Annotated in this window: 53 protein-coding genes (2 of these 53 running past the window's edge); 18 read left to right on the forward strand and 35 right to left on the reverse strand. The window is 68.0% G+C overall.

Annotated features, from left to right (window positions below; translation table 11 throughout):
* The 16 genes from WFH00_RS06345 to WFH00_RS06420 all read right to left on the reverse strand — a co-directional run.
* Window positions 1-621, reverse strand: the start of a protein-coding gene (locus WFH00_RS06345) for an aldehyde dehydrogenase family protein (RefSeq protein ID WP_336659863.1). The gene continues 864 nt to the left of window position 1, outside the view; 621 of the gene's 1,485 nt are visible here — the first part of the coding sequence; the start codon lies at window positions 619-621; its stop codon lies off the left edge, out of view.
* Between the two features lie 22 nt (window positions 622-643).
* Window positions 644-1,762, reverse strand: coding sequence for an NDMA-dependent alcohol dehydrogenase (locus WFH00_RS06350; RefSeq protein WP_336659864.1), 1,119 nt, complete (start codon window positions 1,760-1,762; stop codon window positions 644-646).
* An 80-nt stretch (window positions 1,763-1,842) separates the two neighbouring features.
* Window positions 1,843-2,850, reverse strand: coding sequence for an ABC transporter permease (locus tag WFH00_RS06355; protein ID WP_336659865.1), 1,008 nt, complete (start codon window positions 2,848-2,850; stop codon window positions 1,843-1,845).
* Complete coding sequence (locus tag WFH00_RS06360) at window positions 2,847-4,424, reverse strand: sugar ABC transporter ATP-binding protein (RefSeq protein ID WP_336659866.1); 1,578 nt, start codon at window positions 4,422-4,424, stop codon at window positions 2,847-2,849. The genes WFH00_RS06355 and WFH00_RS06360 overlap by 4 nt, the downstream gene beginning before the upstream one ends.
* Window positions 4,421-5,578 (reverse strand): sugar ABC transporter substrate-binding protein, encoded by a 1,158-nt coding sequence (locus WFH00_RS06365; protein WP_336659867.1) that lies wholly within the window; start codon window positions 5,576-5,578, stop codon window positions 4,421-4,423. Before WFH00_RS06365 ends, WFH00_RS06360 begins: the two co-directional genes overlap by 4 nt.
* Window positions 5,579-5,629: 51 nt before the next feature.
* Complete coding sequence (locus WFH00_RS06370) at window positions 5,630-6,496, reverse strand: MBL fold metallo-hydrolase (protein ID WP_336659868.1); 867 nt, start codon at window positions 6,494-6,496, stop codon at window positions 5,630-5,632.
* 3 nt (window positions 6,497-6,499) lie between these two features.
* A complete protein-coding gene (locus WFH00_RS06375; protein WP_336659869.1) occupies window positions 6,500-6,871 on the reverse strand; it encodes a cupin domain-containing protein in 372 nt (123 codons plus the stop codon).
* Window positions 6,872-7,113: 242 nt separating this feature from the next.
* A complete protein-coding gene (locus WFH00_RS06380; protein ID WP_336659870.1) occupies window positions 7,114-7,485 on the reverse strand; it encodes a MoaF-related domain-containing protein in 372 nt (123 codons plus the stop codon).
* Window positions 7,486-7,799: 314 nt separating this feature from the next.
* Entirely contained in the window at window positions 7,800-8,465 is a 666-nt protein-coding gene (locus WFH00_RS06385) for a TrmH family RNA methyltransferase (protein ID WP_336659871.1), read from the reverse strand.
* Between the two features lie 197 nt (window positions 8,466-8,662).
* On the reverse strand, window positions 8,663-9,679 hold the full coding sequence (locus tag WFH00_RS06390) for a sugar phosphate isomerase/epimerase family protein (protein ID WP_336659872.1): 1,017 nt from the start codon (window positions 9,677-9,679) through the stop codon (window positions 8,663-8,665).
* Window positions 9,676-10,545, reverse strand: coding sequence for a sugar phosphate isomerase/epimerase family protein (locus WFH00_RS06395; protein ID WP_336659873.1), 870 nt, complete (start codon window positions 10,543-10,545; stop codon window positions 9,676-9,678). Before WFH00_RS06395 ends, WFH00_RS06390 begins: the two co-directional genes overlap by 4 nt.
* A gap of 265 nt (window positions 10,546-10,810) precedes the next feature.
* Complete coding sequence (locus WFH00_RS06400) at window positions 10,811-12,034, reverse strand: substrate-binding domain-containing protein (RefSeq protein ID WP_336659874.1); 1,224 nt, start codon at window positions 12,032-12,034, stop codon at window positions 10,811-10,813.
* Window positions 12,031-13,230: an ABC transporter permease gene (locus tag WFH00_RS06405; protein ID WP_336659875.1), complete on the reverse strand. Its 1,200-nt coding sequence runs from the start codon at window positions 13,228-13,230 to the stop codon at window positions 12,031-12,033. The genes WFH00_RS06400 and WFH00_RS06405 overlap by 4 nt, the downstream gene beginning before the upstream one ends.
* On the reverse strand, window positions 13,227-14,321 hold the full coding sequence (locus WFH00_RS06410) for an ABC transporter permease (RefSeq protein ID WP_336659876.1): 1,095 nt from the start codon (window positions 14,319-14,321) through the stop codon (window positions 13,227-13,229). Before WFH00_RS06410 ends, WFH00_RS06405 begins: the two co-directional genes overlap by 4 nt.
* Complete coding sequence (locus WFH00_RS06415; RefSeq protein WP_336659877.1) at window positions 14,318-15,871, reverse strand: sugar ABC transporter ATP-binding protein; 1,554 nt, start codon at window positions 15,869-15,871, stop codon at window positions 14,318-14,320. Before WFH00_RS06415 ends, WFH00_RS06410 begins: the two co-directional genes overlap by 4 nt.
* The gene (locus WFH00_RS06420; RefSeq protein WP_336660226.1) at window positions 15,868-16,923 is read right to left on the reverse strand and encodes a Gfo/Idh/MocA family protein; all 1,056 of its coding nucleotides are present in this window, start codon (window positions 16,921-16,923) and stop codon (window positions 15,868-15,870) included. Before WFH00_RS06420 ends, WFH00_RS06415 begins: the two co-directional genes overlap by 4 nt.
* 182 nt (window positions 16,924-17,105) lie before the next feature.
* On the opposite strand from WFH00_RS06420, the gene WFH00_RS06425 reads away from it, so the two are divergent.
* Window positions 17,106-18,290 (forward strand): ROK family transcriptional regulator, encoded by a 1,185-nt coding sequence (locus WFH00_RS06425; RefSeq protein ID WP_336659878.1) that lies wholly within the window; start codon window positions 17,106-17,108, stop codon window positions 18,288-18,290.
* A gap of 144 nt (window positions 18,291-18,434) precedes the next feature.
* On the opposite strand, the gene WFH00_RS06430 is transcribed toward WFH00_RS06425, so the two are convergent.
* Complete coding sequence (locus WFH00_RS06430; protein ID WP_336659879.1) at window positions 18,435-19,367, reverse strand: aldo/keto reductase; 933 nt, start codon at window positions 19,365-19,367, stop codon at window positions 18,435-18,437.
* Window positions 19,368-19,420: 53 nt separating this feature from the next.
* A complete protein-coding gene (locus WFH00_RS06435; protein WP_336659880.1) occupies window positions 19,421-20,380 on the reverse strand; it encodes an aldo/keto reductase in 960 nt (319 codons plus the stop codon).
* Between the two features lie 159 nt (window positions 20,381-20,539).
* Between WFH00_RS06435 and WFH00_RS06440 the strand changes: the two genes are divergently transcribed.
* Genes WFH00_RS06440 through WFH00_RS06450 form a run of 3 tightly spaced genes read left to right on the forward strand, consistent with a single transcriptional unit; the run spans window position 20,540 to window position 22,748 of the window.
* The gene (locus WFH00_RS06440; RefSeq protein ID WP_336659881.1) at window positions 20,540-21,301 is read left to right on the forward strand and encodes a glycosyltransferase family A protein; all 762 of its coding nucleotides are present in this window, start codon (window positions 20,540-20,542) and stop codon (window positions 21,299-21,301) included.
* On the forward strand, window positions 21,298-22,113 hold the full coding sequence (locus WFH00_RS06445; protein WP_336659882.1) for an endonuclease/exonuclease/phosphatase family protein: 816 nt from the start codon (window positions 21,298-21,300) through the stop codon (window positions 22,111-22,113). The genes WFH00_RS06440 and WFH00_RS06445 overlap by 4 nt, the downstream gene beginning before the upstream one ends.
* A complete protein-coding gene (locus WFH00_RS06450; protein ID WP_336659883.1) occupies window positions 22,110-22,748 on the forward strand; it encodes a hypothetical protein in 639 nt (212 codons plus the stop codon). Before WFH00_RS06445 ends, WFH00_RS06450 begins: the two co-directional genes overlap by 4 nt.
* A gap of 23 nt (window positions 22,749-22,771) precedes the next feature.
* Here WFH00_RS06450 and WFH00_RS06455 read toward each other — a convergent pair whose 3' ends face one another.
* The 3 genes from WFH00_RS06455 to WFH00_RS06465 are packed head-to-tail and all read right to left on the reverse strand — an operon-like array spanning window position 22,772 to window position 27,355.
* A complete protein-coding gene (locus tag WFH00_RS06455) occupies window positions 22,772-23,590 on the reverse strand; it encodes a polysaccharide deacetylase family protein (protein WP_336659884.1) in 819 nt (272 codons plus the stop codon).
* Window position 23,591: 1 nt separating this feature from the next.
* Complete coding sequence (locus WFH00_RS06460; protein WP_336659885.1) at window positions 23,592-25,292, reverse strand: hydantoinase B/oxoprolinase family protein; 1,701 nt, start codon at window positions 25,290-25,292, stop codon at window positions 23,592-23,594.
* Window positions 25,289-27,355 carry a hydantoinase/oxoprolinase family protein gene (locus tag WFH00_RS06465; RefSeq protein ID WP_336659886.1) on the reverse strand — a complete coding sequence of 689 codons (2,067 nt, stop codon included), beginning with the start codon at window positions 27,353-27,355 and terminating at the stop codon, window positions 25,289-25,291. The genes WFH00_RS06460 and WFH00_RS06465 overlap by 4 nt, the downstream gene beginning before the upstream one ends.
* Before the next feature lie 210 nt (window positions 27,356-27,565).
* Here WFH00_RS06465 and WFH00_RS06470 point away from each other — a divergent pair, with 210 nt between their 5' ends.
* The 7 genes from WFH00_RS06470 (at window position 27,566) to WFH00_RS06500 (ending at window position 35,157) form a co-directional block, all read left to right on the forward strand.
* The gene (locus WFH00_RS06470; protein ID WP_336659887.1) at window positions 27,566-28,369 is read left to right on the forward strand and encodes an SDR family NAD(P)-dependent oxidoreductase; all 804 of its coding nucleotides are present in this window, start codon (window positions 27,566-27,568) and stop codon (window positions 28,367-28,369) included.
* A 70-nt stretch (window positions 28,370-28,439) separates the two neighbouring features.
* Window positions 28,440-30,164 carry an ABC transporter substrate-binding protein gene (locus WFH00_RS06475; RefSeq protein ID WP_336659888.1) on the forward strand — a complete coding sequence of 575 codons (1,725 nt, stop codon included), beginning with the start codon at window positions 28,440-28,442 and terminating at the stop codon, window positions 30,162-30,164.
* A gap of 144 nt (window positions 30,165-30,308) precedes the next feature.
* On the forward strand, window positions 30,309-31,640 hold the full coding sequence (locus WFH00_RS06480; protein WP_336659889.1) for an ABC transporter substrate-binding protein: 1,332 nt from the start codon (window positions 30,309-30,311) through the stop codon (window positions 31,638-31,640).
* Window positions 31,640-32,455 carry an ABC transporter ATP-binding protein gene (locus WFH00_RS06485; protein WP_336660228.1) on the forward strand — a complete coding sequence of 272 codons (816 nt, stop codon included), beginning with the start codon at window positions 31,640-31,642 and terminating at the stop codon, window positions 32,453-32,455. Before WFH00_RS06480 ends, WFH00_RS06485 begins: the two co-directional genes overlap by 1 nt.
* Window positions 32,448-33,158, forward strand: a complete 711-nt coding sequence (locus tag WFH00_RS06490) for an ABC transporter ATP-binding protein (protein WP_336659890.1) — start codon at window positions 32,448-32,450, stop codon at window positions 33,156-33,158. The genes WFH00_RS06485 and WFH00_RS06490 overlap by 8 nt, the downstream gene beginning before the upstream one ends.
* Window positions 33,155-34,042 (forward strand): branched-chain amino acid ABC transporter permease, encoded by an 888-nt coding sequence (locus WFH00_RS06495; protein WP_336659891.1) that lies wholly within the window; start codon window positions 33,155-33,157, stop codon window positions 34,040-34,042. The genes WFH00_RS06490 and WFH00_RS06495 overlap by 4 nt, the downstream gene beginning before the upstream one ends.
* Window positions 34,039-35,157, forward strand: a complete 1,119-nt coding sequence (locus WFH00_RS06500; protein ID WP_336659892.1) for a branched-chain amino acid ABC transporter permease — start codon at window positions 34,039-34,041, stop codon at window positions 35,155-35,157. Before WFH00_RS06495 ends, WFH00_RS06500 begins: the two co-directional genes overlap by 4 nt.
* Before the next feature lie 165 nt (window positions 35,158-35,322).
* On the opposite strand, the gene WFH00_RS06505 is transcribed toward WFH00_RS06500, so the two are convergent.
* The 7 genes from WFH00_RS06505 to WFH00_RS06535 all read right to left on the reverse strand — a co-directional run bounded on the left by WFH00_RS06505 (window position 35,323) and on the right by WFH00_RS06535 (window position 42,516).
* Entirely contained in the window at window positions 35,323-36,054 is a 732-nt protein-coding gene (locus tag WFH00_RS06505) for an SDR family NAD(P)-dependent oxidoreductase (RefSeq protein WP_336659893.1), read from the reverse strand.
* Window positions 36,055-36,166: 112 nt separating this feature from the next.
* Window positions 36,167-37,015: an ABC transporter ATP-binding protein gene (locus WFH00_RS06510; protein ID WP_336659894.1), complete on the reverse strand. Its 849-nt coding sequence runs from the start codon at window positions 37,013-37,015 to the stop codon at window positions 36,167-36,169.
* Window positions 37,012-37,806, reverse strand: coding sequence for an ABC transporter ATP-binding protein (locus WFH00_RS06515; protein WP_336659895.1), 795 nt, complete (start codon window positions 37,804-37,806; stop codon window positions 37,012-37,014). Before WFH00_RS06515 ends, WFH00_RS06510 begins: the two co-directional genes overlap by 4 nt.
* 5 nt (window positions 37,807-37,811) lie before the next feature.
* Window positions 37,812-38,594, reverse strand: coding sequence for an ABC transporter permease (locus tag WFH00_RS06520; RefSeq protein WP_336659897.1), 783 nt, complete (start codon window positions 38,592-38,594; stop codon window positions 37,812-37,814).
* A gap of 62 nt (window positions 38,595-38,656) precedes the next feature.
* A complete protein-coding gene (locus WFH00_RS06525) occupies window positions 38,657-39,610 on the reverse strand; it encodes an ABC transporter permease (protein ID WP_336659898.1) in 954 nt (317 codons plus the stop codon).
* Between the two features lie 4 nt (window positions 39,611-39,614).
* On the reverse strand, window positions 39,615-41,270 hold the full coding sequence (locus tag WFH00_RS06530) for an ABC transporter substrate-binding protein (protein WP_336659899.1): 1,656 nt from the start codon (window positions 41,268-41,270) through the stop codon (window positions 39,615-39,617).
* A gap of 22 nt (window positions 41,271-41,292) precedes the next feature.
* Entirely contained in the window at window positions 41,293-42,516 is a 1,224-nt protein-coding gene (locus tag WFH00_RS06535; protein ID WP_336659900.1) for a C45 family peptidase, read from the reverse strand.
* A 118-nt stretch (window positions 42,517-42,634) separates the two neighbouring features.
* On the opposite strand from WFH00_RS06535, the gene WFH00_RS06540 reads away from it, so the two are divergent.
* Window positions 42,635-43,522: a MurR/RpiR family transcriptional regulator gene (locus tag WFH00_RS06540; protein ID WP_336659901.1), complete on the forward strand. Its 888-nt coding sequence runs from the start codon at window positions 42,635-42,637 to the stop codon at window positions 43,520-43,522.
* A gap of 6 nt (window positions 43,523-43,528) precedes the next feature.
* On the opposite strand, the gene WFH00_RS06545 is transcribed toward WFH00_RS06540, so the two are convergent.
* On the reverse strand, window positions 43,529-45,760 hold the full coding sequence (locus tag WFH00_RS06545) for an ATP-dependent Clp protease ATP-binding subunit (protein ID WP_336659902.1): 2,232 nt from the start codon (window positions 45,758-45,760) through the stop codon (window positions 43,529-43,531).
* A gap of 98 nt (window positions 45,761-45,858) precedes the next feature.
* Window positions 45,859-46,587: a TMEM175 family protein gene (locus tag WFH00_RS06550; RefSeq protein WP_336659903.1), complete on the reverse strand. Its 729-nt coding sequence runs from the start codon at window positions 46,585-46,587 to the stop codon at window positions 45,859-45,861.
* Window positions 46,588-46,653: 66 nt separating this feature from the next.
* Between WFH00_RS06550 and ddaH the strand changes: the two genes are divergently transcribed.
* From ddaH to WFH00_RS06565, 3 genes are all read left to right on the forward strand, one after another.
* The gene (ddaH, locus tag WFH00_RS06555; protein ID WP_336659904.1) at window positions 46,654-47,424 is read left to right on the forward strand and encodes a dimethylargininase; all 771 of its coding nucleotides are present in this window, start codon (window positions 46,654-46,656) and stop codon (window positions 47,422-47,424) included.
* 105 nt (window positions 47,425-47,529) lie between these two features.
* Window positions 47,530-48,291 carry an SDR family NAD(P)-dependent oxidoreductase gene (locus WFH00_RS06560; RefSeq protein ID WP_336659905.1) on the forward strand — a complete coding sequence of 254 codons (762 nt, stop codon included), beginning with the start codon at window positions 47,530-47,532 and terminating at the stop codon, window positions 48,289-48,291.
* A 76-nt stretch (window positions 48,292-48,367) separates the two neighbouring features.
* The gene (locus tag WFH00_RS06565) at window positions 48,368-49,381 is read left to right on the forward strand and encodes an aldo/keto reductase family protein (RefSeq protein ID WP_336659906.1); all 1,014 of its coding nucleotides are present in this window, start codon (window positions 48,368-48,370) and stop codon (window positions 49,379-49,381) included.
* A gap of 113 nt (window positions 49,382-49,494) precedes the next feature.
* Here the strand turns inward: WFH00_RS06565 and WFH00_RS06570 are convergent, their stop codons facing one another.
* The 3 genes from WFH00_RS06570 to WFH00_RS06580 form a co-directional block, all read right to left on the reverse strand.
* Window positions 49,495-50,544: an FUSC family protein gene (locus WFH00_RS06570; protein ID WP_442918805.1), complete on the reverse strand. Its 1,050-nt coding sequence runs from the start codon at window positions 50,542-50,544 to the stop codon at window positions 49,495-49,497.
* Window positions 50,541-51,350 carry a polyphosphate--glucose phosphotransferase gene (gene ppgK / locus WFH00_RS06575; protein ID WP_336659908.1) on the reverse strand — a complete coding sequence of 270 codons (810 nt, stop codon included), beginning with the start codon at window positions 51,348-51,350 and terminating at the stop codon, window positions 50,541-50,543. Before ppgK ends, WFH00_RS06570 begins: the two co-directional genes overlap by 4 nt.
* Window positions 51,351-51,455: 105 nt before the next feature.
* Window positions 51,456-52,643: an acetyl-CoA C-acyltransferase gene (locus WFH00_RS06580; RefSeq protein WP_336659909.1), complete on the reverse strand. Its 1,188-nt coding sequence runs from the start codon at window positions 52,641-52,643 to the stop codon at window positions 51,456-51,458.
* 229 nt (window positions 52,644-52,872) lie between these two features.
* Between WFH00_RS06580 and WFH00_RS06585 the strand changes: the two genes are divergently transcribed.
* The 3 genes from WFH00_RS06585 to WFH00_RS06595 are packed head-to-tail and all read left to right on the forward strand — an operon-like array spanning window position 52,873 to window position 55,354.
* Window positions 52,873-54,021 (forward strand): zinc-dependent alcohol dehydrogenase, encoded by a 1,149-nt coding sequence (locus WFH00_RS06585; protein WP_336659911.1) that lies wholly within the window; start codon window positions 52,873-52,875, stop codon window positions 54,019-54,021.
* Window positions 54,022-54,024: 3 nt separating this feature from the next.
* Complete coding sequence (locus tag WFH00_RS06590; RefSeq protein ID WP_336659912.1) at window positions 54,025-54,591, forward strand: hypothetical protein; 567 nt, start codon at window positions 54,025-54,027, stop codon at window positions 54,589-54,591.
* A complete protein-coding gene (locus tag WFH00_RS06595) occupies window positions 54,584-55,354 on the forward strand; it encodes an MBL fold metallo-hydrolase (protein ID WP_336659913.1) in 771 nt (256 codons plus the stop codon). Before WFH00_RS06590 ends, WFH00_RS06595 begins: the two co-directional genes overlap by 8 nt.
* A gap of 132 nt (window positions 55,355-55,486) precedes the next feature.
* On the opposite strand, the gene WFH00_RS06600 is transcribed toward WFH00_RS06595, so the two are convergent.
* Window positions 55,487-56,746: a M20 family metallo-hydrolase gene (locus tag WFH00_RS06600; RefSeq protein ID WP_336659914.1), complete on the reverse strand. Its 1,260-nt coding sequence runs from the start codon at window positions 56,744-56,746 to the stop codon at window positions 55,487-55,489.
* 55 nt (window positions 56,747-56,801) lie between these two features.
* A protein-coding gene (locus WFH00_RS06605; protein ID WP_336659915.1) for an amidohydrolase crosses the window boundary here: on the reverse strand, window positions 56,802-57,219 show its 3' end. The gene runs 1,232 nt beyond the window's last position; 418 of the gene's 1,650 nt are visible here — the last part of the coding sequence; its start codon lies beyond the right edge, outside the window; its stop codon occupies window positions 56,802-56,804.

Raw genomic sequence — 57,219 nt, forward strand, 5'->3', positions numbered from 1 at the left:
CGCCTGCAGTGCGAGCTCACCGAGCATGAGAGCCGTCAGAGGTGTGGTCTCCGCGGGCTTCAGTACGACGGTGTTGCCCGCGGCGAGAGCCGGAGCGAGCTTCCACGCGGAGATGACGAGCGGGAAGTTCCAGGGCACGATGGCCGCGACGACACCGATCGCCTCGCGGCGCGTGTAGACGTGCTGGTTCGGGCCGGCGGAGACGGGGATCGTGTTCCCTTCGATCTTCGTCGCCCAACCCGACATGTAGTAGAAGTGCTTCGCCGCGGTCGGGACATCTCCCTCGAGCGCGAGGGAGTAAGGCTTGCCCTGGCTCAGCACCTCGAGACGAGCGAGCTCGGGAGCGTTCTCCTCGATCAGCTCCGCGAGGCGCCAGATGCGCTTCGACCGCTCGAGCGGGGACATGAACGACCACGCGCCGTTGAAGGCCTTGCGGGCAGCCGCTACCGCGCGATCCACATCCTCGGGACCGGCCTCGGCGACGCGAGTGACGACCTCGCCGTTCGCGGGATTGAGTACCTCGTACTCCTGCCCGTCCGCTGCGTCGACCCATTCGCCGCCGATCAGGAGCTTGGTGTGAGCGATCGGTGCGTGCGGATCAGGTGCAGTTGTCGATGACATAAAAGTCTCCTCGTAGAAATTCTTATTCGTGGCTGTGGATCAGGACGCCGCGGATGTTCTTGCCGCCGTGCATGTCCGCGAAGCCCTGATTGACTTCGTCCACGGTGTAACGGGTGGTGATGAGCTCGTCGAGCTTGATGCGGCCGTCGCGCCACATCTGCAGGAGGCGCGGGATGTCCGAGACCGGGTTGCAGAGGCCGTACATGACGCCCTGGAGGCTCTTCGCGAGGTTGGTGAAATCCTGAGGGCTGGCCTCGATCGAGCGCTCGTACGAACCGACCGCGGTGAGCACGGTGACCCCGCCCTTGCCCGTGACATCGAGCGCCTCACCGAGGAGCTTGCCGTCGACGCGACCGACCGTAACGATCGCGACGTCGACCCCCTGCCCGTTCGTGAGTTCGGCGATACGCCCCTTCGCAGCCTCAACGCTTTCGAACGACTCGGTCGCGCCGAACTTCAACGCCTCTTCGCGCTTCCACTCGACCGGTTCCGCGACGAGCACGTGGTCGGCGCCGGCGTGACGAGCACCCTGCACGGCGTTCATTCCGACGCCGCCCGTTCCCATGACCAGCACCACGTCACCGGGGCGGATGTTGCCGCCGTTCACCGCGGCGCCCCAGCCCGTGGCGACGCCGCACGACACGAGGCATGCGACGTCGAAGGGAATGTCATCGGGAATCTGGATGGCCTGGCTCTCGTGGCACACGAGGTAGTTCGAGAACGTGCCGAGACGGACGACGCCGCCGATGCCCTGACCCGAATCCGCAATGTGGAAGCGCGGCGTACCGTCCATGCCCATGCCGTGCTCCATACCGGCACCGTTGTTGCAGATGTACGACTGACCGCGAGCACAGTAGCGGCACTTGCCGCACGCCGGGATGAAGAGCGTCGAGACATGGTCTCCAACCTTGACGCGCGTGACCTTCTTGCCGACCTTGACGACGATGCCCGCCCCCTCGTGGCCACCGACCATCGGCAGCGTCACGGGGATATCGCCGGTCACGAAGTGATCATCCGAGTGGCACAGGCCGCTCGCCATGACCTGGATGAGCACCTCGCTGTCCTGCGGATCGTCGAGCTCGATGTCTTCGGTCTTCCACTGGCCGCCGACCTCGTGGATAACGGCTCCCTTTGCCCTCATAATGTCTCGTCCTTTCTCACTTGTATGGTGTTCGTCGAGTCGCGCATGCGCTGGACTCGGAGTGGTGTCGACCGCAGATGTCAGCGAGCGGCAAGCTTCTTCGCATTACGCGATTGGACGACCTGCGATAGCACCACAGCGATGACGAGCGCACCGCCGTAGAACAGGTCCTGCACGTAGGACTCGGCGCCGAGGAGCTGCAGGCCCGTGATTCCGGTGACCAGGAAGTACACGGCGATCGCGGTGCCCCAGGGGTTGAATCGGCCGACCGTCAACGTCGTCGAGCCGAGGAACGCCGCCGCGAACGCCGGAAGCATGAATGCTCCGCCGGAGGTCGGGTCCGCGCTGCTCGTGGTGCCGACGTAGACCACGCCCGCGACCGCGGCGATCGTGCCGGAGAGGATGAGCGCGATCCACCGATGCTTTGGAACCGTCACGCCGTTAAGACGCGCAACCTCAGAGTTCTGACCGATGAAGAGAAGGCGCTGACCGAAAGCGGTCTTCGAGAACATGTACGCCACGATCGCGCAGAGGATCACGCCGTACCAGAAGTCGAGCGGAATGTTCATGAAGGGCTTCGTCAGCATCACGTCGTTCAGTGCGGAATCGACTCCGGTGATCGTGCGCGAGTTGGAGATGGGGTATGAGATGCCCACCGCAACCGTGCCCATACCCAGCGTCACGATGAAGGGGTTGATGTTGAACTTCGTCACGATGAAGCCGTTGATCACGCCGACGATCACGCCGGAGAGAATACCGGCGAGGGCCGCGACCCAGATGGGGAGGCCGAACCGCACGTTCAGCGCCGCCGTCGTACACGCCGACAGCGTCAGCACGGAGGCGATGGAGAGGTCGTAGTCACCGGCGCGCAGCGGAATGATGACGCCCAGTGCGAGGATCAGCAGCACGGCCTGCGAGCCGAGCATGTTCGACACGTTCGCCGGCGTCGGGAAGGTGTTCGGCGCGAGGGCGACGAACACGACAATCAGGACGACCCAAACGCCGATCAGTGCGAAGCGCTCGGGCTGGCGGCGCTTGGTAATGACGGCCGGGGCCTTGGTCTCGGTTTTAGTGGCTGTGGTGCTCATTGCGTTCCTTGGGAATAGACGGCCCCTGCGAGGGAATCCTTGGTGATGTCGGCGCCATGCAGTTCATTGCTGGCCCGACCGTTCTCGAGGACGATCACCCGGTCGGCGAGCTCCACGAGCTGTTCGTAGTCCGAGGTGGCGCACAGCACCGTCATGCCGTCGGCGACGGCTGCGCGCAGCAGCTTGAAGATCTCTCGACGCGCTCCGATGTCAACGCCCTGCGTGGGCTCGTTGAGCAGCATGACGCGAGGCTTGGTGTCGAACCATTTGCCGAGAAGCGCCTTCTGCTGGTTACCGCCGCTCAGGCTGCTGAACGGGAGTGTGGTGTTGCGCGGAACGACGTTGAACTGCTCGGAGATCGCGACGGCCTTCTTGCGAAGATCGGCCCAGTCGATCCACCAGCCCTTCGTGTATTTCGTGAAGAAGGGCAGCGCGGTGTTCTCGACGACCGTCAGCTCCTGTGCCGCTCCGTCAGCCTTCCGATCAGAGGGGATGAGGACCACGCGATTGGCCATCATCTCGAGCGGGGTCGGCTTATGGATCTGGCGACCGTCGACGACGATCACACCCGCCTTCCGAGCGTGGGCGCCGTAGAGCAGCTCAGGGAGTTCCTCGAAACCCGAGCCCGCGAGCCCGGTGATGCCGACGACCTCACCGGCGCGAAGCTCGAGCGAGAGGTCGGTGATGCGCTGACCGGTCAGGCCCTCGGCAGAGAGGAGCACCGTCTGGTCGTCCTTCGCGCGGACCGGTGGATGCGGCACGTGCTCGTCCTTCGCACCGAGGATCATCTCCACGATGTCTTGGCGGGTGCACTCGGGAGTATTGCGGCTCCCCACCAAATCGCCGTCGCGGAACACGGTCACGCGGTCGGTGACGGCCAGGACCTCATCGAGGTCGTGCGACACCAGCAGCACCGAGTCGCCTTGAGACTTCAAGCGGCGCAGCAGTGAGAAGAGCAGCTCGACCTCCTCACGCGGGAGGAACACGGTCGGTTCGTCGAGGATCAGCAGGGATCCCCGGGTTCCGGAGACCCGCTCCTGTGCGCCGACGGCACGCACAACCGCGACCATCGCGCGCTGCACCGGTGACAACACCTCGACCATCACGTCGGGATCGATGTGCACCTCGAATCGGGCGAGCAGTTCCTGCACCCGCGCACGTTCTTCGCGCCAGGCGACCGACTTTAGCGCGGCGCCCGCACCGTACGCGTCGAGCGCCATGTGCTCGAGCACCGTCGAACCTGGAACGAGGCCGAGGTCCTGGTGCACGAAGGCAACGCCCGAGTCGCGAAGACCGCGCGGCCCCAGCGGCACCGGATGGTTCTCGCCGTTGACGACGATCTCGCCCTCGTCGGCCTGGTAGAAGCCCGCGAGGATCTTAATCAAGGTCGACTTGCCACAGCCGTTCGCACCCAGCAGACCGTGGATCTCTCCGGGCTGAATGACGAGTTCGACCCCTTTGAGCGCCGGAACGCCCGCGAAGGCCTTCTTCAGGCCCGTCACGCTGAGCCGGGCCGCCCCGGCGGGCGCGCTCTGAGCGCGCCCGCCGTTGCCGCTGGTTGCTACGGAATTCACTCTTCGATACCCCACATCGCCAGGAATGCACCCTGGTACTCGTCACCGAAGCCCTTGCCCGCCACGGGCGGATCGCCGAGCTCAGACAGGTTGCTCTTATCGATGACTCGGACCGGACCGGAAGCCTTGTCCGAGGGGCCGGAATCGAGCATCGCGCGGAACGCGGTATCGAGGTTGACGTAGGAAACCCAGTCCGGGTTCTCCGCGACGTTCACGCGCATGACGCCGTCGTCGAGGATGCCGAGGACCGAGGTCGTTCCGTTGAAGGAGTAGACACCGATGTTGCGGTCGCCCTCCGCCTGCTGAATGCCGGGGATGGCGAAGAGTGCGATCGAGTCGTAGATCGGAATGACGGCGTTGATCTCCGGGTCTTTCAGCAGCGCGGACTGCACCGCGCCCTGCACCTCGGTCGACCAGTCGGAGACCTGGGAGTTGATCTTCTCGGAGATCTCGCTTCCCTCGGGCGCCTCGTTCGCCAGCACGTCCTCGATGGTCTTGACCATGCCATCCGAGGGGCCGGTGCTCGAAACCTCGATGACGAGCGCCTTCACCGGCTCGCCCTTGAGGTCCTGAACCGCGTAGAGTGTCGAGAGGCGCGCGCCCAGGTTGAACGGCGCGAAGGCCTCGTACGGCGTGGCCTCGAGCGGCTCCTCCTCCGAGTCCGAGAGGTGGAGCGGGACTACGGGGATCCCGGCCTCGGTCGCCTCCTTGATCTGCGGCTCGAGCGTCTCGGGCAGCGGACCATTCAGGAGGATCACGGACGCGTCCTGAGCGATCGCCTGGGCGAAGCCCTGCTGGTACGACGTCTGCGTGCCATCTGCGGGGAAGGTGGTGTACTTGACGCCGGCCTTCTCGGCAATCTTCGCCATCGCCGGCTCGCTCTCCTGATAGAACTCGTTGCGAGCGTCGATCGGGATGCTGAAGATCGTCTCCCCCTTCAGGGAGCTCACGTCGATGGGCTCACCGAGGTCATCCGACGACGGGACCTCCTTGTAGGAGTCGATCTCCTGCTTCGCGGCGTCAACGATGGCCTGTGCCTCTTCACTGACACCCTCGTCGCCCGACCCGCCGGCGTCCGAGCTGCCGGAGCAGCCCGAGAGGGCCAACGCCAGAACGAGCGCGGTACCCCCTAATACCCGTGAACGAATGCGCATTTTATCTCCTTTGATAGTTACGGTGAATCTGCCTGCGTGAAGCTCCGGGGACTACCTCGTCAGTAGATCCGGGTTCTGCTGGACGTCCTCGATGATGCGAGTGATGGAACGGACTTGGAAGCTTTCAATGAGGTCATCCGGGTACCCCGCGCAGCACGGGGTTGCGACGTGGATGTTGTCCTCGAAACGGACCTCAGCGATGATCTGTTCGCTCTCCTGACCCCGCGACAGGCGCTCGCCCACCTCCCGGACGACCGTGCGTCCGAGGTTGCGGTACCGCTCGACTCCCGCGCGGTCCGTGACCTGCCCGTGTCCCGGGACCACTTGCTCGAAGTCGTACGACTCGACGAGGTCGAGCGCGTCGAACCAGTCGGTGATGCGCGAGTCCTGGAACGACGGGAGGCCCGCTTCGCACACGATGTCGCCGGTGAAGATCACGCCATCCTGCGGGAGGTACGTGAGCACGTTGTTGCGCGTGTGCCCGCGCGCGGCGCGCAGCTCAAGGTGCACGTCTCCGAGGTGGAGCGCCAGTGTGTTCTCGACCAGGATCGACGCGAGGCGAACCGTGTAGTTCTCGAGGAGGTGGTTGTTCCCCGGATCAAGACGCCCGAGCAGGTCCTCGAGGTACTCCATGCTCGGCGCCTCTTCAGACTCGAGTCGACGTCGTGTCTCCGCGTGCGACACGACGGTCCCCGGGAGAAAGCGGTTTCCGATCGTGTGATCGGGGTGGTGGTCGGAATTGATCAGGTACTTCACTTCGCCGAACTGCTGAACGTAGTAGCCCCAGGCGAGGGCGTCCGATGGGATGTGCGGGGCGTCGACGAGTGCGACCCCCTCGGAGCCGATGATGCACGACTGGTTGCTGCCGTAGTGCTCGGTCTCCACGACGACGTGCGGCGCGATTCTCTGACGTGCCATGGCTCAGGCCTCCCCCGCCGTTGCGCGCGCCGGTTCGCCCAGGAAACCGGTCAGGTTTTCATAGCGGGCCGGAGCGAAGACTTCGATGAACACCGCTTCCCCCTCGATGCTGTGCCCCGAGTGCACCGCCCCGCGGGGCACGATCGCAACGTCGCCCGCACTCAGTTCCATCTCGTGGCCGTCGATGGTGAACTGAATCTTCCCCTCGATCATCATGATCGACTGCTCAGCATCGTCGTGCACGTGCTCAGGCAGCGCCGTGGGGTGTACCCAGCGGATGCGATTCACGCCCATCTCCCACCCAGCAACTGCTGCGCGGAAGTTGTTCGGGAGTCCCTCCGTCTCGGGAAGGTCCTTCCAGTTCACTGCATACATCTTCAGTTTGCTCCTTTGCCACGTGAATGCTGCGACACCCGAGCGATGCCCGGACCTCAGCGTCCCTCACTCCCGATGAGTACTCGACTCTCCAGGGCCGTGCGCAGGCACGGAAAGTCCTGCGCATCCCAGAAAGTCGCGGAATCGAGATGAAATTTCAGTTGTTGAAGACGCGCGCGCTGCGCGACCCCCGTGAGTTACCGAGAACTCTGCACGCGACCGCCCCAGCGACGGCCGCTCCTCTACAGGACCTCGAGCGTTCCCCCGAATTGGAAGAGTTCGTTCTCGGGAGTCGTGACGACCGACTCCAGCGTTCCTCGCTCGAAATCTTGCACCTGCACCACGGTCAGCCCGTCACCCTCGCGCCAGCTCACCATCCAGACGCCGTCCGCAACCGGCACCGCGTGGTACTCGCAGGTTTCCGTCTTGTCGAGCAGCGAACCGCGCGTCACGAGGTAAGTCAGGCGGTTGCCCTCCTCGGCGACCGCGATCTTGACCGCGAACGGCCCGAACGGGCCGGAGTCCCCGAAATCGATGAAGATTTCTTCACCCAGCGCTGGGTAGTTCTTCAACTTATCTCCATCCTGTTCGTCCTTCTTCATTGAGAACTTCATGATGTTCCGTCGTCAAAAAGACTTTCACGAAAGGCGCGCGGCGTCAACGCAATGTCGACATAAATTCCTGATTTGCACGCCATTGTCGCCAAAACGAGACATTTTGGATGCACAATGACATTCGAGGCCCTCTTCAAGGAGCGCGGCGGATCACCCCGCGGCGACGCGAAAGCTGCCACGCAGAGGCTCGACCCGCCGCCTCGGAGAAAGCGCGCGCCGAGATCGACTGCGACCGCCGAGATCGACCGCCGTGCGCGCGAGATGGGAGTCGATCTCGCGAACGGGAGTCGATTTCACGCCAGGTGGGTCTCCAGCTACCGGGGGCGCAGGGGCGAGTGCTGCTGCACCCAGCTGTACATCGACACCGCGGCAGCGGCTGAAGCGTTGATCGAGCGGGTCGATCCGTACTGCGTGATCTCAACGACAGCCTCCGCGGCGGCGATGGCCTCGGCCGTGAGCCCCGGCCCCTCCTGGCCGAAGAGCATGACGCAGCGCTCGGGCCACTCGAACGTTTCCATCGGCACGCAGCCGGGCACGTTGTCGATGGCGATGATCGGGATCCCCTCACCGCGGGCCCACTCGACGAGTGCCGCGACGTCCGCGCGGTGCACCACGTGCTGGTACCGGTCGGTGACCATCGCGCCGCGCTTGTTCCATCGGCGACGGCCCACAATGTGTACCGTATCGGCGGCAAACGCGTTGGCGCTGCGCACGATCGAGCCGATGTTCATGTCGTGCTGCCAGTTCTCGATCGCGACGTGGAACGGGTGGCGGTGCTCGTCGAGGTCGGCGACGATCGCGTCCATGCGCCAGTAGCGGTAGCGGTCGACGACGTTGCGAGTGTCGCCGTGCTCGAGGAGCTCCGGATCGTAGTGGGCTTCGGCAGGCCACGCGTCGCGGCCGCCCGGCCACGGCCCGACTCCCGATGTCGAGCGTTCGGCAGTCGGCGCGGCTGCGGCCGGCGCGTCGGATTCACTCACCCGACGATTCTCCCACGCGCCCGCGCCCACCCCCGCCCCAGCCGTCTTACCCCTGTGTCCGGGGTAACTCTCGGTGCGTGTTGCCATCGTCGAAGCACGCGACACGCACCGAAAGTTACCCGGATTCCACTAGTGCGGAGCGTGCGGAGCGTGCGGAGCGTGCGGAGCGTGCGGAGCGTGCGGCCGCGGGCGGGCGGTTACTGGTTGCTGAACGCGGCGTCGAAGGAGGCGGTGGGCTGCTGCCAGAGCAGGGAGCGGATCCGCTGCACGGCCTCCGCCGCTCCGTGCAGGCGATCCATGCCCGCGTCCTCCCACTCGATCGAGATCGGGCCCGAGTAGCCAATGCTGTTCAGCGCGCGGAAGGCGTCCTCCCAGTGAATGTCACCGTGGCCGGTCGAGACGAAATCCCACCCGCGGCGCGGATCGCCCCAGGGCAGGTGCGATCCGAGTATGCCTGAGCGCCCCGTCGCGGGCCTCACGCGCGTGTCCTTGCAGTCGACGTGGCAGATGCGGTCCGCGAAGTCGACGATGAAGCCGATCGGGTCGACGCCCTGCCACACGATGTGGCTCGGATCCCAGTTGATGCCGAACGCCGGATGGTGGTCGATCGCCTCGAGCGCGCGCACGGTCGTCCAGTAGTCGTACGCGATCTCCGAGGGGTGCACCTCGTGCGCGTACCGCACGCCCTCGCCGTCGAACACGTCCAGGATGGGCTTCCAGCGCCGAGCGAAATCCTCGTACCCCTCGTCGATCACGGACGCGGGAACCGGCGGGAACATCGCGACGTACGGCCAGATCTTCGACCCGGTGAACCCCGTCACGACGTCGGCCCCGAGCTTCCGCGCCACTCGCGCCGCGCGCTGCATGTCTTCGGCCGCGCGACGCCGCACCCCCTCGGGCTCGCCGTCGCCCCACACGTAGGGTCGCACGATCGCCTCGTGGCGGAAGTCGATCGGGTCGTCGCACACGGCTTGCCCGGCGAGGTGGTTCGAGATGGCCCACACGCGCAGTCCGTAGCGATCGAGCACCTCGAGGCGCGAGCGGAGGTATGCATCGTCCTCCTCGGCGCGCATGAGGTTCAGGTGGTCGCCAGAAGCTGCAATCTCGAGCCCGTCGTACCCCCACTCGGAGGCAAGGCGGGCCACCTCCTCGAACGGCAGATCCGCCCACTGGCCGGTGAAGAGGGTGACGGGGTGTGAGGATTCCTGGGTCATGAGCCACTCCTGTGCGCCTGGTAGTCGGTGAGAAAGTCGAAGGTGATGCGAGCGAGTTCGTCCTGCGATGCCGCGAGCGGCCGCCAGATCGAGGCTGCCGTCGCGATTGTGTCGTTGTCGCCGGTGAAGCTCTCGAGCGTGAGCGGGCCGGAGTAGCCGACGTCGTCGAGGGCGTCGAAGAAGGCGTCCCAGTCGGTGTGGTCGGGGCCGGCTGGGCCGCGGTCGCTACCGCAGACCTGAACGACCGCGATGTGGTCGCCAGCTGCGCGGATCGCCGCCTCCGGCGAACGCTCCTCGATATTGAGGTGATAGCTGTCGAGCGCGAGGCCAAGGCCGCCGCCCGCCCCCAGCATCGGTTCGAGTGCGTCGAGCGCCTGGTCGACGGTGTTGATGAGGCTGGTCTCGTAGCGGTTGAGGGGCTCCAGCGCGAGCGTCACGTCCCGCTCCGCGGCGTAGGCGGCGACCGGCCGCAGCGCCTCGCGGAGCACCTGTAACGCGCGGGCGCGCTCGTCGGTGCTCATGCGCCAGACCCGCCCGGTGCGGGCCGTGAACGGGCCGGCCACGGTGGGCGACCCGACCGCCACGGCGACGTCGACGCAGTGCTGCAGGTAGGCCTGGGTCGACGCGCGGAGCGAGTCGTCGAGCAGGTCGCGCCCGTCGCCCATCGCACCGACGATGCGCGCGCCCATGCCTCGTTCACCGAGTCGCTCGGCGGCGAGCGCCGGAGACCAGCCGCCCGGCGCTTCCACCGGAAGTTCGAGCAGCGTGTACCCGATTTCGCTCGCCCGCTCGGCGACGCGGACGAGCGCCGCATCGTCGAGGGGCGACACCCACACCCACGTGTTCACTCCGAGTTCTCGCTGCACTGCGCCCCCTCTACTCGCGACTCCGCTGTCGCGCCCCTGCCAACATACGCCGCAGACCGCCGCCCGGCCAGGTCAGTACACCCACCCCCGGCAAACGCCGACCTACCAGCGCCCCATAAAGGGCTGACCCGTAAGCCGAGCTTGCTCGCGGATGCGCACACCCGGCGAAGACGCATCAAGGTTGGCGCGGCGCTAGCGACGCGCCGGGTTCCCTTGCTCTAAGTCTTCGCCGGGTGTGCGCATCCGCGAGCCGGCGGACCAGACCTTACGGAATCACCCGCTCCTGCCAGACCTGCGGATACCCCGGCAGATCCTCTCCACCGAACTTCGCGTAGTGCCCATCCGGCATCCCCTCGTTGCGGTCGAGGTACTCGTCCAGCTCGTCGGCCGTGATCGGGCTCTGCGGCAGCACCCATTCTTCCGGCACTTCTTCGCCGGCAAAGATCTTCTCGAGTGCGAGCAGCGGGGTGCGCCACTGGAAGTTCGAGTAGACGGGTGCGAGGCCGGTGAGGCCGGTGTCCTTCCACTTGCGGAGGAAGCTGAGCTCGTCCTCGCCGGTCATGACGGGGTAGTCCTTGCCGGCGTCCTCGAACGCCTCGATCGCCGCGACGGCGCCGTCGCCGGCGTCCATCCAGACGCCCTGCACGTCGCCCTTTGCGAGCTCGTCGGAGAGGATCTTCTTGATCTCGGCGGGGTCGCCGCCCGAGAAGTAGTCGACCGCCTCGATGCCGGCCTCTTCGAAGAGCTTCTCGGCGCCCGCCCAGCGCTGCTCGAGCACGTCGACGCCCGGCAGGATGCGGAGGGCCACGACCTTATCGCCCTCTTCGAGGTTGTCGATGAGGAACTCAGCCGTGTCGATGCCCCACGCGAAGCCGCCGATCGGGTGGATGAACGTGACCGCGCAGTCGGTTTCAACACCGCGGTCGAAGACGACGACCGGCTTGCCGGTCTCGCAGGCGCGCTCGACCGCGGGCGTCATCGCAGCGGTCGAGTTCGGCGAGATGACGAAGCCGTCGCAGTTGCCCTCTGCGATGAAGTAGTCGATGTCGGCGATCTGGGTGTCGTCGCTGTCCTTCGCGTCGCGCGTCTCCATCTCGGAAATCACGCCGGAATCCTGCAGCACTTTCAGCTGCTCGTTCATCGTGATCCAGCCGGTCTGGCGCCACGGGTTCGAGATCGAAGCGTTCGCGAAGCACACCTTCTTGGCGCCCTCGGAGGCCCAGTCGCCCGTGTCGCGCATCTCAGCGTTGATCATCTGGAGGTACGGCTTGTCTTCGGGGCCCTCCGGGGTCACGCCGCGCTCTGCGTCCTGCTTGTCGAACAGCTCCTGATCGAACCACTGCTCCGAGTCGCCCGACTCGGTCGTTTCGGTGGTTTCGGGTGCTTCCTCGGCTTGGTTCTCCACCGAGGGATCGGTCGTACACCCCGCGAGCAGGATCAGCGACGCCGCCCCGACGAGGCTCGCCGTGATTCTCAGCGATCGTTTCATGATCGGTTCTCCTTTTTCTGGTCGTCCCGTGCGGCGCCGGTGCCTGCGGGATCAATCGGCGGGAGCGTTCCCGCCGGGTCTGTGCCGGCTGAGCCGGAAAGGTGTTCGGGGTCAGCGGCGGCCGGTGCCGCCGCAGCTTCGACTGCCCCGAGACCACTGGTGGGTCGCTTGCGCCGCGCCCGGAAGGCGGCGCCCGAGTAAGCGACGGCGGCGATGATGATCGCGCCCTGGATCGCGTCGCGCATGGTCGAGGGCACGGAGGTGAAGTTCAGGAGCGTGAACAGCGTTTCGAGCGCGAAGGCGCCGGCGAGGGCGCCCCACACCGAGCCGCGCCCGCCCCCGAGCACCACGCCGCCGAGCACGACCGCCGTGATCGCGATGAACTCATATCCGTGCCCGACCGACGGGTGCACGCCCGCGTAGCCGACGAGCAGCACGCCGGCGACCGTCGCCGACAGCGACGAGATGACGAACGCCGCGGTCTTCGTGCGCCACACCGAAGCGCCCGCGTAGACGCCAGCGCCCGGGTTGTCGCCGATCGCGACGAGCGTGCGGCCGAAGGGGCGGCGCGACAGCCACGCGGCCACGGCGATGACGGCCGCGAGCACGAGCACCGCCCACGGCAGGAGCCCGAGGATCGGCACGTCCTCGATGCCGCCGCGCCCGACCTGGCGGAACGAGTCCGCGGGGTTTCCGGTCGCCGCACCTCCGGTCCACCACATGACCCCGCCGTAGAGCACGAGCATCATGCCGAGCGTCACGATGAACGAAGGCACGCGGAGGAACGTCGTGATGAGCCCGTTCGCGACACCGACGACGACGCCGATCACGACGAGCAGCAGGGTCACCGGCAGCACCTTCGAGTCGTCCTGCCCGATCAGGGTGCCCGCGAGCACGACCTGCGTCGTCACGAGCGAGCCCTGCGAGAGATCGAATTCCCCGCTCACGATCACGAAGTACTGCCCGATCGCGACGATGGCGATGGGCGCGACGCGCTGGATGTAGCGCACGAGCTGCCCGGGCTCCGCGAACGAGGGGTTGAGGATCGCCACGGCGATCAGGAGCACCACGAGCAAGAGGTAGACCGCGCCACGGGGGCTGATCGCCGCACGGAAGAAGCGGGTGGCACCGCCCGGTACTGGCGCCGCGGAGGGCGCAGCGACGGTGCGCGTTGCGGTGGTATCGGGCGCGCTCATCGCGGACCCCCTTCGCTTGAGGCGGGTGCCGTTTCAGGCGTCGAGGCCGTCTCCGCTCGGGCGTCTGCCGGCGCGCCGGCAGACGAATCCGCCGCCGCCCCCGCGCGCGTGAACCGCTCGCGCCGAGCGACGAGCCGACGCCGGGAGTAGACCGCGACCGCGATGATGATGACCGCGCCGCGCACGACGTCCTTCAGGAAGGGGTTCACCTGCAGCACGCTCATGAGGTTGTCGAGCACCGCGAAGATCGCGACGCCGCCGATCGTGCCCCAGATGGAGCCGCGCCCTCCCGCGAGCAGCGTGCCGCCGAGCACGACCGCCGCGATCGAGAGCAGGTCGTACCCGCCCTGCGTGCCGACCGTCGGGCTCCCGACGCCCAGGCGGCTCGCGAGCAGCAGGCCCGCGATCCCGGCGAAGAGCGAGCACAACACGTGCGCGAGGATCAGCGGGCGGCGAGTCCGCACGCCCGAGAGTCGCGCGACCTCCGAATTGCCGCCGACTGCGAAGAGGTGGTGGCCAAAGGCCGTGCGGGCGAGAAGGAACGCGACGAGCCCTGCGAGCAGCAGCATCACGATGGTCGATACCGGCACGGGGCCGACGCCGGTCGCGCCGAAGAGCTGGAACGCCCACGGCGCGTCTCCCGCGGTGCCCTGATACTTCGTGTCGAGGTAGCCCTTGAGAATGAGCCCGATGCCCAGCGTCGTCACGAAGCCGTGCACCTTGAGGAACGTGACGATGAGCCCGTTCGCGAGGCCGACGAGCGCCGCGACGGCGAGCGCGAGCAGCACCCCGGGGAGCACCATGCCCGTCTGACCGTTCATGGTTTCGGCTGCGACGAGGCTCGTGAGGCTCACGACGTAGGGGACGGACAGGTCGAGCGATCCGCCGAGAATGACGAGCGTCTGCCCGATCGCGACGAAGCCGAGCACGCTCATGCCGGTGAGGATGTCGCGGATGCTGCCGGGACTCAGGAGATTGCGCCCGACGGTGGCGACGAGGATCGCGCTCAGCACGAGCACGACCACGAGCGCGATGAACACGATTGCGGTGGTGTCGAGGCGCTTCAGTCGCGCGGGGAGTGCGAAGCTCATGCGGTGCTCACTTCCGGTGAGATCGTCTGCGTTACGGCGCCGGTCGCGAGGGCGAGGACGCTCTCCTCGCTCGCGCCCGAGGGGAGTTCGCCGGCGATGCGCCCGTCCCGCATCACAAGGATCCGGTCGGCCATACCGATCACCTCGGGGAGCTCGCTCGAGACGAGCAGGATCGCCACGCCCCGCTTCGCCAGCTCGCGGATGAGCTGGTACACGGCGACCTTCGCGCCCACGTCGATGCCGCGGGTCGGTTCGTCGAGGAGCACCACGCGCGGCTCGGTCGCGAGCCACTTCGCGAGCACGACTTTCTGCTGGTTGCCGCCGGAGAGCGCCTGCACCTCCTGCTTCGGGCCCTGGCTCACGAGCTCGAGGGACTTGAACACGCCTGGGATCGAGGCACGCTCGGCCCGGGTGCGGCGGGGGAAGACGCTGCGGATCGCGAGGAGTGCGTTGTCGAGAATCGACTGGTTCAGTGCGAGGCCGGTGCGCTTGCGGTCCTCGGTGACGAGCGCGATGCCGAGCCGAACGGCCTGCCTGGGGCTGCGGATCGCGCGCGTCGCACCGGCGATCTGCAGTGTGCCGCGCGTGAAGGGTGCCGCCCCGAAGATCGCCTCGACGAGTTCCGTGCGCCCCGAACCCTGCAGACCGGAGAGCCCGACGACCTCACCGGCGCGCACATCGAGCTCGATGCCGTCAAGCTGCGCATTGCCGCCGTCGCGCGCACGCACCACGGTCTCGCCGACCTCGGTGCCGGGCTCGGGCCCCGGGAAGTACGCGCTGATGGGCCGACCGACCATACGCCGCACGAGCGTCGGCTGATCCAGCGCCGCCACCGGGTCGCTCGAGACCAGCGCACCGTCCTTCATCACCGTGATGGTGTCGCAGAGATCGAAGATCTCCTTAAGGCGGTGGGAAACATAGAGGATCGCGACGCCGCGGTCGCGCAGGCGGCGGATCACGCGGTACAGGATCGCCACCTCGTGATCCGCGAGCGCCGCCGTGGGCTCGTCCATCGAGATGACCCGCGCGTCGACGGAGAGCGCCTTCACGATCTCGACGATCTGCTGTTCGGCGACGGTGAGCGAGCCGACCTGCGCGTCAGGATCGATGCCGCCGATGCCGAGGTCGTCGAGCAGTTCGCGGGTCGCGCGCCGCATGCTCCGCGTGTCGATGAGCCCGCGCTTTCGCGGCTCGCGTCCGAGGAACACGTTCTGCGCGACGCTGCGATCCGGCAGCAGGTTGAACTCCTGGAAGACGGTGGCGACACCCGCGGCCGCGGCCTCAACGGGGTGGCCGAAGTCGACGCTTGCTCCGTCGAGCCGCACGTCTCCGCCGTCGCGCCGGTAGACGCCCGCGACGATCTTCATGAGTGTCGACTTGCCGGCGCCGTTCTCGCCGACGAGGCCGTGCACCGTGCCCGGCACGAGATCGAGCGAGACGCCGTGCAGCACCTCGACGCCGAAGAACTGCTTGCGCACGTCGACCACCGAGAGCACGGGGTCCTTGAGGTGTGCGGCGGGAGCCGCCTCAGGGAACGTGGGAGCGCTCACGCCTTACTCACCTCCACCCAGGTGCCGGCCTCAGCCGACTCGAGCACCGCGTCGGTAATGAGCGCCGCGCGCAGACCGTCGCGGAAGGTGGGGAGACCCTCGGGGTGCTCCCCCGCGACCGCGGCGTACGCGTCGGCGACGAACCCGTTGAATGCGTCCTGGTAGCCCTGGGCGTGCCCCGCCGGAACGTTCGAGAGGCGCGCGGCGTCGACCGAGAGGGTGTCGGGGTCGCGGCGGAGCAGCAGCGAGGCCCCTCGCCGGCCGACCCAGAGGCGCTCGGGGTCCTCCTGCTCGAAGCGGATGCTCTCGTGGCTGCCGGCGATCTCGAGCACGAGCCCGTTCTTGCGACCGGGAGCGACCTGGGAGATGAGCAGCGAGCCGATGCCGCCCCCGGCGAGCTCGAGGGTGAGCGCGACCGCGTCCTCAGTGTGCACCGGTTGTCCCGCGCGCTCCTCGTGCACCGTACGCGTCGTCGCGACGAGGCGCGTGATACGGTCGCCGCTCACGAACTCGACGAGGTCGACGAGGTGCGATCCGATGTCTGCGAACGCGCGCGAGGGGCCGCCCGAGTCGGTCGCGACTCGCCAGTTGTCGTCTCCGGCGGCCAGCAGCCAGTCCTGCAAGTACTGCCCCGAGACGGTGAGCACCGTGCCGGCCTCGCCGCTCGCGATGCGGGCGCGGGCCTCTCGCACCATCGGGTGATAGCGGTACACAAACGGGACGGCACCGACGAGGCCGCGCTGCTCGGAAAGATCCGCGAGCTCGCGCGCATCGGCGCCCGAGGTCGCGAGCGGCTTCTCGCAGATGACGTGTGAGCCCGCGAGCAGCGCTGCGCGGGCGTAGTCGAGGTGGGTCGTGTTCGGCGTGCAGACGTGGACGACCCCGAGGCCCTCGACCAGGAGCTCCTCGGGGCTGGCGGAGCGGGCATAACCGAGGGCTGCTGCGGCAGTGCGTGAGGTCTCGGGACGCGAGGCCGCAAGGACGTCGAGCTGCGCCCCAGCGAGCCGAGCGGCGGTCGAGTGCGTGCGCGCCATGAAGCCCGCCCCGAGCATGCCGATGCGCGGTGATTCCCGCGGCTCCGGCGGCTGGGCCGGCTGCACGTGCCGCTGCGCCGACTGCGACTCCGTCGTCTGTGTCATGGAGCTATTGTGAGCTGCGCGTGATCACTTTTGTCAAGCGTTCTTCATAAGTGACCAAACCGTTATCGAAGTTACTCGTATGGTTTACTGAAGAAGTGATCCTCCCGCCCGCGTCTTCGGCCTCGCTTTCGACGGCTGGCGGGTTGCTGCAACTTTTCCGCGACGGCGAACCGCGCACGCGCGCGAAGCTCGCGCAGGTGACCGGACTTTCGCGGCCCACAGTCGCACAGCGGATCGACCAGCTGATCGAACTTGGCCTCATCGCGCCCGTCGCGGATGCGGCGTCCACGGGCGGCCGCCCCTCCGCGCAGATCGCCTTCAACCCCCGGGCGCGGGTGGTGCTCGCCGCCGATCTCGGGGCGCTTCACGCCCGCATCGCCGTCACTGATCTCCACGGCGAGCTTCTCGCCGAAGCCTCGGAGCCGCGAGAAATCGCCTCGGGCCCGGAGGACGCGATCGCCTGGATCCTCGACTCAGCCGAGGCCCTGCTCCCCGGGCTCGGATACGACGTTTCGCACGTCGCCGGAGTGGGCATCGGCGTGCCGGGCCCCGTCGAGTTCTCCACCGGCAGGCCGATCAACCCGCCGATCATGCCCGGGTGGGACCGCTTCGACATCCCCTCGGCGATCCGGGCACGCATCAATGCACCGGTGCTCGTTGATAACGACGTCAACATCATGGCGCTCGGTGAGCTATCGAGCTCCTGGGCCGGGGTCACCGACCTCATCTTCGTGAAGGTCGCGAGCGGCATTGGCGCCGGCATCATCTCCGGCGGATCGCTGCGCCGCGGCGCGAACGGCGCCGCGGGCGACATCGGGCACATCGCGCTCGCGCGCGCGGCCGACACGCCATGCCCATGCGGCAACCGCGGCTGCCTCGAAGCCGTGGCGTCCGGCCGAGCGCTCGCCGCCGCGCTGAGCACGCCCGAGCGACAGCTGCACCGACCCAGCGAGGTCGTGGCGCTCGCGAAAGCGGGTGACGTCGGGGCGATCCAGCGGATTCGTCAGGCGGGGCGCGACGTCGGCGAGGTGCTCACGGCGTGCGTCAGCGTGATGAACCCGTCGGCGATCGTGATCGGTGGCACGATGGCGCAGGCCGCAGAGCACCTCGTGGCCGGCGTACGCGAGGTCGTCTATGCGCGCTCGATCCCGCTCTCGACCGAGCACCTGACGATCGCGCCGTCACGGGCCGCGGGCAACGCGGCGATCTACGGGGCGGCGCAGCTCGCGATCGACGCGGCGCTCGCGCCCGACCGCATCACTGCCGCGCTCGGCTCGTAGGGCCGCCCCGCCGCGCCCCACCCCCACCCAGCGGAATGGGATCGGGGTAACTTGCGACGCGTGTCGCGTCATCACAGCGGACGACACGCGTCGCAAGTTACCCCGAACGCAGGGGCTCGGGCGGTCGGGCGGCGGGCGCGCGGCCTACGGGACGGTGTAGCCAGCGGCGCGGAAGAGCTCGTACCACTCTTCGCGAGTCAGGGTGACATCGGACCCCTGAGCGGCAGCGGCAACGCGGCTCGGCGTCGTCGTGCCGAGCACCACTTGCATGCGGGCAGGGTGCCGCGTGATCCACGCCACCGCGATCGCCTCGGCAGGCACCCCGTACTTGGCCGACAGGCGGTCGATGACCGCGTTGAGCTCGGGATAGCGATCCGACCCCAGAAATGGGCCGTCGAAGAAGTTCGCCTGGAACGGCGACCACGCCTGCACCGTGATGTCGTTCAGGCGGCAGTAGTCGAGCACGCCGTCGTCGCGCGACACCGACTGCGGCAGGCCCTGCATGTTCGCGGCGACCCCCTGGGCGACGATCGGCGAGTGCGTGATCGAGAGCTGCAGCTGGTTCGCGACGAGCGGCTGCGTCACATACTTGCGGAGCAGGTCGATCTGGCGCGACGTGTGGTTCGAGACACCGAAGGCCCGCACCTTGCCCGAGGCTGAGAGCTCGTCGAACGCGCGCGCCACCTCCTCGGGCTCCACGAGCGCGTCGGGGCGGTGCAGCAGCAGGATGTCGAGATACTCCGTGCCGAGCGCCTCGAGCGAGCCGTGCACCGTCTCCATGATGTGCTCGTAGGAGAAGTCGAAGTACGGGCCGTCCTTCACGATCCCGGCCTTCGACTGGATCACCCACTGCTCGCGCTCCGACGGCGAGAATCGCAACGCCTCGGCGAAGCGACGCTCGCAGCCGTGCAGCGAATCCCCGTAGATGTCGGCGTGGTCGAGGAAGTTGATGCCCGCGTCTCGTGCCGCCCCCACCAGGGTGCGCACCTCCTCGTCGGACTTCTGCTGGATGCGCATGAGCCCCAGCACGACGTCGGAGACGATCAGATCGGTTCCTGGCAGTGTGAATGTCCGCATGCGCTTCACAATAACGCGGGCGGTGGATCGCGGGAAGGCCGCCGGGCCCCGCGTCAGGCCGCCGCGGTTGCCAAGCGGTCGAGCTCCTCCCCGCTCAGCTCGAGCGACAGCGATGCGAGGAGCACCTGGAGCTGCTCGCGGTTGCGGGCACTGGCGATGGGCGCGGACACCGTCGGCTGCTGCCGGAGCCACGCGAGCGACACCGCGGCCACGGGAACCTCGTGCGCTTCTGCGACGGCGTCGAGCACTCCCAGCACCGCGCGACCGCGGTCATCGAGGTACGCCGACGCCTCGCCCGCGCGCGGGCTGGCCCCCGCGGCGGCCGCGTCATCGTGATCCCGGTACTTGCCCGCGAGGAAGCCCTCCGCCAGGGAGTAGTACGGGAAGACCGCGAGCTCGTGGCGCTCCGCAACGTCGCGAAGGCCGTTGGACTCGAACTCGCGCTCGAGCAGGTTGTAGTGCGGTTGCAGCGCCACGGGGAGGTGGTAGCCACCGCTTTCCGCGATCCGCACCCACTCAGCAACTCGCTCGGCCGTGTAGTTCGAGACGCCGATCGCCCGGATCTTTCCGGCGTCCACGAGCTCCGAGAACGCGGCGACGGTCTCCTCGAGCGGGGTGTCGGCGTCGTCGTAGTGCGCGTAGTACAGATCGATGCGGTCGGTCTGCAGGCGCTGCAGCGAGGCGTCGGCTGCTGCTCGCACATTCGCCGGGGCGAGGCCGGGAAACTCGGGGTGCGTGGACACCTTGGTCGCGAGCACCACGGAGTCGCGAGAGCCGCGCGCTGCGAACCACTCACCGATGATCGCCTCGGATTCACCGCCCGAGTTGCCCGGCACCCAGTGCGCATAACCATCCGCGGTGTCGACGAAATCGCCGCCGCCAGCGCCAAACGCGTCGAGCACGTCGAAGGAGGTGTCGCGATCGGCCGTCCAGCCGAAGACGTTGCTCCCGAGCGCGAGCGGTGCGATCTCGAGGTCGGAGGTTCCGATGCGGGTGCGTGCGGCCTGGGTCATGGGTCTCCTTCACTGACAGGATGCGGGTTCCGACCTGACTCTGGCACCCGGTCGCACACCGCCGCAACCCCCGGATCACCGCTCGACCGCTCCGCTAGCCTGGGTGCAGATGACGGCGGGTGCGCGGGGGTGCGGGTGAGCGGCAGAGCGAGGCGGACAGTGTCCGTGGTCATCCCCGTGAAAGACGACGCCGTGCTGCTCGAGCGCTGCCTTGAAGCGCTCTCCCGGCAGACGCGTCTTCCCGACGAGATCATCGTCGTCGACAACAACTCGAGCGATGATTCCGCCCTCGTCGCCGTCGCGGGCGGAGCGCGCGTCGTCAACTGCGCGCGGCCCGGCATCCCCGCGGCGAGCGCGACCGGTTACGACGCAGCGGTCGGCGACTACGTGCTGCGGCTCGACGCGGACTGCGTGCCCGGGACCGGCTGGGTGCAGACGATGGCGGAGACTCTCGACCGACGGGCAGACGTCGACGTCGCCACGAACGGCGCGCACTTTGTCGACGGGCCCCGCCTCGCGCGTCGCATCGCAGCGGTCGCCTACCTCGCGGCCTACGTCGTCACGACCGCGCCGGCACTCGGGCACCGGCCCGTCTTCGGCTCGAACCTCGCGTTCCGGCGCACCGCCTGGCTCGACATCCGCGACCGCGTGCACCTGCACCCCGACATCCACGACGACCTCGACCTCGCGTACCACTTCGGCGAGCGCCACCGCATCCGGCGCGTGCCCGAGGCCGAGATGGGCGTCTCCTCCCGTCCGCTCGCGTCGCTCGGCGGTTTCACGAGGCGCGCAAACTGGGCCGTGCGCACGATCGTGCTCCACTGGCCGGCCGACTTCCCGTCCGTCCGCTGGATCCGCCTGCTGCTGCGCCGCCTGTTCCACCGCTTCGGCGTTCCCACGCCGAGAGGGGGTGGCTCGTGAGTCGCGATGCCGATCCTGCCCCGGCCGAAGCGCTGCGGGTGATGACGTTCAACATCCGTCGCAAGATCCGCACCTGGCGGCGAGAGGATCGCTGGCGCGTGCGGAAGCCCCGCGTGCGGGCAGTGCTGCAGCGTGAGCGCCCCGCGGTGCTCGGCGTGCAGGAGGCGCTCGCGGGGCAGGCACGCTGGGTGCTCGAATCGCTCGGGCCGGGGTACCGGATGATCGGCAGGGGTCGCGACGCGGACGGGCAGGGCGAGGGATGCCCGGTGTACTTCGACAACGATCGCGTCGAGTTGCTCGATTGGCGGCAGATCGCGCTCTCGGCGACGCCCGAGACGCCCGGTTCCCGCGCGTGGGGCAACCTCGTGCCGCGAGTCGCCGTCGTCGCCGACTTCCGTGACCGCCTGACCGGCGAGCCGTTCCGCTTCGTGAACACGCACCTCGACCAGCTCAGCAGCCACTCGCGCGTGCATTCGGCGGAGCTCCTGCGCCAGACGCTGTCGTCGCACGGGGCACCCGCGATCCTCACCGGTGACTTCAACACCCCGCCCGGCTCGCGCCCGATCACCGTGCTGCTCGAGGGCGGCGCGCTCCGGGATGCGTGGCGTGAGGCACGCCTGCGCACGAGCCCCGAGTACCGCTCGTTCGCGAACTACCGCACGCCGCGGCCCGGCCGTCGCATCGACTGGATCGTGGTCACCGAGGGTGTGGCGGTGGATCGCATCGGCATGCTCGGGGAGCCCGTTCTCGGCGGTTGGGCGTCCGACCACCTGCCGATCGTCGCGGATGTGCGCCTCGGGGCGGGCGAATGAGCGCGCACCTCACCGCGACCCGGGGACCGAGGGAGAACTTCTTCCGGGCCCCCAGTGGCCCACTCGACTATCTCGCCGACGCGCTGCGCGTCGTCGGGCTCCTGAGCGTCGTGGGCGCCGCGATCTGGCTGCTGCCGACCGACGCCGGCGTCCTCGCGCTCACGCTGCCCGCGCTCGTCGCGCCGCGGATCCTCGGGGTGCGGGCCGGCTTCGACATCGTGTTCTCGCTCGTGGTGCTGGCCGCGGCGTGGAGCAACGTCATCGACCTGTACCGCACGGTCGCCTGGTGGGACATCGTCATGCACGCCGTCACCATGGCCGTGCTCGTGCCGCTCGTGTACCTGCTGCTCGCCCGCGCGGGCGTGGTGCCGCCGTCGTCCGCGCCGTCGTCCGCGCCGTCGTCCCCGCCCTCCGTGCCCGGGCGCCCGCGGAAGCGCGTGCCGCTCGTGCTGTTTCCGACGCTCGGCCTCGCCCTCGGCGCGCTCTGGGAGATGGTGGAGTGGGCCGGCTTCGAGTGGATCAGCGACGAGATCTACGTGGACTACGCCGACACGATCGGCGACTTGGCCGTCGGCGGCCTCGGCGCACTCGCAGCCGGGATCGCGCTCGCGAGGCTTCCCCTCGAGCGGGAGTAGCGGCGCCGCGCGATCCGCTACCGCTAGACGTTCAAGTCCAGCTGCAGCGGGCCGTGCTCGCGGGCGTACGCCGCGATGGCGCGGGTGGGCGCGATCCACGCCCCCGTGTCCTTGAGATGGCCGATAACGGTATCGAGCATCGCGAGCCGCGAGGGGCGACCCGAGATCATCGGGTGCGTCGTGATCATCACGTGCCCGCCAAGGGCCGCGATGCCGTCGATTTCGGGCAACCACACGTCGAGCACCTCGCGCGGGGAGCGGATCGTCTTCTCCCACGTGTCGTTTGCGAACCAGAAGTGCGGCGCATCATCGAGTATCCACGCGACCGGCACCTCCATGATGTCGTGGTGCGGATGCATGTAGGGAACGAGGTCGTCGAGCAGGTTCGAGCTGTAGGTGAACCCGGTCTCGACGAGCAGGTCGAGCGTGTGCGCGCTGAACTCCCACGAGGGCGAGCGATATCCGACCACATCGGCGCCGAGCTCCTGCAGTGCTTCGAGCCCCCGACGCAGTTCGTCGCGCTCCTCCTGCTCGCTCTGCTTCGTCGGCGAGGTGTGCGAGTGGCCGTGATGCGCGACCTCGTGGCCCGCCTCGACGATGGCCCGCACGGCGTCGGGGTGGCGCAGCGCGTCCTTGCCGCAGATGTAGAAGCTGCCCGTGACCTCGTGCTTCTCCAGAAGCTTCAGCATGAGGGGCAGCCCGACCTTCGGCCCGTAGGTGCCCTGGGAGAGCACGCCAGGGGCGGAAGCGTTGGCGGGGTTCTCGCCGATCCACACCTCCTCAGCGTCGAAGTCGAAGCTGACGGTTGCGGCGTATCGGTGCCCGTCGGGCCAGTGCGCCATTTCAGTTCCTCTCGGTGGGTTCGGCCGCTGCGGCCGCGTGCGCGGGCCGCTCGGAGTTTCGGCCGGGCGAGGCGAAGCGGCCCTCTCGCTCGTCCCACGCGCGCAGCTCCTCGGAGCGCTCGGCGGGGTCGCCGTAGCCTCCTCCGCCGCCCGTTTCCACGCGGACGATCGTGCCCGGCTGCAGCACGCGGGAGGTCTTCCGCGGTTGATCGATCACCGCCCCGTCCGGCCCGATCACCGTGATCGTCGTGGGCAGCGCCGCTTCACCGCCCGCAGCACCGGCGGGTGCGAAGCGCGCGTCGGTCTGCTCGGCGTAGAACGTCGCGTGCTGCGGGTGCTCGAGCACCTCGTACTCGCGCACCAGGCCGAGGCCCCCGTTGAACGCGCCGCGCCCCTGGGAGCCCGGACGGAACTCGGTGCGTCGCACGCGCACGTTGTAGTTGGTCTCGACGACCTCGGTCGGCATCACGCCGACGTTCGCCATGTAGGTGTCGACGCCGTCGAGACCGTCGCCGAGCGCCGTCGCGCCCGTGCCCCCTCCGACCACGTCCGCCATCACCGATGGCGCACCCGTGCGCGGGTGGGTCGATCCGATGTTGAAGCTGAAGAAGCTCACCTGGCTCGAGGCCACCGCGAGCTCGGGCCAGATCCCGTACATCGCGCGGATCAGCGTGTCGGCGAGCCGCTGGCAGGAGTTGTGCCGGATCGAGACGGCGGCCGGCGGGAGCGGGTTCACGACGGTGCCCTCGGGCGCGGTGATGTCGAGCACGCGCAGCAGCCCGTCGTTGGCGCTCACGCCGGGCGCGATCACCGTGCGCACGGCGTACACCAGCGCTGCCCGGGCACTCGCCCACGGAATGTTCATCGCGCCAGCGGTCTGCGGGTCGCAGCCCGACAGGTCGATCGACAGCCGACCCCCGCGCTTCTCGACGCGCGCGTGGATGCGCGTCGGCGCGCCGTCGCGACCGTCGTCATCGAGGCACCCTTCCGCCTCGCCGGCACCGTCCGCCATGCCGTCGAGCAGGCGCCCGACGGTCGTCTCCACGCTCACGAGCATCCGCTGCATCACCTCGAGCAGCTCGTCGACGCCGTAGAGCGCCACGAGCTCGTGCACGCGCTCGGCGCCGAGGTGGCAGGAGGCCCGCTGGGCGCGGAGGTCGGAGAGGGTCGACAGCGGGTCGCGGAAGTTCTCGGAGAAGAGCGCTACGAGATCCTCGTTCTCCTCACCCGCAATCGAGAGGCGGATCGGCGGAATGACCACGCCCTCGCCGTAGAGTTCGCCGAGCTCGGGCCCCTCGCTGCCCGGGTTCACGCCGCCCACGTCGATGTGGTGGGCCGCCGTGCCCGCCCAGGCGATGAGCTCGCCGCCGAAAAAGATCGGGGTGACGATGTTCACGTCGGGCAGGTGCATCGCCCCCTGGTAGGGGTGGTTGCAGATGAACGCGTCGCCCTCGGACACGCGATCTCGCCAGCGGCGCAGGATCGCCTGCACGACGAGCGACATGGCGCCGAGCTGGGCGGGGATGTAGTCCGCCTGCGCAACGAGGTCGCCCTCGGCCGTGAACAGCGCGCACGAGAAGTCGTCCATGTCCCGGATGATCGGGCTGTAGCTCGATCGCTTGAGCACGCTGCCCATCTCCTCGGCCGCCGACTGCAGCGCGGCCGAGGCCACTTCGAACGTGACGGTATCCACAGCGGTCATCGGTCTGCCTCGTCTCGGGTCGGTTCGGTCACAATAAGATCGAGCGTGCTCGCGACGCGCACGCGTTGCTCGGGCAGGATCACCGAGGTCGCGTCCATCTGCTGGATGATGGCGGGCCCCTCGAACTCCGTTCCGGCGGCGAGCGCCGAACGCTCGATTACGGCGGTGCGGGTGCGACCGTACCCGGGCAACAGCACATCCCGGTGCCCGACCACGGCCTCCGGCGTCAGGTCCCGGCGCGGCACGGGTGCGACGCGCTCCCGGGTGCGATCGATCTCACCCGTCGTGGTCAGCCGGACCGTGACGATCTCGACCGGCTCGGCAGCGTTGCTGTGCCCGTAGCGCTCCTCGTGCATCGCGTGGAATCGCTCGGGAAGTCGCAGCAGCTCGGCGTCGTCCCAGCCGTCGAGCGGAATGTTCAGCTCGAAGCCCTGGCCGCGGTAGCGGCAATCGGCGCTCGCCGCGAAGACGACGCGATCTTCGCCGACCCCGTCGCGCAGCAGCTGCTCGCTGGCGTCTGCCGCGGTCGCGTCGAACCAGGCGCTGATCTCGGGAATCCGTTCCGGGTCCGCCTCCGCCAGCACGGTCTGGGAGCTGTCGAGCTTGAGCCCAGCGACGAGCAGTCCGTCGGCCGCGAAGAGGCCGGGCCTCAAGGGAATGATCGCCTGTTTGAGTGCCATGTGGCGCAGGATCAGCCCGGCGTGGAGCGGCCCCGCGCCCCCGAAGGGCACCAGGGAGAACTCCCGTGCATCGAGGCCGCGCTCGACGCTCACCTTGCGGACCGCGCGCACCATGTGGGCGAGGCCGATCGCGAGGATCGCCTCGGCGCCCTCTTCCACCGACATGCTGAGGGGCTCGGCGATCCGCCGCACCGCCGCCTCGGCGAGGTCCCGGTCGATGACGAGCCCTCCCGCCAGCTCCCCCGCCCCGAGGGTGCCGAGCACCACGTGCGCGTCGCTGATCGTCGGCTCGACGCCACCGCGCCCGTAGCAGGCGGGCCCCGGCACGGCCTTCGCAGACGCGGGGCCGACCTTGAGGCTTCCCGCGCGATCGATCCGGGCGATGCTGCCGCCGCCGGCGCCGATGGTGTGAATGTCGACCGTCGGCGCGAGGAGCGTGTGATCCTGCACCTCCTGCACGGTTGTGAAGGGGATCGCGCCACCGCGCAGCAGGCACACGTCGGTCGAGGTGCCGCCCATATCCAGGCTGATGAGGTTCGGTTCGTCGAGCGACTCCGCCAGCGCGGCGAGGCCTGCGACGCCGCCCGCGGGCCCGGAGAGCACGAGCCGGTGCGCGTCGGCCCCTGCGCGCTCAGCGGGGACGCAACCGCCGTTCGACTGCATCACGAGCAGCGGTGACCCGACGCCGCTCGCCGCGAGCGCCGCGCCGGCTCTCCCCAGGTACGCCTCGACGATCGGGCGAAGCGCCGCGTTGATCGCGGTCGTCGCCGTGCGGGGGTACTCGCGGAACTCGCGGGCGACCTCCGACGAGAGCGTGACGGGCGTGCCCGGGAACGCGCCGCGCAGCGCGTCGCCGACCTCCCGCTCGTGCGCGTCGTTGAGGTAGCTGAAGAGGAAGCTGACGGCGATGGCCTCGGGCTTCGCCTCCCGGAGCTCGGCGATGATCTCGTCGAGCTGCTCGCGATCGACCGGGGCGAGCTCGCGCCCCGCGGAATCGTGCCGCTGATCGATCTCGAAGCGCAACACACGCGGAATGAGCTCGGCGGGGCGCCGCGGCATCAGGCTGTACACGTCCGGTCGGTTCTGCTGCCGGTACCCGAGTACGTCGCGGAAGCCGGCGGTCGTCACGAGCGCCGCCCGCCCGAGGGCTCCCGTGAGGGTCGCGTTCGTCGCGACGGTCGTGCCGTGGCAGACGAGCGCGACATCCGGGAGCAGCACACCCTGCTGCTCCAGCGCGGCGACCGCGTTGCGGAGGCCGAGCGAAGGATCCTCGGGCGTCGACGCGACCTTCGCCTCGCGAATCACGCCCGCGGAGCTCCGCGCTATCGCATCGGTGAACGTTCCACCGGCGTCGATGCTGATCGTCCACTGCGGCGCAGTCATGTTCGGCTCCTTCGTCGTCTCGCCGCTCCCGGTGCCGGTTGCGGTGTTCCGATTCTGCTGCGGCGCGACGTGCCCGTGCATGGGTCATTCGACGTACGACTTTCAGGCTGCCTCGGATACGTCAATTTGCCGATGCCTCTCGCGGGCGGGCGCGCAAGAGTGGGTGCGGAGGATCCGCACGATCCTCGAGAAGGAGCCGAAGGAACCGTGATGCCCGAACCCACTGCCCCGAACCAGCCCGGCGCGAGCGCGCCCCGCGTCGCCGTCGTCACGGGAGCGGCCTCGGGCATCGGCCTCGCGACCGCGCGGCGACTCCTGGGCGACGGTTTCCGCGTCGGTCTCTCCGACCTGTCGGCGAGCCTCACTGACGCGTTTGCCGCAGACATCGACGGCGGATCGGCCATCGCCGTTGTCGGGGACATCGCAGACGAGGGCGTCCGCGCCGAGCTCATCGAGCGCACGCACGAGGCGTTCGGAGGGATCGACGCTCTGGTGAATAACGCGGCCAGCCCGGGCGAGGCGGCCGAGGTCGCAGAGCTCAACCTCGACGCGCTCCGGCGCACCCTCGAGGTCAACGTCGTCGCGGTGATCGCGCTGACGCAGCTCGCGATTCCGCACCTGCGTCAGTCGCGCGCGGGTCGCATCGTGAACATGGGGTCACTCTTCGGAGACGAGCCGGTGATCGGAGGGGCGCCCTACTGCTCGAGCAAGGGCGCGATCCACACGCTCACGCGCGTTCTGGCGGTCGAGCTCGGCCCGTCCGGCATCACGAGCAACACCGTCGCACCGGGCTTCATCCTGACGCCGATGCACGCGGAGGAGGTCGAGTTCCAGGCCCAGGAGCGCGGCGTCTCGGTCGATGAGCGCTACGCGGAACTCCGCGCGGAGGTGCCGCTGCAGCGTCACGGGACGGCGGAAGACGTTGCTGACACGGTCGCTTGGCTCGTGAGCGGCGGCAGCTCGTACGTGAGCGGGCAGCGGATCGCAGTCAACGGTGGGGTGCAGTTCGGTTGAGCCGGGCTGTTGCGGCGGAGGCTTGCTACTATCGCCGTACCCGACTTGCGGGTGAAGGGATGTGGGGTCCGTGCTGCAGGGAGTCGTTGAGCGCACCATCGCGGTAGACACCCCACCCGAAACGCTTCCGAAGCTCGTCCCCGCCGAACTCTGGGGGTACGCGAAGGCATTCGTGCAGATCCGCCGGCCCGCCATGCGGTTCGTCTGGCGCAACGACACGCAATGGCTCGACGTGCAGCTGACGCTGGCGCAGACCCACGCCCCGCAGAGATCGCGCGGTGAGCGAGTGTTCGTGCGGATCCGCCCGAGCGAGATGCCCCGCGGCCTCACGGTGAGGGAGCTCGACGTGCTCACCCTCGTCGCCCTCGGGTTCACGAACGGCGGCATCGCCGAACGCCTCGGTACTTCGGCGCGAACCGTGTCGACACAGCTCGAGCGCCTCCTCGAGAAGCTGGACCAGGGTTCGCGCGGCGGGCTCGCGGCGATCGCCGTGGATCTCGGACTGCTGCGCCTCCCCCTCCCCGGCGGGCTTCCCGACTCCGTCGGGCTCGGGATCGCGGAGCTCGAACTCGCGTACCAGCGCCGGCTCGAGCGGGGGCACCAGCCGATCCGCAACGACATCGAGTCGCGCGTGCCGATCCGGCTCGGCATCGTGAGCCCCGGAACCTCGTCTTCGGACGGCGCCGAGGTGCTCGGCGGCGCACTTCTCGCGGTCGACGAGCTGAACCAGCACGGGGGCATCGGCGGTCGCAGCATCGAGGCCGTGCCCGTAGAGGTCGACCTCTTCGACTGGGACAGCGTGAGTCGCGGGCTCGATTCGCTCGTCGACGCGGGCGTCGACGCGATCGTCACGAGCTACGTCAGCGCGGAACACCCGGAGGCGATCGACCGGATCGCCTCGTACGGCAAACCGTTCTTGCACACCGCGACATTCGAGGCCGACGTGCAGCGCACCGAGAAGGAGCCGTGGAAGTTCGGCACCATCTTCCAGACGTGCGCCTCTGAGAATCACTACGCGCCAGGCATGTTGCGGCTGCTCGGAGACGTGGAAGCGTCGGGAGAGTGGATGCCCGAGCGCCGCACCATCGTGTCCCTCGAGCTTCCCTCCGCGAGCATGCGCCTCACGACGCCCGAGATGCAGGCCCGCGCGGCGGCCCAGGGGTGGGAGATGCTCGAGCCGATCTCGACCCCGGCCGGTGCGTCCGACTGGGACGGCATCATGGACCAGCTCGAGGAGATCCGGCCGGGCGCGATCCTGTTCGCGAGCTACCTCGAACAGGAGTTCGTGGCGTTCCAGCGCGCCTTCCTGAAGCGCGGGCTCCCGGCGCTCGTGTACGGCATCTACGCCCCCTCGAACCCCGCGTTCATCCGCGAGCTGGGATCCGCCGCTGATGGGGTGCTCTGGTCGACGGTGACCGGAACCTACGACGACGAATTCGGCACGCGGTTCAGGGAGCAGTACCGGGCGAAGTACCACGAGGAGCCCGGGTGGTCGATCGGCGGGGCGCTCTACGACCAGGTGCGCATGCTCGCAGCAGCCTGGTCGGCGACCGACCCCGAGAACGTCGCCGATGTCGTCGCGCACCTCCGCCGGTGGCCGTACCGCGGCGTCAACGGCGTCTACTACTTCGGTGCGTCGGAGCAGTCACCGCAGCTCTACCCCGACACGACGAACGACGCGGCGCTCAGCCAGGCCCACCAGATCTACCAGATTCAGGGCGGCAAGCACGTGCTCCTCGGGCCCGAGCCTTTCGGCAGCGTCCGCGACTTCCGCCTGCCCGACTGGTTCGCCTGAGCCCAGCGGCCCTGTTGCGACGGTTCTCGGCAGATCCGTCAAATGACGCATGCCGCGCGGATGCGGCGTGACCTACCGTATGAACCTGATGCGGCACGGGTGAACGGTGCGGCGCGTGATCACCATCACGAAGGAGTGGAATCAATGAGTGAGAATCAACCCCCGAGCGGCGCGAAACGCAAACGCATCACCCGCCGCGATCTGGTGCGCGCGGCCGGGCTCACGGGCATCGCGGGTCTCGCGGTCGGCGGCGTCGGCGGCTACTTCGGTGCACCGCGCACGGAGGCCGGGGCAGCCGGGAGCGGCTCAGCGGGCGGCAAGATCAAGTTCGGTCTCGTCGCTCCCGTCACGGGTCCCTTCGCCGGTGACGGACAGGAGATGGAGCGCGGCGCGCGCCTCGCGATCGAGGACATCAACGCTCAGGGCGGCGTGCTCGGGCGCGAGGTCGAGCTCGTCGTGGGTGACGTCGGAGACCAGGCACCCGAGAACTTCATCCAGGTGGCCGAGCGGCTCGTGTCGCGCGAGAAGGTCGCGGCGGCCTCCGGCGGCTACACGACCACCACCTCGGTGGAGTTCGACACCTACGCGGACGGCGGCGTTCCGCTCTTCCACACGAACACCCTGCAGGACAACACGGACTACGTCGTCAAGAACGGCATCACCAACATCTTCCAGTGCTGCCCCACGGAGCCCTGGTACGCCAGCGGCTTCCAGCAGCTCATGGAGGGGTGGATCGAGTCGGGCGCGTGGACCCCGTCGTCGAAGACGGCCGCCGTCATCGCGAGCAACGACTCCTACTCGGTCTCCATCGCGACCGTGATGCAGGAGGGCCTGAAGAAGATGGGCTGGGAGATCACCCTCTACGAGGAGATCTCGGTGCCCTACGCCGACTGGGGCCCGCAGCTCTCGAAGATTCGCAACAACCCTCCGGGGCTCATCTTCGTCACCGACTATCTCGCCGGCGACCTCGCAAGCTTCGCGAAGCAGTTCGCGTCGGCACCGACGCCGTCGCTGCTCTACCAGCAGTACGGCCCGAGCGTGCCCGAGTACATGGAGCTCGCGGGCGATGCCGCGAACGGCGTCATCTGGTCGACGACGATCGGCACGCTGCCGGACGACATCGGCGAGCGCTTCCGCAAGCGCTACCTCGATGCCTTCGGCACCGAAGCGGGTCTCAGCCAGTCGGGTGCGCAGTACGACATCGTGCGCCTCTGGGCGCTGGCGGCCTCGCGCGCCGGCGATCCCTACGACTCGGACAAGGTCTCCGTGGCGGTCAAGGACCTCACATTCCGCGGAGTCGTCGGCACGTACCGCTTCGGCGAGGAGGACCACACGGCGATCCCCTACCCCGACGCCGTGAACGATCCCAGCCTTGGCATGCCGCACCTGACCTACCAAATTCAGGATCAGAAGCAGGTACTCATCTCGCCCGCGCCGTATATCAACGGCGAATTCAAGCTGCCGAGTTGGCTGTGATGAGCGCGCCGGGCAAGGTGCTCCTCGACGTCCGGGGAGCGACGAAGCGCTACGGCGGCCTCGTCGCGGTCAACGACGTGAACTTCAGCGTGCGCGAGGGCGAGATCTTCGGGATCGCCGGCCCGAACGGCGCGGGAAAGACCACGCTGTTCGATCTCGTCACCGGCATGGTGCGGGCGTCGAGCGGCGAGATCGTCTTCGACGGCACCTCGATCGTGCGGTCATCAGTGCACGCGATCTGTCATCTCGGGATCACCCGCACGTTCCAAAAGCCGTCGGTGTTCGACAGTGAGACCGTCATGGGCAACGTGGTTGTCGGCGCCCACTTCGGATCTGGCAAGCCGTGGTGGAAGAGCCTCACCCGGGACCCTGAGGTGTGGGACCGCGCGGACGCGGCCCTGCACGCGGTCGGGCTCGAGGCTCGCGCGGACGAGCTCTCCGGTGATCTTCCGGTCTACGACAAGAAGCGGCTCATGATCGCATCGGCGCTCGCGAGCTCGCCCCGCATGCTCTTCCTCGACGAGCCGTTCGGTGGTCTGAACGACGAGGAGATTGATGCGATGCTCGCGCTGCTCCAGCGCATCAATCGGGAGGAGGGCGTCACGATCGTGCTCATCGAGCACGTCATGCGCGCGCTCATGACGCTCGCCGATCGCGTGCTCATCATGGACCAGGGGCGGACGTTGCGTCAGGGCGATCCGCACGAGGTCATGACCGATCCCGAAGTGGTGCGGGTCTATCTCGGCTCCTCCGCGGAGGAGGCCGCGAGCACGGCCGCGATCAAGGTTGCTCGAGAGGAGGAACGTCATGCTTGAACTCACCGACGTCGTCGCCGGATACGGCGCGAACACGATCGTGCAGGGAATCTCGTTCACCGTGAAACAGGGCGAGTGCTCGGTGCTCGTCGGGCCGAACGGCCACGGCAAGACCACGCTGCTGAGAGCTATCAGCGGGCTCATCAAGGTGACGTCGGGAACGATCCGCTTCGACGGAGTCGACATCACCCGCGAGAAGGCCGAGAAACTCGTCGAGCGCGGCCTCATCCACATGCCGCAGGGCGATCTCGTCTTCCCCGACATGACCGTCGAGGAAAACCTCATCCTCGGCGCCTTCACACGCAGCGCATCCAAGCGCGCGAAGCAGCGGATCACAGAGATCTATGAAATCTTCCCGCGGCTGCTCGAGCGTCGTACGCAGCGCGCCCGCACACTCTCCGGGGGTGAGCGACGCATGCTCGCGATCGGGCGCGGCCTCATGGGCGACGGCAAGCTCATCATGATCGATGAGCCGAGCCTCGGGCTCGCGCCCGTAATCGTCGACGAGGTGTACTCGCGCGTGCGGCGCATCGTCGACTCGGGCATGACGGTGCTCCTCGTGGAGGAGAACGTAACCCGGGCGCAGTCGCTCGCCGACACCATCCACCTCGTCGAAAACGGCGAGATCGTCCGATCGGCGGACGACGCAGCGCTGCTCGACGAGCGGGCGCTCCGAGAGACGTACCTGGGGGTCTCCGAATGAACCTCGTACTGCAAACCCTTGTCTCGACCCTCGTGCAGGGCTCGATGCTCGCCCTCATCACCATCGGCATGAACCTCGTGTACGGCACCCTGCGCGTGCTCAACATGGCGCAGGGTGTCATGGTGATGGTCGGCGGCATCGCGGCCTGGACGTTCGTGGCGAACCTGGGCTGGTCGCCCTGGCTCGCGATGATCCTCGCGATGGTCATCGCCGCGCTGCTCGGCATGCTGAGCTACGCCGTGGGCATCAGCCGCCTCATCGGACGGGCCGGGATCGATTTCGAGATGACCGCGTTCATCTCGACATTCGCGATCGCCTCGATCCTGCAGAACCTCGTGCAGCTCTTCTACGGGCCGCGGCAGAAGGACTTTCCGGCGCTCGTGCCGGGTCGGCTCCAGATCACCGAGGGCGTCTCGATCACGTGGCATCAGGTGCTCACGGCGGTCATCGCCATCGCCGCGCTCTCCGCGCTCGGCGTCTTCCTCGCGAAGTCGCGCTACGGCCTCGCGATCGTGGCGGTCGCCCAGAACCTGGACGCGGCACGGCTGATGGGCATTCCCGCGCGGCGCGCCTACGTGCTCACGATGGGACTCGCTGCGGGACTCGCCGGGCTCGCGGGCGTGCTGCTCGCACCCGTCTACTTCGTGTCGCCCAACATGGGCGACCTGCCGATGCTGCAAGCGCTGATCGTCGCCATCTTTGCGGGCCTCGGGAGCACGCGGGGAACCATCATCGCCGCATACATCATCGGTTTCGTGCAGGCCGCGGTCTCCATCTTCTGGACCTCGACCTACGCGATGCCCGTACTGTACGCACTGATCGTGGTGGTGCTCATCGCGCGCCCCTACGGCATTGCAGGAAAGCCGCAGGAGGCCCGGCTATGAGCACGAATCCCTCGACCGCAGCGGCAGCGACGCCCCGCTGGGACGCGAAGCGCCTGGGCTGGCCGCGGCCTCGACTCGGGATCGCCGCGGTGGCCCTCCTCGTCGCGATCGTCTTCCCGTTCGTATCCCCCGATCGCAGCTGGCTCAGCACGGCAGCGCTCGTAATGATCACGATCACGCTCGCGCAGAGCTGGAACCTCGTACTCGGCTACGGCGGCGTGTGGAACTTCGGTCAGCTGGCCTTCTACGCCCTCGGCGCCTACTCGGCGGGCATCATCGCGACGTACTTGCCGGTGTCACCGTGGGTCGCGATCCCGATCGGGGGCATCGTCTCGGCGGTCATCGCCCTGCTGCTCTCGATCCCGGTGCTGCGCCTCCGCGGCATCTACGTTTCGCTCCTCACCTTCGGCTTCGCCGAGGTCGTGCGACTGCTCATCATCGCGGACCAGTCCGGCGTGACGGGCGGAAGCTACGGCATGTCGGGCTTCACGGGCTTCGGATTCTCCGGCGAGAACGCGCTGAAGATCAACTACTGGATCGGCCTCGGCGTCGCCCTGCTCACCACTCTCGTGCTGTTCGCGCTGGTTCGCTCGCCGCTCGGCAACGGCATGATCGCGATGCGCGATAACCCGGCGCTCGCCTCGGCACGCGGGGTCGGGCAGCGGACGTACCAGATGGTGATCTTCGCCATCTCCGGCTTCTTCGCGGGAGTCGCGGGCGCGGTCTACGCGAACGTCTTCGAGGTCGCCTCGCCGACGCTCATGGGTCTCGGCCCGATGACGCTCATCGTCACCATGATGGTGGTCGGCGGGCTCGGCACGATCACGGGGCCGATCATCGGCACGATCCTCATTTCCTTCGTGCAGATGCAGCTGCAAGACGTTCCGGAGGTGCGCTTCGTCGCCCTGGGTATCGTGCTGCTCATCGTGATCCTCGCGATGCCGCGCGGCCTGGTGCCGTTCATCAGCGGCCTGTGGGCGCGGTTCGAGTTCTGGATGAACGAGGACCAGGACTGGACCGACGATGACTACGAAGACGAGCCGGAGCCGGAGACCCGGTCGTCGCGGCGCGCGCAGACCGAGGCACCCAAGGCGGAGCGCACGGCAAGCCGGTAGCGGATCGTCTGCGCGCCGGCCGACAGCACGCCAGCCGACGGCGCCGCGCACAGCAAGGGCCGGGTTCCAGTTCGGAACCCGGCCCTTGCTCCTGTTTTCGCGGGGTCTGCACGGCTTCATGCTCCTGCGCAGCTTCGTGCGCCCAGCTCACCGGACGAGTTCCACTCAGGTCGCGAGGTATCCGCCGTCCACGTGCAGCGTCTCGCCGGTGATGTAGCTCGCGGCGCCGCTCGCAAGGAACAAGCAAGCGCTCGCGACGTCGTCCACCGTGCCGATGCGGCGGGCGGGCAGGTGCGCGGTGAGCGCCTCCACCGCGCCGGGCGTCGCGTCGAGGGTGAGCATGGGCGTGTCGATCATGCCAGGGGCGACCGCGTTGACGCGGATTCCCTGCGCGCCGAACTCGGCGGCAAGCTGCCGGGTGAGGCTCACGATCGCGCCCTTGCTCGCGGCGTACACCGCTCCGGGTTCGGTCTCGTCGCCTCGACCGTAGGCGACCGAGCTCAGAAGCACGATCGCCCCCGCCCGGATGAAGCGGGCAGCGGCCTGGGCGATCAGGAAGGTGCCGCGTCCGTTGATCCGCATCGACCGATCCCAGTCATCGACGGTCATCGACGACACGGGCTTCCACTCGTAGATGCCGGCGCAGTGCACCACCGCGTCGGGTGCGCCCCCGAGCAGTGCCTCGGCCTCAGCGAACACCTCGGCGACGCGATCCGCGTCCGACACGTCGGCGTCCCGCTGCACCAGCCGGTCGTGTTCCCACGCCGCGTCGGAACGGAGATCGACGGCGAGCACGCGCCCGCCCGAGGCGAGCACTCCCTCCGCGACCGCGCGGCCGATGCCCGAGGAGGCGCCGGTCACGATCACGCGGCGCGGGAGTGTGCGATTCAGGTCCATGAGCGTCCTTCCGAAGTGGCCTGGACCCATCAGACCACAGCGGGACCACCCGCCGCGTCCGTGATTCGACGGACACGGCGGGATATGGCGCCCACCCCCCGGCCTCACTTTGTCAGGCGTCCCCGACGGTCGACATCCGCTGGGTAAACGTCATGCGATCGCGCACAACGCGCTCCGGGTTCCAGCCTTCACCCGGCGTCGATGCGATGAGCAACTGCGTATACGGATGCTCTGGCCGCTCGAGCACACGCTCCGTCGGTCCTTGCTCGACGATCGCTCCTCGAAAGAGCACAAGAGTTCGCTGACACAACTCCTGGATGACGGCGAGATCGTGGCTGACGAAGAGATAACTGACCTGCGACTCCCGCTGAATTTCCGTGAGCAGGTCGAGCACCTGCGCTTGCACTGAGACATCGAGCGCGGAGACCGCCTCGTCGAGTACGACCAACCGAGGCTCGACCGCGAGCGCTCGCGCGATCGCCGCTCGTTGACGCTGTCCACCCGAGAGCTCGTGCGGCTTCGCGTCGGCGTGCCGTTCAATGAGGCGCACCTGGTCGAGCAATCGAAGGACTGATTTGCGCACTGCGCCTGGTGAGATCACTCGGCCGTGCTGCCGCAGCGCCCGTTCGAGCATAGCCCCGATCGTGACGCGTCGATCGAGCGAACCGTTGGGGTCCTGGAATACCATTTGCACTGCTTGAGCGCGCTCAAGACGAGCGGCCCGACCGCGAGGACGTGACAGGCAGTCGCGTCCGTCGATCCGTGCCGACCCTGCGTCTGCGCGTTCCAGGCCGACCAGAATGCGGGCGATCGTAGACTTCCCCGAGCCGGACTCGCCGACGAGCCCGACGGCTTCCCCTGCCTCGATGGAGAACGAGGCCCGATTCACGGCGGTGACGGCCTCGCCTCCCCGCTTCATCGGAAATACACGGTGCAACGCTTCGACCTCAACGAGACTCATACTGTTCCCTTCCGAGTGAGAGCGGGTGCGGAATCTACGAGCACGCGAGTGTAAGGATGCTGCGCGGTCCGGAACATGTCAGGGCGATGCAGCGTCTCTACGATCTCCCCCTGACGTAGCACATGAATGCGATCGCAGATCGCCGCGGCGAGGTGCAGGTCGTGTGTAATGAAGAGCATGCCGAGCCCGCGCTCGCGAATCTGGCGCTGGAACATCGCAATGATTTCCGCTTGCGTTGTCACATCGAGCGCGCTCGTCGACTCGTCGGCGAGTATGAGCTTCGGGTCGGTGCTCAGCGCCGCGGCGATCACCACGCGTTGCAGCATCCCTCCTGAAAGTTCATGAGGATACTGGCGCATGCGCCGTTCGGGATGCGAGAGCCCGACGTCGGTCAGAAGCGAGAGGATCCGCTGGTCTGCATCCGGCCGACGCATGCCGTGGACCTTGACGAGTCGCTCGGCAAGCGAATCGCCGATGCGTCGCACCGGATTCAGTGCAGCCCGAGGATCCTGTTGGATGAGCGCCACCGTCGAAGCACGCACCTGGCGCTGGGTCACCGCGTCCGCCGCAATCATGTCGGTGCCGTCGACGTCGATTGCACCCGTGATCTCAGCCTCATCGCCGTACAGGCGCAGGGCGGCACGGATCGTCGTCGACTTTCCCGATCCCGACTCTCCCACGAGGCCGACAAGCTCGCCGGGCGCGACCATCAGGGAAACGCCATGAAGGATTGACGCTCGCTCGTCGCCGGTGTGGAAAGCGAGATGGAGATCAGTGATGTTGAGCAGCATGCGTGTCACCCTTTCGCAAGCAGTCGGTCGGCGACACGGACACCGACGATGTTGACAGCAATGACGACGAGAGCGATCGCCGCGCCAGGCACTAGCGTCGGGAGGAAGTGCCCCTGAATGATGCCCGCTTGCCCCTCCTGCACCATGAGGCCCCATTCAGAGCTCGGGGGTTGCGCCCCGAAACCCAGGAAGCTCAGCGTTGCGAGGCTCATCAGCGTCTCACCGAACAGCACGACCAGGTAGCCGACGAGCGCCGGCATCAGGTTCGGCACGATGGCGCGAAGACAGATTCCGAGACCTCCGACGCCCTGCACGCGATACGCATCTACATACGGTCGTCCGATCTCACTCAGCGCCAGACTGCGGGTGTACTTCGCGATGACGGGAGCATAGGCCAGGGCAAGTGCCACAATCGCGGTGACCGGCCCTTTACCGAAGACCGCGATCACGAGAACCACGAAGAGCAAGCCGGGAAACGCGAACATGACATCCGTTACCCGGGCGAGAAGCGTGTCGACCCAGCCACCGCGCCATGCGGCGACCACTCCGATCGCCACTCCAATGACGGTCGCAATGGCGAGCAGAAGAACCGGACCGATCAGCGTCTCGCCCGCGCCGATCAGCAGACGCGAGAAGAGATCGCGCCCCAACTGATCTGTGCCGAGTATGTGGCCGCGCCCCGGGCCTGCCCAGATGGCAGCGAAGTCGATCTCATCGGCATCGTAGGGCGCAAGGAAGCGACCGAGCACTGCCGCCAGACCCACCACTGCGAGAAATCCCAGCGACACCCAGAATCCCAGTCGAGAGGCTCGCCTTTTCCGTGTCTGCAGGCGAGGGAGCACTAATGTCGTCATGCGCTCGCCACCTTTCTATTGATGCGCGGATCGAGTACCGGGAGCAGGAGATCGACGACCGTGGTGACCACCATGTACGCGACCACCATGAAGAGCAGTACTGCTTGAACGATCGGGAAATCGTGCGTGTTGATCGCATCGACGAGCAGAGACCCCACGCCCGAGATCCCGAAGACCGTCTCGACTGCGACCGTTCCCGCGATCATGCTCGCGATGACGAGCGCGATCATCGTGATGATCGGCCCCCAGGACCCTCGTAGGACGTGATCGCGCACGATGAAGCGCTCCGCAAGACCTGTGGCGCGCGCCGCCTCGACGTGCTCCGATGAGAACTGCTCGATCATCGACTGTCTGGTAACCCGGCTCACAATTGCGAGCGCACCGATCGCCAGAGTCAGGGCGGGGAGCGTCAGCGCCCATATCCGCTCGAGCCCGCCCGTTGCGGCTCCGGCCACCGGGAACCAGCCCAGCTGCACCGCGAAGAGCGCGACGAGCGCAATTCCGAGCACGAACGATGGCACGCTGGCGGCGAGTGTCGTGCCTCCGACGACAGCCGTGTCCACCGTCTTGCCACGACGCACGGCGGCGAGCACGCCGAGGCCGATTCCCCCCACGGTGAGCAGGATCGCGGCATACGCGACGAGAGAGAGCGTGACGGGTACCCGCGCAGCGAGAATGTCTGCGACGGGCTGATGGTACTGGAACGACCGACCGAAATCCCCCGTGACGACTCCGGAGAGCCAGTGCCAGTATTGCAGCAGCATCGGGTCGTCGAGGTGGTACTGTGCGCGAACGCTCGCGATCCGCTCCGGTGTGAGGTTCTCGGGGTTGCCGATCAGGAAGGTTACGGGGTCACCAGGGGCCGCGTACATCGCGGCGAAGATGATGAAGGAGGCGATGACCAGGGTCAGGATCATCCCCCCGATCCTCCGAACTGCATGGCCGACCATAGATTCAGCCCTGCGCCGTTCCGAGGTCGACCGCCCACGGGTAGTAGATGAAGGCTGCCGATGAGGGAACACCGGTCACGCCGTTTGACATCACGAGCGTCGCCGGCGTCGCCACCACCGGAATCCACACAGCATTGTCGACCCAGCGCTGCTGCAGCTCGAGTGTGAGCTTCGCACGTTCCGCGTCATCGGTCGCGGCATATGCTTCGTCGACAATCCGGTCGTACTCCGGATCCGAGTACACGCCGAAATTCACGCTGGCATCCGACTTGCCATTCTTGTAGAACCCGAGCGGATCGTTTTTTGAGATGTAGTACTCGTCGGGCCACAGGTCCGCGGTTCCGCGAAGCTCCGCATCGGAGTAGAAGTCACCGTACTGGGCCGGCGGTACAACGCTGATCTCCGCTTCGAGGCCGACGGACTTCGCCGCCGAGACGAGGGCATTGGCGATGACGTTGTGTGTCGAAGATCCATTCGACGCGACCACCAGCGACTCCCCCTCGGCGCCCGCGTCCGAAATCAGCTGTTTTGCCTTCGCGATGTCGTCATCGCTCGGCTTGTCCGGGGCTCCCTCGAGCGCGTCGAACGCGCTTTCGAAGGAGTCGGCCTCGTAGCCCCAGGCTCCCGCCCCCACCGGCGTCTTCCACGGCTGGGCGAGTCCGCTGAAGGCGGCGGAGGCGATCCCCGAGCGGTCGAGCGCAAGCGAGAGTGCGCGACGCACCTCGGAGTTCGTCAGGAGCCCGCGGTCCGTCGCTTCCAGTACCCATGCGTTGGTCGAGGGGCCCTGGAACACCGACACCTCCGAGTTCTCAGCAAAGGCAGCTGCAGCGCCCGCATTCTCCAGGTAGGCGCCCTGGGCCTCTCCCGCTGCAAGGCTGTTCGCGATCGCGGACTCATCGGCCCAGCGAAATACGACTTGCTCAGCCTGGGGGTCGACGTCCGTGTTCCAGTAGTCGTCGAATTTCTCGATCGTGAGCTGCGAACCGGGCTCCCATGATGCGACGCGGTACGGCCCGCTGCAGGCGGATGCCGAACCAGGGCCGCCGAAGTCATCGCCCTCGGCCTCGATCACGCGGGGATTCCAGATGATGCCACCATCTCCGGCCATGGCCTGGAGGAAGATCGCGTCGGGCTGTGTGGTGGTGACGGTGATCTCGTCATTCGCTGTCTGCTCCATCGAAACGACGTTCTGGTACTCGTCCGATTCAGCAGCGCCTTCTGCAGCGTGCCGCTCCATACTCCAGAGCACGTCGGCGGTGGAGACAGGGCTCCCGTCGTGGAACGTGGCGTCCTGCCGGATCGTAAAAACGACATGAGTGTCGTCCGTCCACTCGGCCTCCGTCGCGATGCCGGCGCCGAGGCTGAGGTCGGGCTGAACCTGCATGAGGCGGTCGCAGACGTTCGCGAGTACGGTGTCATCGGCCGTCGTCGCATCAATGTCGGCATCCATGGTCGTCGGTTCACCGCCCAGCATCCAGGTGACCGAGTCGATCGGACCGGTAGCCGCAGGCGTCGTCGGGCCGAAGGGGGCGTCGATCGTCGTCTTCGACGCTCCGGCGGACCCGGATGCGTCCGATCCCGAGCACCCGGTGAGCGCGATCGCCGCGACAGCGCCGATGCCGATCGCCGTTCGGGCTCCGAGGTGCAGTGTGTTCTTCATTGATTACGCCTCCTGTACAGCGTCAGTGCTGGGTGGGGTTGAGGGACAGGGAATTAGCGGAAGCGACGACGTCTCCGAACGGACCGTCGTACAAGTTCCAGGGCATGAGTTCGTACGGTGTTTCGCAGGGGAACCCCGGAGCCACGCGATACTCGCCGTTAGTGAGGTCGACGCAACTTGAGAGCAACGTTGACCACTGCTTGAGCTGCGGAGCGCTGGGGTCCGGGTGGGTGCACACCCCCTCCGGGAAGCCCAGGTGATCGGACATCGCGTGCCGCACGAGCGCATAGCTCTCCTCGGCATTGCATGCGCCCGACACCAGACCGAGTCCTTCTCTCACCCGCGGATACCGCAGCAGCGAGTCCGCGGATACCGGGCGATATCGACCCGCAAGTTGAGGCGGCACCGATGCTTGGAAGTGATTCGTGTGGGCGATGATGCCGTCGGAGTCCGGGTAGATCCAGTCGACGCCGTGAGGCGTGGTCTCGAGGTCGATCCCGTATCCGCTGCGGTGCGCGAGCAACGCATTGCTCGCGATGTGCGGACGCGTCTTCACCAGAACCTTCAGGGCGCCTGCTAGGTCACCATGATCGAGCACGAGGCGGCGAATGAGTGTCTGCGGGAGGCCGATCTCGGTGCCGAAACTTCCTCCAAGCCCGTTCGCATTGAGTGCGATGCCCGCGGAGTTCGCACCGTGCCTACCGATCTGTCCCGCTTCGAGCTGCATGATGACGGTCGGAAGCGGATCCTGCACGACGCGAAGCACGAGGGTGGTGCCCGCGGTGAGCGTGCGCCAATCCCAGTTCTGGCCGACGAGCGTGCGCCCGCTTCCGCTCGCCGCTCCGGTGAGGAAGAAGGAGGTGCACCCGTCGACCGCATCGCGCTCATCGAGAGTGCCGTCATTACTGACGGGCTCATTCCCACGCGGGCCGCCAGATTGATGGTTATAGACAAATTCCCCACGCACATTCAGCGTCAGGATCTCCAAGAATTTCACTCCCGCGCCCTCCGCGATGCCGCGCATCTCCTCCACGAGATGGGGGGCTGCCGCTTCGGAAACCGCGAGCCAGTGCTCTGCAGACGCGGTGATCTGCTCCCACGACATTCCAGTTTGCTGCGTAAGTGCTGCCGAGTAATATCCGATTGCGTCCGCGATGAGATCGCTGGCGCCTTCTCCATACTGGCGACCCCGTTCCCGCGGTGGCCCGCTCACTTCGAGCACACGAATTCGGCTCACCCCGCTCATTCCGACCTCTCTGTCCGTCGTTGCCCGATGTTCTCGTTTGCGTTTCACACATTCTGGGAGAATGATGATTGGAACATCCGTTACATAAATTGCATCTTTAGGACAGAACGATACAGCAATGGAACCGTTTGTAACAACTGATACCGAGAATCCGGCGCTCACGCGCCTCCGTGCGCGGATCGCCGAGCGCTGGGAAGGGCTCTCAAAATCGGAGCGCGCAGTCAGCGGGGCGCTGACCGCGATGTCGGCGGAGCGGTTGCTGTACGCGAGCGCGGCAGAGCTAGGCGTTCAGAGCAAGACATCCAACGCGTCGGTGGTGCGCACGCTGCAGACGCTCGGGTATGCCGGGCTTTCCGAACTCAAACAAGAAGTCGCGGCCCCCTTCAGTTCCAGCGTTTCCCCGGAGGCTCGGCTCAGGAGTCGGCTCGAGCACCTCGGTCAGGATCTCGGCCAGACGCAGCGAGAGGTCTGGGCGGAGGCGCAGGACCTTATTACCCTGGCGAGCCGTGCGAACTCGGATGAGCAGTACTCAGCAGCAGTGAACTTGATCGTGCACGCCGATACGGTGTTTTGCTACGGACTGGGAGCCTCGGGTAACACGGCCGATCATCTCGCACTGCGCTTGCGTCGCGTCGGCGTGAATACTCGGCGCCTCACGACTGATGGTTTCCGCCTTGCGGACGAGATCATGAATATGAGCGCGCGCGACCTCCTGGTGCTGTTCGCGCCGGGAAGGGTGACGCGAGACATGGAGGCGCTGATCGATCAAGCGCAGCTTGTGGGAGCAAGTTCCCTACTGATCACTGATGAACTACAGGATCAGCTCGGCGCTCGTGTTTCCTTGACACTCACCGCGCCTCACACTCCGACCGGGCTCACCTCGGAGGGCATTGCGGGAATCCTCATCAGCGACGTATTGGTACAGGCGGTGTCCGCGGTCGCCCCGGACACCGCCCTCCGCTCCTCCCAAACCCTCAATGACCTTCGGAGGCGCCTCGGTTACTGAGCTCCCCTACTCCACGATCTCGGCGTCGATCACGTCGTCACCGAGGTCGCCGTCCCAGCCGGTCGCCGAGGGCATCGATCCCTCGCTCTCGAGCACAAGCGAGTCCCCGTCTGCCGCGACGTCCACCCGCACCGCGGAGCCGTCGCGCACCTCGCCCGAGAGGATCGCACGGGCCAGCCGGTCGTCGATCTCCTTCTGCATGAGGCGACGCAGCGGGCGTGCGCCGTAGATGGGGTCGTAGCCGCGAGCGGCAAGCCAGGTCCGAGCGGCAGGCGTCACCGCGAGAGTGAGCCGGCGATCCGCCAGCCGCAGCTGCAGCCGGTCAATCGAGAGCTCCACGATCTGCGCCAGATCCGCCTCCGAGAGCGGCCTGAAGATCACCATCTCGTCGAGGCGGTTGATGAACTCCGGCTTGAACGAGCGCCGCACCGTCTCACGGACCGCACCCTCCTTCTCGACCCACGGCATATCGGGATCGATCAGGTACTGGCTCCCCAGGTTCGAGGTGAGGATCAGGATGACGTTGCGGAAGTCGACCGTGCGGCCCTGTCCGTCGGTCAAGCGGCCGTCGTCGAGCACCTGCAGCAGCACGTCGAAGACCTCGGGATGCGCCTTCTCGACCTCGTCGAGCAGCACCACCGAGTACGGGCGACGGCGGACGCTCTCGGTGAGCTGCCCGCCCTGCTCGTAGCCGACGTAACCCGGAGGGGCACCGACGAGCCGCGAGACCGAGTGCTTCTCGCCGTACTCGGACATGTCGATCCGCACGATGGCGTGCTCGTCGTCGAAGAGGAACTCCGCGAGCGCCTTCGCGAGCTCGGTCTTGCCGACGCCCGTGGGGCCGAGGAAGAGGAACGAGCCCGTTGGACGGTTGGGATCGGCGATGCCGGCCCGTGTACGGCGCACCGCGTCAGCGACCGCGCGCACCGCGTCGCCCTGCCCGATCAGACGCTTGCCGAGCTCGTGCTCGAGCGCCAGCAGCTTCTCGGTCTCGCCCTGCAGCAGGCGGCCGACCGGGATGCCCGTCCAGGCCGCGACCACGCCCGCGATGTCCTCGTCGGTCACCTGGTCATTGACCATGCGCTCCTCGCCGTCGACAGTGCCCTCGGCCTCAGCGACCTCGGCCTCCGTCAACTGCTTCTGAATCACCGGGATCTCTCCGTACAGCAGCTTCGACGCCTTCTCCAGCTTGCCCTCGCGCTGCGCCACCTCGGCGGCCATGCGGAGCTGGTCGAGCTTCTCGCGGAGCGCACCGACGCGGTTCAGGGAGTCGCGCTCTCGCGCCCAGCGCGCCTCGAGTCCGTCGAGCTCGGACTGCTTCTCGGCGAGATCCTCGCGGAGTTTCACGAGGCGCTCCTTCGAGGCGTCGTCCTTCTCCTTCTTGAGCGCGAGCTCCTCGAGCTTCAGTCGGTCGACCGCGCGGCGCAGTTCGTCGATCTCGACGGGCGCCGAGTCGATCTCCATGCGCAGGCGGCTCGCAGCCTCGTCGATCAGGTCGATGGCCTTATCCGGGAGCTGACGCGCGGTGATGTAACGGTCGGAAAGCGCTGCCGCCGCGATCAACGCGGAGTCAGCGATCGTCACCTTGTGGTGCGCCTCGTACCGCTCCTTCAGTCCGCGCAGGATCGCCACCGTGTCCGTCACCGACGGTTCACCGACGTACACCTGCTGGAACCGGCGCTCGAGCGCCGCGTCCTTCTCGATGTACTCCCGATACTCATCGAGCGTCGTCGCGCCGATGAGCCGCAGCTCGCCGCGCGCGAGCATCGGCTTCAGCATCTGCGACGCCGCGACCGACGACTCGCCGCCGCCCGCACCCATCAGGGTGTGCAGCTCGTCGATAAAGGTGATGAACTTGCCGTCGGACTCCTTGATCTCGGCGAGCACGGCCTTCATGCGCTCCTCGAACTCGCCGCGATACTTTGCGCCGGCGATAAGCGCGGAGATATCGAGTGAAATGAGCTCCTTGTCCTTGAGCGACTCCGCGACGTCGCCCGCGACGATGCGCTGGGCGAGGCCCTCGACGACCGCCGTCTTGCCGACGCCGGGCTCCCCGATGAGCACCGGGTTGTTCTTCGTGCGACGGGTGAGCACCTGGCTCACGCGTCGGATCTCCGAGTCGCGCCCGATGACCGGATCGAGCTTGCCGGATCGCGCGACCTCGGTGAGGTTCACGCCGAACTGCTCGAGCGCGCTCTGCTCTGCTTCGCCCTGTGCGGGCTGCCAGTTGGCCTGCATCTGGTTCCCTTCTCGTGCGGCCGAATGCGGTGACCCGATGGTCGCTCCGCAAACTTGAGTGATGATGACTCAAGTTTAACGCAGAGGTGGATTTTGCGCTAGGAGGGAAGGGGGTCAGAGGGACTGGCAGATCCGCCATCGCTCGGTGCGTCTTCGGCGCTAGGCCGATCCGCACCCGCATCGCGGGAGTCTCTCGCCGCGAGCCGAGCACTCCACTTCCCGGTGATGCGGCCGATCGGGATCATCAGGAGCCAGCTCAACCTCGCCCAGTCGGGGTCCGTGAGGAACGCGACGGGCACCGACCCGAGGAACACGCAGAGCTGGGCGATGATGTCGATGCGCGACGCTCGGACGGCCTCCCGCGACAGGTGCTCCTTCAGCAGCCCGCGCGCGCGGCCGATCTCGAGTGTCATCCACTGCGACGCGATGACGAGCGCCACGTTGACCGCGTAGAGAGCGGTGGGCAGCGGGTACTCGGAGATGTCGGGATCGCTCATGCCCTGCGTGGTGAACGGCAGCAGCACGATGAGCCCGGCGGTGACGAGGTTCGCCGTCACGATGGCGCCGTCGAGCCCGGTGAAGCGCGACAGGAGCACCATGTTGTGCCGCCAGAAGACCGCGATCACCACGAAGGTAATGAAAAAGCCCAGCAGTTGCGGGCCGAGCGCGCCGCCCAGCAGCTGGGAGAGATCGCGCCACTCGTCGGCCTGCGGCACATCGATGTTCGTGACCAGCAGAGTGATCGCGAAGCCGTAGATGGCATCGAGAAAGCCGATGCCGCGCCCGAACTCGGCACCCTCGCGCCCGAAGACCCTGTGACCGGTCACGCGCTCAGCATATCCCCGGCCGCTACGCTGGAGAAGAACCATTCGAACACCAGAGGAATCAGCCGCATGTCGAAGATCGCACTCGTCCGTCAGCCCAGCCCCCTGCTCGACGACGGGATCGTCGACCACATCGAGAAGGTGAGCGTCGACCTCGAGCGCGCTCGCGAGGAGTGGCAGGGCTATGTGTCCGCTCTGCAGGCGCACGGCTGGAAGACGATCGAGGTCGAGGCCGCTGACGATTGCCCCGACTCGGTGTTCATCGAGGACACGGTCGTGATGTTCCGCAACGTCGCGGTCATCACGCGGCCCGGCGCGGACAGCCGGAAGCCGGAGACCGCGGGTACGCGCAAGGCGCTCGAGGAGCTCGGGCTGCCGATCGCGGAGATCCGCGAGCCCGGCACGCTCGACGGCGGCGACGTGCTGAAGATCGGCGACACCGTGTACGTGGGGCGCGGCGGTCGCACGAACGCCGAGGGCGTCGCGCAGCTGCGGCGGATCCTCGCGCCGCTGGGCGCCAAGGTCGTCGGCGTACCCGTCACGAAGGTGCTGCACCTCAAGACCGCGGTGACGGCGCTGCCCGACGGCACGGTCATCGGTTACCCAGACTTCGTCGACAACTCCGACATCTTCGACCGCTTCCTCCCCGTGCCCGAGCCCCACGGCACTGCGGTCGTGTGCCTGAGCGAGTCGGAGCTCCTCATCTCGGCCTCCGCCCCGAAGACCGCGGCGATGCTGCGCGATCTGGGGTACGACGTCGCCGAGGTCGCGATCGCGGAGTACGAGAAGCTCGAGGGGTGCCCCACGTGCCTCTCGGTGCGCGTGCGCAACGCGTACTGAGCGCGCTGAGCGTCCCGTGGGTTCCGCGATTTACGGAATCCGCGGGACGCTTCGCAGCAGTCCTCTACTGAGGGCGCGGTCAGACACCTCTGGGAGACTCGCCGCATGTCACTCACCGCACTCGTCACCGGAGCATCCGCAGGCCTCGGCCAGGAGCTCGCACGCCAACTCGCCAGGCTGAGCGTCGACCTCGTGCTCGTCGCGCGCGACGCCGATCGGCTGCAGGAGTTCGCGGCCGAGGTCGAGCGCCGCTACGGGGTGCGGGCCGAGACGCTCCCCGCCGACCTCACCGACGCGGACGCGCTCGAGCGGGTCGCGGCACGTGTCGCGGATCCCGAGCGGCCCGTCGACATTCTCGTGAACAACGCCGGCTTCGGCGTGAACGCGGGCTTCGAGCAGAGCGAGCTGAGCGACGAGCGGCGCCTGCATGAGCTGCTGTCGTGGGCCCCGCTCAGGCTCTCGCACGCGGCCGTGCCGGGGATGCTGGCTCGCGGTTACGGATGGATCCTGAACGTCGCGAGCGTCGCGGCGCTCACCCCGACGGGAACCTACGGCGCCGCAAAGGCGGCGGTCGTCTCCCTCTCCCGCGCACTAAACGCCCGCTACCGCCGCCGAGGCGTGCACGTCACGGCGCTCTGCCCGGGGCTCCTCGACACCGAGTTCCATACGCGCATGGGCGAGGATCACCTGCCCGAGCTGCCGAAGCTCGCGTGGGCGAACACCGAGCGCGTCGCTCGCGAGGGCATCCGTGCGGTGCGGCGGGGCAAGAGCGTGATGCTCGCCGACTGGCGATACCGGCTCGCCGCGCCGCTCACCCGCGTGCTCCCGGACCGGCTGCTCGAGCGGATCTCGACCACCGCGGTGTGAGGGCGCGGTGTGCGCTGAGCGCGAAGTCTGTGCAAGTTCCTGCCGATCCGCCGCGCACCGCGCCTACAGTGGCCACATGGTCAACTATCGCTATCTCGGAAACAGTGGACTCAAGGTCTCGGAAATCACCTTCGGCAACTGGGTGACGCACGCGTCGCAGGTCGAGGACGACGCCGCCGTTCGCACGGTGCACGGCGCGCTCGACGCCGGCATCACCACGTTCGACACCGCTGACACCTACGCCAACACGGCCGCGGAGTCGGTGCTCGGGCGCGCGCTCGAGGGGCAGCGCCGCGAGAGCCTCGAGATCTTCACGAAGGTGTACTTCCCGACCGGCCCGATGGGACCGAACGACACCGGACTGAGCCGCAAGCACATCATGGAATCGATCAACGGTTCGCTGCGCCGCCTCGGCACGGACTACGTCGATCTCTACCAGGCGCACCGCTTCGACTACGAGACCCCGCTCGAGGAGACGTTCCAGGCGTTCGCCGACATCGTACGGCAGGGCAAGGCGCTCTACATCGGCGTCTCCGAGTGGACCGCCGAGCAGCTCCGCGAGGGCCACGCGCTCGCCCGCGAGCTCGGCGTGCAGCTGATCTCGAACCAGCCGCAGTACTCGATGCTGCACCGCGTGATCGAGGAGAAGGTCGTGCCCACGTCGGCCGAGCTCGGGATCTCGCAGATCGTCTGGTCGCCGATGGCTCAGGGCGTGCTCTCGGGCAAGTACCTCCCGGGGCAGCCCGTGCCCGAGGGATCGCGCGCGACCGATGACAAGAGCGGCGCCGAGTTCATCAAGAAGTACCTGCGCGACGACATCCTCGAGGCGGTGCAGCGTCTGAAGCCGATTGCGGATCAGGCGGGCCTCACCATGCCGCAGCTCGCAATCGCGTGGGTGCTGCAGAACGAGAACGTCGCCGCGGCGCTCGTCGGCGCCTCCCGCCCCGAGCAGCTCGCCGACACCGTGAAGGCCTCGGGCGTGAAGCTCGACGCCGACACGCTCGCGGCGATCGACGAGGCGCTAGGCGACACCCCGAACCGCGACGGCGACGACACCTACAGCGTCTCCCCGAAGACACGGATGATCTGATCCGCCCCACCCCAACCCCTGCGATCGGGGCAACTTTCGGTGCGTGTCGCGCCGCTTGGACCGAGCGACACGCGTCAGAAGTTACCCCGATCGCAGGGGTTTGGTGTGGGTGGCTACGCGCTGCGGCGGGTCGCGCTGCGGTGGATCAGCGCGGTCGCGACGGCGATTCCAGATCCGATCGCGGTGTCGAGGACGCGCTCGGCGGCGGTGCCGGTGAGGTTCGCGCTGCCAGACGCGGCCCCGGTGATGAGCAGCACGAGCGGCGTAATGAAGACGAGGGCGAGCGCGTAGTTGCGCACGACAACGAGTTCGATCATGAACTGCAGCAGGGTGAGGATCAGCGCGAGCAGCAGGGCGTGCGACCCGAGCGGCGCGATCGCGAGATACAGCGCTGCGCCGACGAGGGTGCCGGCGGTTCGGTGCACGCCGCGCGCGAACGAGTGGCGCCGCACGGCACTGAGCCCGATGACGGCGATGCCCGCTGAGACGGTCCAGTAGGCGCGGTGCGGATCGATCCAGAGCACGGTCACCAGCGTGCCGACGAGCGCGACGATGCACATTCGCAGCACCAACTGCCATTCCTCGGTGCCCAGCCAGGGTCCGGGCAGCAACTCGCGCACCGGCCGCACGAGCTTCGCTCGCTCTGAGGCGCGGAGCAGCGGCGCGAGCGCGAGAAGGTAGGAGAACAGCGCTCCGCCCGTCATCGCCCCGAGGAGCGTGAGCGGGGAATTCAGCCGCTCACCGCCGACGACGGCGGTAATGTTCGCGGCGAGCCCGTAGCTCAGCACGAAGAAGGTCGGGCCGGGAGGTCCGAGTCGGTACGCGAGCGAGAGCAGTGCGGCGACCGCGGAGACCGCGACGAGGCCGATCGACAACCACAGCGTCGACGGGGCGAGCGCGCTCCCCAGTGCCGTGCACGCGAGCAGCGCGGCCGCAACGAACGGGAGCACTTTGGCGCGCTCGGCCGCGGGTCGCCCGGCCGCGAACAGGGCGACGAACGCGCCGGCCGCGGTCTGCAACCCGATCCGCTCGTGCCCGAGCAGAGTGAGCACGATGAACGGCACTCCGATCGACAGCGACGCACGAACGGCGATCCAGAAGCGCGGGCCGGGGCCGGCCGGCAGCTCGAAGAGGCTCCGGACGACCGTGATCAACCCGTTCACTCGCCGGCGGAGGCCCCGCCGCGCGCTGCCAGGTATGCGGCGCCGATGATGCCCGCGTCGTTGCGCAGCCGCGCTGCGGTCACCGGCACCGTCACATCGGCAAACGGGAGGTAGCGATCCGCATCCTTGCTGATGCTGCCGCCGATCACGAAGCGGTCGGGGTTCATCACGCGCTCGAGGTAGGCGATGTAGCGCCCGGCCCGCGATGCCCACTCCTGAAGCGTGATGCCCTCGCGCTCAATCACCTTCGCCGCCGCGTGCTTCTCGATCGACGCGAAACCGTCGAGCTCGAGGTGGCCGAGTTCGAAGTTCGGCACGAGCACGCCGTTTGCCACGAGCGCCGAGCCGATGCCGGTGCCGAACGTGAGCACCATCGTCACCCCGGGCAGCCCGTGCACCTCGCCGAAGGCGACCTCGGCCACGCCCGCAGCGTCGGCGTCGTTGACCACCGTGCACGGCGCACCCACTGCGGCGGTGAGCAACGCGCGTGCGTCGGTGCCGATCCACGTGCGGTCGATGTTCGCCGCGGTGCGCATGACCCCGGCGCGCACGACACCAGGCAGCGTCACGCCGACGGGAAGGTTCACGACCTCAGAAGCGGTCGCCGTCCCGGCTTCGACGAGCTCGGTGCGGATCGCGGCCGCCATTGCCCCGACCTCGCGGGCAATGTCAGCGGGAGCACCACCCGCGGGGGTGAGCACCTTGTGCCGCGAGGTGATCCGCTCGCCCGTCGCGATGTCGATCGCGCCGCCCTTGATGCCGGTGCCGCCGACGTCGATTCCGATGGCGGTGAGCTGCAATCCCATAGCGGCGAGTGTACTGGCAGGCGGCACGGGGATGCCAATGGACGCGGCGTGAGGAGGCACGTGAGGCGTCCGGTCTTGTATGCCCGTGGCGGCTGGTCCGATGCCCTAGAGCGCCCGCAGCACGACCGCGCTGCCCTGGCCCCCGCCGCCGCAGATGCCGACGGCGCCGAGCGATCCCTCGCCCGCCTCGGCCAGCTGCCGTACGAGTGTGCCGACGATGCGCGCCCCCGAGGCGCCGATCGGGTGACCGAGCGCGATCGCGCCCCCGTGCACGTTGACGATCGCGGGATCGAGCCCGAGCTCCTTCGCGGATTGCACGCCGACCGCGGCAAACGCCTCGTTGATCTCGACGACGGAGAGGTCCGCCGCGGTGGCTGCCGGCTCGCTCGCGCTGCCGGTCTTCGCGAGCGCGGCGGTGATGGCTCGCGCGGGCTGCGAGTGCAGGTGCGTGTCGGGGCCCGCGACGAACGCGGTCGCCTCGACGCGAGCGATCGGCGCCAGCCCGAGCCGCTCGGCGGCGGCCTCGCTCACGATGACGAGGGCGGCCGCTCCGTCGGTGATCTGCGAGGCGTTGCCCGCGGTGATGGTGCCGTCCTTGGCGAACGCGGGGCGGAGGCCGGCGAGGGTCTCCACGGTCGTGTCGGCACGCACGCCGTCATCGGCCGCCACCACGGTGTCGCCGCGGCGCGACGAGACCGTGAACGGCTCGATCTCCCCCGCGAAGAAGTCGGCCGAGGCGGCGGCGCGCTGATGCGAGGCCGCGGCGAACGCGTCTTGCTCCTCGCGCGTGAGCCGCAGCGGAGCGTTACCCGTCTCGGTGAGCGCGCCCATCGCGACCTGGTCGAACGCGTCGGAGAGCCCGTCGCGATCCACGGTGTCGACGAGCGCGGCGTCACCGTACTTCGTGCCCGCGCGGAGCGGGAGCACGTGGGGCGCGAGCGACATCGACTCCTGGCCGGCCGCGACGACGACCTCGGCCTCGCCCGCGTTGATCAGGCGCACGGCCTGCGACACGGCCTCGGTGCCGGAGAGGCAGACGGCGTTCAGGGTGATCGCGGGAACGTTCATCGGAATGCCCGCGCCTACGGCGGTCTGCCGCGCCGGGTTCTGGCCCGCGCCGGCCTGCAGCACCTGGCCGACGACCACCGCATCGACCTGCTCGGGCGCGACGCCCGCTCGGCCGAGCGCCGCCCGCACCGCGTGGGCGCCGAGCACCGTCGCCGGCTGCGCGGCGAGCTGGCCGGTGAAGCGGGCGAAGGGCGTGCGGGCGTACCCGGCGATCAGAGCGGTCATCGGTGTACTCCTCGTGTTGCGGCGTCATCGTGCAATGGCGTTCGTCCATCTTCGCGCACGCGCGAGTGCACGGCAGCGGCGACCTCGCACACCGCTCCCGTCGCCCACTGTGCACGCCGGATCACGAGGTTCCGCAGTTCGGCACCGCAGCCGCTACACCAGGCCCGTGAGCGTCGCAAGGCACTCACCTCGCGAGCCCGCGCGCCTCACCCTGGACTCGGGAGGAAACATGAAAGCGATGACGTACCGCGGCCCGTATAAAGTGCGGGTCGAAGAGAAGCCGGACCCCCGCATCGAGCACCCGAACGACGCCATCGTGCGCGTCACACGTGCTGCGATCTGCGGATCGGACTTGCACCTGTATCACGGCATGATCCCGGACACCCGTATCGGCCACACCTTCGGCCACGAGATCGTCGGGGTCGTCGAAGATGTCGGCTCCTCAGTGCAGCATCTGAAGCGCGGCGACCGCGTCATGGTGCCGTTCAACATCTCGTGCGGCACCTGCTACTTCTGCTCGCGCGGGTTGCTCTCGAACTGTCACAACGTGAACCCGAACGCGACGGCCATCGGCGGCATCTACGGCTATTCGCACTCGGCCGGGGGCTACGACGGCGGCCAGGCGGAGCTCGTCCGCGTGCCGTTCGCTGACGTGGGCCCGGCGGTGATGCCCGACTGGCTCGATGAGGACGACGCGCTCATGCTCACTGACGCCTTCTCGACGGGTTACTTCGGAGCGCAACTCGGCGAGATCGCCGAGGGTGAGACCGTGCTGGTGCTGGGAGCGGGGCCCATCGGTCTCGCGGCGGCTCGCTCCGCGTGGTTCATGGGAGCGGGGCGCGTCATCGTTGTCGACCACCTCGACTACCGCCTCGAGAAGGCCCGCACGTTCGCGTTCGCGGAAACCGTGTCGATCAGCGAGCACCGCGACATTGTCGTCGAAATGAAGCGCCTCACCGACGGCTTGGGCGCGGACGTCGTCATCGACGCCGTCGGCGCGGAAGCGGACGGCAGCACCCTGCAGCACATCACGGGTGCCAAGCTCAAGCTCCAGGGCGGCTCACCGGTCGCGCTCAACTGGGCGATCGACTCGGCGCGGAAGGGAGGGCGAGTCGCCGTGCTCGGCGCGTACGGCCCGCTACCCTCGGCGATCCGCTACGGCGATGCGCTCAATAAGGGCCTCACCATCCGCGGAAACCAGGCACCGGTGAAGCGGCAGTGGCCGCGCCTCCTCGAGCACATCCGCAACGGGCATGTGCGCCCGAGCGAGCTGCTCACCCACCGCGTCCCGCTCGAGCACATCGCCGAGGGGTACCACGTCTTCTCCTCGAAGCTCGACGACTGCATCAAACCCGCCATCATCCCCGGAGGTGCATGACCCATGCCGTACCGCCCCGAGCCACACGAACAGACCGTCGACAAGGTCGCGCTCGCCGCACGCATCCCGGGGTGGGGTGCGGATCGCGATCCCGCGAATCGCCCCTCGTGGCCGATGGAGGACGAGCACTACGTCGCGACCGGCCCGCACTGGGAGCTCCCGGAGCGCCAAAGCGGCGGCGAGGGTCGCGAACGCTCGATCGAGCACACCATGCTGCCGCGCGTGTTCGGGAGCGCGCAGCCGCTGCACGGGGTGTCCGGCGCGATCCGTCGCCTCGCTTACGCACGCTTCGGAGAGGGCAAGAACGTGCGCTGGCTGCTGCTCGTCGCTGGCGACCGTGTCGAGGCCGCGGGAGCGCACCTTCGCTCGCTCGCCACCCGCCGCCCGGACAATCCGATCACGCAAACCGGCGTCCTCAGTGAGGCGAATCACGGGCCCCTGCGGTCGAGAATCGGACGCGGTCGCGTCGATCTGCGGCACACGTGGATCGATCCCGTGCTGGTCGCCCTCCCCTGGCTCGCCACGGGCGCGCTAGTGCTGCGCGTGCTCGGAGGGAAGCGCCGTGGGTGAAACGGATCTTGCTCCGCCGCCCGACGGCGTCGTTCTCGTCGCCGAAGGCGTGGTCATGATCACCCGCGCAAACGTCAATTGCTACCTGGTGCGCACCGGCGAGGGGATCGTGCTGGTTGACGCGGGGCTCCCCGGCATGCGAGGGCAGCTTCGTCAGGCCTTCGCGATGCTCGAGGCGACACCAGCGGATCTGCTCGCTGTGGAGCTGACGCACGGCCATTTCGATCACGTCGGTCTCTGCAGAAGTCTGCAGGATCTGGGAGTGCCGATCATCGTCCACCCCGCCGATGCACCGTTGGTGCGTCACCCGTACCGATATGCGCATGAATCCCCCAGGCTCAAGTACCCCTTTCGGTACCCGGCCGCTCTCCCGGGGTTGCTGCGCATGACCGGGGCAGGAGCGCTGAACGTGCGCGGCACCACCTCGCACTCGCGAACGGTGGGGAACGGAGCAACGGGAGAGGAGACCGGACTGCGGCCGATTCTCACCCCCGGTCACACCTTCGGTCACTGTGCGCTGACGTACGGAGATGGGCGCGCGCTCTTCACCGGTGACGCGCTCGTCACCTACGACCCCTACACCGGGAAGACGGGGCCGCGAACGGTCGCGCGTGCGGCGACGGCCGACGCGCGCCTCGGGCTCGACTCGGTACGGCGGATAGCCGGAACCGGCGCCGAGCTCCTCCTCCCAGGGCACGGTGCCCCGTTCCGCGGGACCGCCGAGCGCGCCGCGGAGTTAGCGCTCGCCGCCGGCATCGACTGATCCGGGCGAGGCGACCGCCACCGCCCGCGGGAGCAGTGGGATCGAGGTAACTACGAGTGCGTGTCGCGGCGCGCGAGAGCGCGACACGCGTCGCAACTTACCCCGATCGCAGGGGTTCGCGGCGGGCGGCGGTCAGGCGGTGAGGGCGCCCTCGGCGAGGCGGCGGACGACGCCGGTGAGGTGGTTCACGCCGGCGACCAGGTCCGACTCCTCGGTGAACTCGTCGAGGTTGTGCGAGATTCCCGCGACGCTGGGCACGAAGAGCATGACCGTGGGGACGGTGTCCTTCATGTTCGTCGAGTCGTGCCCAGCGACCGTCATGACCCGGTCGCTCGGGAGGCTGAGCTCCTCAGCGACCTCGCGCGCGAGTTCCACGCCCGCCTCGGGGTACGGATTCCGGTCCCAGCTGTGCTCGGCCGTGACCTCGATCCTCACGCGATCCTCGCGCTCGACCCGTTCGATCGTGCGCTGCAGCGATGCGTGGGCGTCGCGGATCACCTCGGCGCTCGGCGAGCGCAGGTCGATGAGCAGCTCGACCTCGCTCGCGACCACGACGGGCGAGTTCGGGTAGACGTTCAGCTCGCCGCACGCCGTGTGGAGTTGCCCCGGCTCGAACTCGTCGACCAGCTCGCGGGCCGCGACAACGAGGCGGGCGGCGCCGAGCAGGGCGTCGCGGCGATCCTCCATGAGCGTCGATCCGCTGTGCGCCTGCGCACCCGTGACCCGGAACTCGAACTTGTGCGCCGCCCAGGTCGCGTCAACGAGGCCGATCGTGACGCCGTCCTCCTCCATGCTCCGCCCCTGCTGCACGTGGATCTCGGCGTACGACGCCACCTCGCGGCCGGTTTCTCCCCCGAACACATCGCCCTCGCCGCGCTCACGCAGAGCGTCGAGCGCATCGGCGACGGTGATCCCTCGCGGGTCCGTCGTGGCGAGAGCAGCCTCGAGCTCGAGCTTGCCCGTGAACACCGAGCTGCCCATCATCGAGGGCTTGAAACGCGAGCCCTCTTCGTTGAACCAGTTGACGACCGCGAGGTTGTACGTCGCGTCGCCCGAAGCCCGCAGCTCCTCCGCGACGCGGAAGCAGGCGTGGGCCGACGCCATCACACCGTACGCCCCGTCGAAGCGCCCGGCGGTCGGCTGCGAGTCCATGTGCGAGCCCGTGAGCACATACGGGGCGCCCGGCACGAGCTCGAGGAGGCCGAACTGGTTACCCGCCGCGTCGCGCTCCACGGTGAAGCCGCGCTGTTCAAGCAGCTTGGCGAACCACGCCCGCTGCTCACCGTCGGCAGCGCTCGCGGCTTGCCGGTCGACGCCGTTCGTTCCCGGCACGGCGCCGAAGCGCGAGTGCACGGCCCAGTCGGCGAGGAATGCGTCATCGAGGTGCGTCATGGGTGCGTCCTTTGCGTGCGAGTGCGGTCGGGTGCGGTGTTGTTCGGAATGGGGGTCAGGATCGTGAGTCGTAGCTCAGCTCGCCGCCGAGCACTGTCGCGACGACATCGAGGTCGGCCACGCGTGGAGCGGTCAGCGGCGACGCCGAAAAGACAGCGAAGTCCGCGAGCTTGCCCCGCTCGAGCGTGCCCTTATCGGCCAGCTGCCCGGTCGCGCGGGCGGCCCACTCCGTGTGCGTCCGCAGCGCCTCCTCGGGCGTGATGGCCTCCTCGGGCGCAAGTACCGTTCCGGCCTCGGTGCGCCGGTCGATCGCCGCCTGCATGCCGCGACGCAGGTCGTTGTCTGCGACCGGGAGGTCTGAGGAGCCCGCCAGAATGATGCCCGCATCGATGACGGAGCGGCCGCGATACAGCCACGCCTCGCGCTCCTCGCCGACACGCTCGGCCATCTGCGCGCCGAACGCGCTGATGAAC

Source organism: Leucobacter sp. USHLN153 (assembly GCF_037145615.1).
GTDB lineage: Bacteria > Actinomycetota > Actinomycetes > Actinomycetales > Microbacteriaceae > Leucobacter.

Coding starts and splice junctions, on each gene's coding strand:
- WFH00_RS06480 (WP_336659889.1), top strand. CDS start 30,309: ATGAGTGAGAATCAACCCCCGAGCGGCGCGAAACGCAAACGCATCACC.
- WFH00_RS06355 (WP_336659865.1), bottom strand. CDS start 2,850: ATGAGCACCACAGCCACTAAAACCGAGACCAAGGCCCCGGCCGTCATT.
- WFH00_RS06580 (WP_336659909.1), bottom strand. CDS start 52,643: ATGACCGCTCTGATCGCCGGGTACGCCCGCACGCCCTTCGCCCGCTTC.
- WFH00_RS06405 (WP_336659875.1), bottom strand. CDS start 13,230: ATGAGCGCGCCCGATACCACCGCAACGCGCACCGTCGCTGCGCCCTCC.
- WFH00_RS06590 (WP_336659912.1), top strand. CDS start 54,025: ATGCCGTACCGCCCCGAGCCACACGAACAGACCGTCGACAAGGTCGCG.
- WFH00_RS06490 (WP_336659890.1), top strand. CDS start 32,448: ATGCTTGAACTCACCGACGTCGTCGCCGGATACGGCGCGAACACGATC.
- WFH00_RS06515 (WP_336659895.1), bottom strand. CDS start 37,806: ATGCTGCTCAACATCACTGATCTCCATCTCGCTTTCCACACCGGCGAC.
- WFH00_RS06350 (WP_336659864.1), bottom strand. CDS start 1,762: ATGAGGGCAAAGGGAGCCGTTATCCACGAGGTCGGCGGCCAGTGGAAG.
- WFH00_RS06460 (WP_336659885.1), bottom strand. CDS start 25,292: ATGACCGCTGTGGATACCGTCACGTTCGAAGTGGCCTCGGCCGCGCTG.
- WFH00_RS06435 (WP_336659880.1), bottom strand. CDS start 20,380: ATGACCCAGGCCGCACGCACCCGCATCGGAACCTCCGACCTCGAGATC.
- WFH00_RS06390 (WP_336659872.1), bottom strand. CDS start 9,679: ATGACCCAGGAATCCTCACACCCCGTCACCCTCTTCACCGGCCAGTGG.
- WFH00_RS06470 (WP_336659887.1), top strand. CDS start 27,566: ATGCCCGAACCCACTGCCCCGAACCAGCCCGGCGCGAGCGCGCCCCGC.
- WFH00_RS06510 (WP_336659894.1), bottom strand. CDS start 37,015: ATGAGTCTCGTTGAGGTCGAAGCGTTGCACCGTGTATTTCCGATGAAG.
- ppgK (WP_336659908.1), bottom strand. CDS start 51,350: ATGGGATTGCAGCTCACCGCCATCGGAATCGACGTCGGCGGCACCGGC.
- WFH00_RS06540 (WP_336659901.1), top strand. CDS start 42,635: ATGGAACCGTTTGTAACAACTGATACCGAGAATCCGGCGCTCACGCGC.
- WFH00_RS06370 (WP_336659868.1), bottom strand. CDS start 6,496: ATGGCACGTCAGAGAATCGCGCCGCACGTCGTCGTGGAGACCGAGCAC.
- WFH00_RS06505 (WP_336659893.1), bottom strand. CDS start 36,054: ATGGACCTGAATCGCACACTCCCGCGCCGCGTGATCGTGACCGGCGCC.
- WFH00_RS06535 (WP_336659900.1), bottom strand. CDS start 42,516: ATGAGCGGGGTGAGCCGAATTCGTGTGCTCGAAGTGAGCGGGCCACCG.
- WFH00_RS06465 (WP_336659886.1), bottom strand. CDS start 27,355: ATGACTGCGCCGCAGTGGACGATCAGCATCGACGCCGGTGGAACGTTC.
- ddaH (WP_336659904.1), top strand. CDS start 46,654: ATGTCGAAGATCGCACTCGTCCGTCAGCCCAGCCCCCTGCTCGACGAC.
- WFH00_RS06600 (WP_336659914.1), bottom strand. CDS start 56,746: ATGACGCACCTCGATGACGCATTCCTCGCCGACTGGGCCGTGCACTCG.
- WFH00_RS06530 (WP_336659899.1), bottom strand. CDS start 41,270: ATGAAGAACACACTGCACCTCGGAGCCCGAACGGCGATCGGCATCGGC.
- WFH00_RS06545 (WP_336659902.1), bottom strand. CDS start 45,760: ATGCAGGCCAACTGGCAGCCCGCACAGGGCGAAGCAGAGCAGAGCGCG.
- WFH00_RS06485 (WP_336660228.1), top strand. CDS start 31,640: ATGAGCGCGCCGGGCAAGGTGCTCCTCGACGTCCGGGGAGCGACGAAG.
- WFH00_RS06525 (WP_336659898.1), bottom strand. CDS start 39,610: ATGGTCGGCCATGCAGTTCGGAGGATCGGGGGGATGATCCTGACCCTG.
- WFH00_RS06400 (WP_336659874.1), bottom strand. CDS start 12,034: ATGAAACGATCGCTGAGAATCACGGCGAGCCTCGTCGGGGCGGCGTCG.
- WFH00_RS06565 (WP_336659906.1), top strand. CDS start 48,368: ATGGTCAACTATCGCTATCTCGGAAACAGTGGACTCAAGGTCTCGGAA.
- WFH00_RS06585 (WP_336659911.1), top strand. CDS start 52,873: ATGAAAGCGATGACGTACCGCGGCCCGTATAAAGTGCGGGTCGAAGAG.
- WFH00_RS06495 (WP_336659891.1), top strand. CDS start 33,155: ATGAACCTCGTACTGCAAACCCTTGTCTCGACCCTCGTGCAGGGCTCG.
- WFH00_RS06380 (WP_336659870.1), bottom strand. CDS start 7,485: ATGAAGTTCTCAATGAAGAAGGACGAACAGGATGGAGATAAGTTGAAG.
- WFH00_RS06420 (WP_336660226.1), bottom strand. CDS start 16,923: ATGCTCGGGGCGGGCTTCATGGCGCGCACGCACTCGACCGCCGCTCGG.
- WFH00_RS06450 (WP_336659883.1), top strand. CDS start 22,110: ATGAGCGCGCACCTCACCGCGACCCGGGGACCGAGGGAGAACTTCTTC.
- WFH00_RS06375 (WP_336659869.1), bottom strand. CDS start 6,871: ATGTATGCAGTGAACTGGAAGGACCTTCCCGAGACGGAGGGACTCCCG.
- WFH00_RS06455 (WP_336659884.1), bottom strand. CDS start 23,590: ATGGCGCACTGGCCCGACGGGCACCGATACGCCGCAACCGTCAGCTTC.
- WFH00_RS06365 (WP_336659867.1), bottom strand. CDS start 5,578: ATGCGCATTCGTTCACGGGTATTAGGGGGTACCGCGCTCGTTCTGGCG.
- WFH00_RS06410 (WP_336659876.1), bottom strand. CDS start 14,321: ATGAGCTTCGCACTCCCCGCGCGACTGAAGCGCCTCGACACCACCGCA.
- WFH00_RS06500 (WP_336659892.1), top strand. CDS start 34,039: ATGAGCACGAATCCCTCGACCGCAGCGGCAGCGACGCCCCGCTGGGAC.
- WFH00_RS06560 (WP_336659905.1), top strand. CDS start 47,530: ATGTCACTCACCGCACTCGTCACCGGAGCATCCGCAGGCCTCGGCCAG.
- WFH00_RS06430 (WP_336659879.1), bottom strand. CDS start 19,367: ATGCGGACATTCACACTGCCAGGAACCGATCTGATCGTCTCCGACGTC.